The 56282-nt window shown below is 56.5% G+C and carries 44 protein-coding genes; 33 read left to right on the top strand and 11 right to left on the bottom strand.

Going from position 1 to position 56282, the window contains the following annotated elements; all coding sequences use genetic code 11:
* Positions 1-405: 405 nt before the first annotated feature.
* Entirely contained in the window at positions 406-675 is a 270-nt protein-coding gene (locus Q5Y71_RS10175) for a hypothetical protein (RefSeq protein WP_306042071.1), read from the bottom strand.
* 1474 nt (positions 676-2149) lie between these two features.
* Here Q5Y71_RS10175 and Q5Y71_RS10170 point away from each other — a divergent pair.
* A complete protein-coding gene (locus Q5Y71_RS10170) occupies positions 2150-2929 on the top strand; it encodes a haloacid dehalogenase type II (protein ID WP_306042070.1) in 780 nt (259 codons plus the stop codon).
* Between the two features lie 163 nt (positions 2930-3092).
* Here the strand turns inward: Q5Y71_RS10170 and argS are convergent, their stop codons facing one another.
* On the bottom strand, positions 3093-4829 hold the full coding sequence (argS, locus tag Q5Y71_RS10165; RefSeq protein WP_301414523.1) for an arginine--tRNA ligase: 1737 nt from the start codon (positions 4827-4829) through the stop codon (positions 3093-3095).
* 146 nt (positions 4830-4975) lie between these two features.
* On the opposite strand from argS, the gene sbcB reads away from it, so the two are divergent.
* The 4 genes from sbcB to Q5Y71_RS10145 all read left to right on the top strand — a co-directional run bounded on the left by sbcB (position 4976) and on the right by Q5Y71_RS10145 (position 10076).
* Positions 4976-6427 (top strand): exodeoxyribonuclease I, encoded by a 1452-nt coding sequence (gene sbcB / locus Q5Y71_RS10160; RefSeq protein ID WP_306042075.1) that lies wholly within the window; start codon positions 4976-4978, stop codon positions 6425-6427.
* 112 nt (positions 6428-6539) lie between these two features.
* Complete coding sequence (locus Q5Y71_RS10155; RefSeq protein WP_301414521.1) at positions 6540-7562, top strand: aspartate carbamoyltransferase; 1023 nt, start codon at positions 6540-6542, stop codon at positions 7560-7562.
* Between the two features lie 164 nt (positions 7563-7726).
* Positions 7727-9157, top strand: coding sequence for a nodulation protein NfeD (locus Q5Y71_RS10150; RefSeq protein ID WP_306042069.1), 1431 nt, complete (start codon positions 7727-7729; stop codon positions 9155-9157).
* Positions 9158-9311: 154 nt separating this feature from the next.
* Entirely contained in the window at positions 9312-10076 is a 765-nt protein-coding gene (locus Q5Y71_RS10145; protein WP_301414518.1) for a slipin family protein, read from the top strand.
* A 115-nt stretch (positions 10077-10191) separates the two neighbouring features.
* Here Q5Y71_RS10145 and pgi read toward each other — a convergent pair whose 3' ends face one another.
* From pgi to nhaC, 3 genes are all read right to left on the bottom strand, one after another.
* Positions 10192-11814, bottom strand: a complete 1623-nt coding sequence (gene pgi / locus Q5Y71_RS10140; protein WP_306042068.1) for a glucose-6-phosphate isomerase — start codon at positions 11812-11814, stop codon at positions 10192-10194.
* A gap of 1140 nt (positions 11815-12954) precedes the next feature.
* Positions 12955-13995 carry a DUF3549 family protein gene (locus Q5Y71_RS10135; RefSeq protein ID WP_306042067.1) on the bottom strand — a complete coding sequence of 347 codons (1041 nt, stop codon included), beginning with the start codon at positions 13993-13995 and terminating at the stop codon, positions 12955-12957.
* Positions 13996-14015: 20 nt separating this feature from the next.
* Entirely contained in the window at positions 14016-15482 is a 1467-nt protein-coding gene (gene nhaC, locus Q5Y71_RS10130) for a Na+/H+ antiporter NhaC (protein WP_306042066.1), read from the bottom strand.
* Between the two features lie 317 nt (positions 15483-15799).
* On the opposite strand from nhaC, the gene Q5Y71_RS10125 reads away from it, so the two are divergent.
* The 7 genes from Q5Y71_RS10125 to Q5Y71_RS10095 all read left to right on the top strand — a co-directional run bounded on the left by Q5Y71_RS10125 (position 15800) and on the right by Q5Y71_RS10095 (position 25808).
* The gene (locus Q5Y71_RS10125) at positions 15800-16969 is read left to right on the top strand and encodes a 1-acyl-sn-glycerol-3-phosphate acyltransferase (protein WP_306042065.1); all 1170 of its coding nucleotides are present in this window, start codon (positions 15800-15802) and stop codon (positions 16967-16969) included.
* Positions 16970-17044: 75 nt separating this feature from the next.
* A complete protein-coding gene (dinG, locus tag Q5Y71_RS10120) occupies positions 17045-19183 on the top strand; it encodes an ATP-dependent DNA helicase DinG (RefSeq protein ID WP_306042064.1) in 2139 nt (712 codons plus the stop codon).
* A gap of 74 nt (positions 19184-19257) precedes the next feature.
* Positions 19258-19581, top strand: coding sequence for a YqcC family protein (locus Q5Y71_RS10115; RefSeq protein ID WP_306042063.1), 324 nt, complete (start codon positions 19258-19260; stop codon positions 19579-19581).
* Between the two features lie 280 nt (positions 19582-19861).
* On the top strand, positions 19862-20539 hold the full coding sequence (locus tag Q5Y71_RS10110) for a RimK/LysX family protein (protein WP_306042062.1): 678 nt from the start codon (positions 19862-19864) through the stop codon (positions 20537-20539).
* A gap of 54 nt (positions 20540-20593) precedes the next feature.
* On the top strand, positions 20594-22126 hold the full coding sequence (locus Q5Y71_RS10105; RefSeq protein WP_306042061.1) for a UUP1 family membrane protein: 1533 nt from the start codon (positions 20594-20596) through the stop codon (positions 22124-22126).
* A gap of 10 nt (positions 22127-22136) precedes the next feature.
* A complete protein-coding gene (locus tag Q5Y71_RS10100; RefSeq protein WP_306042060.1) occupies positions 22137-23135 on the top strand; it encodes an alpha-L-glutamate ligase-like protein in 999 nt (332 codons plus the stop codon).
* A gap of 666 nt (positions 23136-23801) precedes the next feature.
* Positions 23802-25808, top strand: coding sequence for an ATP-binding protein (locus Q5Y71_RS10095; RefSeq protein WP_306042059.1), 2007 nt, complete (start codon positions 23802-23804; stop codon positions 25806-25808).
* Positions 25809-25897: 89 nt separating this feature from the next.
* Here the strand turns inward: Q5Y71_RS10095 and Q5Y71_RS10090 are convergent, their stop codons facing one another.
* Positions 25898-26701 carry an inositol monophosphatase family protein gene (locus Q5Y71_RS10090; RefSeq protein WP_301414507.1) on the bottom strand — a complete coding sequence of 268 codons (804 nt, stop codon included), beginning with the start codon at positions 26699-26701 and terminating at the stop codon, positions 25898-25900.
* Between the two features lie 134 nt (positions 26702-26835).
* On the opposite strand from Q5Y71_RS10090, the gene trmJ reads away from it, so the two are divergent.
* The 20 genes from trmJ to tsaA all read left to right on the top strand — a co-directional run bounded on the left by trmJ (position 26836) and on the right by tsaA (position 46123).
* Complete coding sequence (trmJ, locus tag Q5Y71_RS10085) at positions 26836-27627, top strand: tRNA (cytosine(32)/uridine(32)-2'-O)-methyltransferase TrmJ (protein ID WP_306042058.1); 792 nt, start codon at positions 26836-26838, stop codon at positions 27625-27627.
* 106 nt (positions 27628-27733) lie between these two features.
* The gene (gene iscR, locus Q5Y71_RS10080) at positions 27734-28210 is read left to right on the top strand and encodes a Fe-S cluster assembly transcriptional regulator IscR (RefSeq protein WP_301414505.1); all 477 of its coding nucleotides are present in this window, start codon (positions 27734-27736) and stop codon (positions 28208-28210) included.
* A 59-nt stretch (positions 28211-28269) separates the two neighbouring features.
* Entirely contained in the window at positions 28270-29484 is a 1215-nt protein-coding gene (locus tag Q5Y71_RS10075; RefSeq protein WP_306042074.1) for an IscS subfamily cysteine desulfurase, read from the top strand.
* Positions 29485-29511: 27 nt separating this feature from the next.
* Entirely contained in the window at positions 29512-29934 is a 423-nt protein-coding gene (gene iscU / locus Q5Y71_RS10070) for a Fe-S cluster assembly scaffold IscU (protein ID WP_301414504.1), read from the top strand.
* Positions 29935-29975: 41 nt separating this feature from the next.
* Positions 29976-30299 (top strand): iron-sulfur cluster assembly protein IscA, encoded by a 324-nt coding sequence (iscA, locus tag Q5Y71_RS10065; RefSeq protein WP_306042073.1) that lies wholly within the window; start codon positions 29976-29978, stop codon positions 30297-30299.
* A 121-nt stretch (positions 30300-30420) separates the two neighbouring features.
* Entirely contained in the window at positions 30421-30951 is a 531-nt protein-coding gene (gene hscB / locus Q5Y71_RS10060; protein ID WP_306042057.1) for a Fe-S protein assembly co-chaperone HscB, read from the top strand.
* Between the two features lie 78 nt (positions 30952-31029).
* Positions 31030-32901, top strand: a complete 1872-nt coding sequence (hscA, locus tag Q5Y71_RS10055) for a Fe-S protein assembly chaperone HscA (RefSeq protein WP_306042056.1) — start codon at positions 31030-31032, stop codon at positions 32899-32901.
* An 83-nt stretch (positions 32902-32984) separates the two neighbouring features.
* Positions 32985-33323: an ISC system 2Fe-2S type ferredoxin gene (gene fdx, locus Q5Y71_RS10050; protein WP_306042055.1), complete on the top strand. Its 339-nt coding sequence runs from the start codon at positions 32985-32987 to the stop codon at positions 33321-33323.
* A 29-nt stretch (positions 33324-33352) separates the two neighbouring features.
* Positions 33353-33547, top strand: coding sequence for a Fe-S cluster assembly protein IscX (iscX, locus tag Q5Y71_RS10045; RefSeq protein WP_301414499.1), 195 nt, complete (start codon positions 33353-33355; stop codon positions 33545-33547).
* 194 nt (positions 33548-33741) lie between these two features.
* On the top strand, positions 33742-34170 hold the full coding sequence (gene ndk / locus Q5Y71_RS10040; protein ID WP_301414497.1) for a nucleoside-diphosphate kinase: 429 nt from the start codon (positions 33742-33744) through the stop codon (positions 34168-34170).
* Between the two features lie 63 nt (positions 34171-34233).
* Entirely contained in the window at positions 34234-35361 is a 1128-nt protein-coding gene (gene rlmN / locus Q5Y71_RS10035) for a 23S rRNA (adenine(2503)-C(2))-methyltransferase RlmN (RefSeq protein WP_306042054.1), read from the top strand.
* A gap of 661 nt (positions 35362-36022) precedes the next feature.
* A complete protein-coding gene (gene pilW / locus Q5Y71_RS10030) occupies positions 36023-36802 on the top strand; it encodes a type IV pilus biogenesis/stability protein PilW (RefSeq protein ID WP_306042053.1) in 780 nt (259 codons plus the stop codon).
* Positions 36792-37724, top strand: a complete 933-nt coding sequence (locus Q5Y71_RS10025; protein ID WP_306042052.1) for a RodZ domain-containing protein — start codon at positions 36792-36794, stop codon at positions 37722-37724. The genes pilW and Q5Y71_RS10025 overlap by 11 nt, the downstream gene beginning before the upstream one ends.
* Before the next feature lie 99 nt (positions 37725-37823).
* Complete coding sequence (gene ispG / locus Q5Y71_RS10020) at positions 37824-38963, top strand: flavodoxin-dependent (E)-4-hydroxy-3-methylbut-2-enyl-diphosphate synthase (protein ID WP_306042051.1); 1140 nt, start codon at positions 37824-37826, stop codon at positions 38961-38963.
* A gap of 31 nt (positions 38964-38994) precedes the next feature.
* Positions 38995-40257: a histidine--tRNA ligase gene (gene hisS / locus Q5Y71_RS10015; protein ID WP_306042050.1), complete on the top strand. Its 1263-nt coding sequence runs from the start codon at positions 38995-38997 to the stop codon at positions 40255-40257.
* A 68-nt stretch (positions 40258-40325) separates the two neighbouring features.
* A complete protein-coding gene (locus Q5Y71_RS10010) occupies positions 40326-41039 on the top strand; it encodes a tetratricopeptide repeat protein (RefSeq protein WP_306042049.1) in 714 nt (237 codons plus the stop codon).
* Positions 41039-42202 (top strand): outer membrane protein assembly factor BamB, encoded by a 1164-nt coding sequence (bamB, locus tag Q5Y71_RS10005; protein ID WP_306042048.1) that lies wholly within the window; start codon positions 41039-41041, stop codon positions 42200-42202. Before Q5Y71_RS10010 ends, bamB begins: the two co-directional genes overlap by 1 nt.
* Positions 42203-42340: 138 nt before the next feature.
* Positions 42341-43735 (top strand): ribosome biogenesis GTPase Der, encoded by a 1395-nt coding sequence (gene der / locus Q5Y71_RS10000; protein ID WP_306042047.1) that lies wholly within the window; start codon positions 42341-42343, stop codon positions 43733-43735.
* 181 nt (positions 43736-43916) lie between these two features.
* A complete protein-coding gene (locus tag Q5Y71_RS09995; protein WP_306042046.1) occupies positions 43917-45380 on the top strand; it encodes an NAD-dependent succinate-semialdehyde dehydrogenase in 1464 nt (487 codons plus the stop codon).
* A 53-nt stretch (positions 45381-45433) separates the two neighbouring features.
* A complete protein-coding gene (gene tsaA, locus Q5Y71_RS09990; protein ID WP_306042045.1) occupies positions 45434-46123 on the top strand; it encodes a tRNA (N6-threonylcarbamoyladenosine(37)-N6)-methyltransferase TrmO in 690 nt (229 codons plus the stop codon).
* Between the two features lie 187 nt (positions 46124-46310).
* On the opposite strand, the gene Q5Y71_RS09985 is transcribed toward tsaA, so the two are convergent.
* Together Q5Y71_RS09985 and Q5Y71_RS09980 are read right to left on the bottom strand one after the other, a co-directional pair.
* Complete coding sequence (locus tag Q5Y71_RS09985) at positions 46311-48026, bottom strand: Zn-dependent hydrolase (protein WP_306042044.1); 1716 nt, start codon at positions 48024-48026, stop codon at positions 46311-46313.
* 69 nt (positions 48027-48095) lie between these two features.
* The gene (locus tag Q5Y71_RS09980) at positions 48096-49913 is read right to left on the bottom strand and encodes an ABC transporter ATP-binding protein/permease (RefSeq protein ID WP_306042043.1); all 1818 of its coding nucleotides are present in this window, start codon (positions 49911-49913) and stop codon (positions 48096-48098) included.
* Between the two features lie 542 nt (positions 49914-50455).
* On the opposite strand from Q5Y71_RS09980, the gene Q5Y71_RS09975 reads away from it, so the two are divergent.
* On the top strand, positions 50456-52189 hold the full coding sequence (locus tag Q5Y71_RS09975; RefSeq protein WP_306042042.1) for an AMP-binding protein: 1734 nt from the start codon (positions 50456-50458) through the stop codon (positions 52187-52189).
* Positions 52190-52236: 47 nt separating this feature from the next.
* On the opposite strand, the gene Q5Y71_RS09970 is transcribed toward Q5Y71_RS09975, so the two are convergent.
* From Q5Y71_RS09970 to Q5Y71_RS09960, 3 genes are all read right to left on the bottom strand, one after another.
* Positions 52237-52527: a DUF1540 domain-containing protein gene (locus tag Q5Y71_RS09970; RefSeq protein ID WP_301414481.1), complete on the bottom strand. Its 291-nt coding sequence runs from the start codon at positions 52525-52527 to the stop codon at positions 52237-52239.
* A gap of 621 nt (positions 52528-53148) precedes the next feature.
* Positions 53149-55077 carry a glycosyl hydrolase family 18 protein gene (locus tag Q5Y71_RS09965; protein WP_306042072.1) on the bottom strand — a complete coding sequence of 643 codons (1929 nt, stop codon included), beginning with the start codon at positions 55075-55077 and terminating at the stop codon, positions 53149-53151.
* Positions 55078-55527: 450 nt separating this feature from the next.
* The gene (locus Q5Y71_RS09960; RefSeq protein ID WP_306042041.1) at positions 55528-56067 is read right to left on the bottom strand and encodes a GNAT family N-acetyltransferase; all 540 of its coding nucleotides are present in this window, start codon (positions 56065-56067) and stop codon (positions 55528-55530) included.
* Positions 56068-56282: the final 215 nt, after the last annotated feature.

The raw sequence follows: 56282 nt of genomic DNA, 5'->3' as shown, positions 1-56282 counted from the left end.
TTGTAAATAAACTTGGCACTAATGTCCTATAAGGAAAAATGATCATTATGACCGGTATTTCAGGATTATTACTGCATCCAGACCCGGTATTTATTGATTTTCAGGAGGAATTTGTCTCTCTGCCAAAATAACAGTCGCAGTGACCGAAATTCCCGCTCGTATGCGATCATTAGTTCAGGCATGGGCCTCGCCAGGGCGTCCGCCCTCTTGCCTGTTGACACACTTTTCGGTACAGCCACGGCAGCGCCGCCTGCAGCGATTAGGCCTTGCGCACCTACGGCGGCACAATACGGAGCGAAAGGTTGCCGGTTTGTGCTTGCCTCCCCCGCAGTAACCGCGAAGGAAGGCAAGTACTTGTGATACTGCTCAGGGCTGCACAGACTCCAGCGGCGCCCGCTGTTGCTTTCAGCGCTCCGTCTTTTTATCGGGTTGCCTTTTGAATGGCCTGATGATGGCTGGGGGCTGCTCGATTGGGCCCTCCTCCAGCGCACAGGCTTTGTCCAGTGGGTAGGCTTCGTCCAACCATTGCAGGAATCGTACAGCTCGCATCACCTGGTTACCCCTACCGGGCGCAATATGCAGGTCTACGGCGTTCTCTTTGATGGCGACCAGCGTGAAGGTAAAATAATCCCCCAGCTCCACCGGCTGAAATAATCGACAGGGTAATATAGGCATTTTATAAGCTCCTTGAGTCGCCTGTGGCAGAAGCGCCCGGCAAAAGCCCATAGCGCCGTTTCTCTCGCCGCAGGCGTAGTCCTTGTGGGAAAAAGCAAAGTGCAAAGTGCAGGATGCGCAGCCAGAGAGGCGGTGCGCGGCTGAAGTAAAAGACCACACCAATCATCACGCAACGCCACAGCACACTCCGCCGCCGGGGGCAGGAGTGACCCGGAAAACCCGCCTTCAAAAAGACCTTTATTGAAGACGAACGAGTGTATGGCGTATCATTCAAGACAGCCTCGCTAGATAGCTTGTTTATCTATTGGGGTTAGCCATTCCTCGGTGTTCGTGCACCGGGGGGTGGCGTTTTTCTATCATTTACGCGGTCATGATGCGGTCCTTCTTTGTTGGTTTAATTGTGTATGGATTACCTGCGAGCGTTGGGGTTACGGGGCGCTCGTGGGATGAATAATGATCGTTGCGGTATGGTTTATCTGTTTATTATTCTTTGACTGCGCCGGCAAAGCGGCTGGGCCCTAGGGCAGCAGACCTACGGTATGCGCTTTTTGCAAAGACTGCAATCAATCTGAAGCTTTAGGCGACAGCAAGTTGCGTTTCCTCCGGCTACATAGCCATTTGTGGTACATCAGGGCATCAGCAAACCATTCCCAGGGCATTCAGGGCTTGTTCGATATGGGATATCCAGGTGAAATCACACTTCGGACGGCGTGTTTTCATGAATCGCCGTTGGTGATATAAAGCAGAGTACGGCTCTTTTTGGCAAACGGCCACGCTTGAACAGCCGACACGTTAACCATTGATGATGTTTTTACTCTCAAAGAATTCTCCGTGATGCTTACACCTAACCTCCGCCACAGATACGAGCAACTTGTTGTGAGTCAAACATGCGAAGGGTGCGGCTCTGCTGATACTTGTCTGGTGAACTCCCTTAACTATTCGGTAAGCTGAGACCTGTAACTTTATGAGCACTGTCTCGGAATGTACTCCGCGTTAAATCACTATTTATCCAATGTCTATATCATCCTGTACGATGTCCGAATGGATATAAAGATGAAGTTGAAAAGCACCGTGGTTTCTTACATGAAGAGGTTAAACAAGAAGCCTGCGCATGTAGCATCCTACTTTGTGCATCGCTCGATTAAATAAGTAGTAAAAAGAACTAGTTAGCCGCCACGTTAATAATCAAAAGAAAACATGATCATACATCCAAAAATGAGAGGTTTGCGAAAAGCCAGTGGAATTGTCATACACTTCTATGCGGGTGACATGCCTGCCGCCTTTACGCAGATTGATATCGGCAGATGGTGATGCCAATCCTGTGGCGCATAGTTCCACTATGCTGTCACATTCGGCGATGTGATTGAACAATCGAAAATATATCAGAATTAAACAATAAGCGTTGAGGAGACAAAGCTATGATTCAGAATTATCAATATCTGTGAAAATTTTCAACCGATGCCGGAGGTGCCTTGTGGTGAACTGGAAGTTCTATTACACAATGTTGTGGGTGATTTTTTCTATGACAACCTATGCAATTCCCGCTCAATCTCTTGCAACCGGTGTCACAACCAAGCCAAAAGTGATTATTTTTGATATTAATGAAACGCTTTTGGATCTCGAGCCTGTCAGGCGATCTGTTGCTAAAATTTTAGGGGAACGCGAAGATCTGCTGCCGCTGTGGTTTACAACCATGCTGCATTATTCACTAGTGGAAACCCTCAGTGATACATATCACGACTTTGGTGAAATCGGTACTGCCGCACTAATGATGGTCGCTGAAACACAGGGTATTAAGCTCACCTATGCACAAGCCAAAAATGCCATCGTCACGCCGCTGGGCTCACTGCCACCACATGCGGATGTGGCACCTGGCTTGGCGACTTTGTCAAAGGGGGACTACAAGATCGTCAGCCTGACAAACTCCTCTTTCAAGGGGGTGGAAAAGCAGCTCAAACATGCCGGACTGAGTGATTTTTTTGACAAAAGCTACAGTGTGGAAGCCATACGGAAGTACAAACCCCATCCCGATACGTATCGACTGGTACTGAAGGACCTTGGTGTGCAGCCCGCAGAGGCCATGATGGTGGCGGCGCACGCCTGGGATTTGATGGGGGCAAAAAATGTGGGTCTGCAAACGGTTTTTGTCGCCCGCCCAGGTAAGCCACTGTATCCATTTATGTCAAAGCCCGACCATGTTGTTAAAAATTTAAAAGAGATGATAAGTATTGTCGGCATACCCGAAAAAAATTAATAGTGTAATTTTTATGCAATTGCCTCTCGAGAAACTCCGTATGCCAAAGTTGTTGATTTGCACCTATTAGCCCGGTCGTTAATTACTACCACTGAGCCGATGAAGAGTTGGTTTAGCTCCTGCCCCGCAATAGGTTTTTGGCACTGAAGCCTGGCAGAGACAACTACATCTGCTCCATCACTTCAATACCAAGCAGGTCAAGACCGGTAGCGATGGTGCGGGCTACCAGTGCACATAACTGCAGGCGGCTTTGCCGGTGTTTTTCGCCCACGCCTTCTTTCAGCACCGGACAGGCTTCGTAGAAGCGCATATAGGTACTGGCCAGCTCGTACAGGTAGGTACACAACACGTGTGGGAAGGTGTCTTTGGCCACCTGGTCCAGCACTTCACCAAACTGGGCCAGTTTGATGCCCAGGGCGCGTTCTTCCGCTGTTTCCAGCAGGATTTCGCCCTGCAGCTCGCTTGGCGCAATACCGGCTTTGCGGAAAATACTGCGCACACGGGTATAAGCGTACTGCAGGTAGGGGGCGGTGTTGCCCTCGAAGCTGAGCATGGATTCCCAGTTGAAGAGGTAGTCGTTGGTGCGGGTCTTGCTCAGGTCGGCATATTTCACCGCGCCGATACCTACCTTGCGGGCGATCTCTGCACAGGTGTTTGCATCCAACTGGGGGTTTTTCCCGGCCACCAGCTTTTCCGCACGCTCCACCGCTTCGTCCAGCAGGGCTGCCAGTTTTACCGTGCCGCCGGTACGGGTTTTAAACGGCTTGCCGTCGTTGCCCATCATGGTGCCGAATGTGCAGTGCTCCAGGGCAACGGATTCCGCCACAAAACCCGCTTTGCGCGAAGCGGTGAACGCCTGTTGCAAGTGCAGGGACTGGCGCGCATCCACCACGTAGAGCATGCGATCGGCCTTGAGCTGGTTGGCGCGGTAGCGGATGGCGGCCAGGTCGGTGGTGGCGTACAGGTAACCGCCGCCTTTTTTCTGGATTATCATCGGGCTGGGGTTGCCCTCTTTATCGGCCATCTCTTCCAGAAATACCACGATGGCGCCCTGATCTTCCACGGCGATGCCGTTATCCAGCAGTTCTTTCACCAGTACCGGCAGGTCGTCGTTGTACTCGCTCTCAGCGTAAATGTCTCTGTGTTTGAGGGTGACATTCAGCCTGGAGTAGATGTCCTCGCAGTGGCTGATGGAGACAGTGATAAACTGTTTCCACAGCTTCAGGCACTGTTCGTCGCCGCCTTGCAGTTGCACCACATAATCGCGCGCGCGGTCGGCGAAGCCCTCCTCGTCGTCAAAGCGCACCTTGGCTTCCCGGTAGAAAACCTCCAGGTCGGCCAGCGCCACTTCCGCATTGCTATCGGCCAGCTTGTCGGACAGATGCGCCAGTAACATGCCGAACTGGGTGCCCCAGTCGCCCATATGGTTCTGTCGAATCACTGTGTGACCCTGGAATTCCAGCAGGCGCGCCAGGGCATCACCAATAATCGTGGTGCGCAGGTGGCCCACATGCATTTCCTTGGCCAGGTTGGGGCTGGAATAGTCGATCACCACGGTCCTTGGTTCTGCCACCGGGGCGATATTCAGGCGCTTATCCCCTTTGGCAATAGCCAGTTGCCGACCCAGCCACGGCTCACTCAGGTGAATGTTCATAAAACCGGGGCCGGCGATCTCGACTCTCTCAATCATCTCCCCCTTGTCCAGCTGCTCGAGGATCCTGCTGGCCAGCTCGCGGGGGTTGGTGCCCATGCGCTTGGCGGCGGCCATGGCACCGTTGGCCTGGTAGTCGCCAAATCCGGCTTTCTTCGCAGGTGCCACGACGGGGCCGCAGTCTTCGGGAATACCGGCGGCGATCATGGCGGCCTGGAATTGATCGGAGAGGCGTTGGCGAATATTCATAGGGGGAAACGCTGTCTTACATTCGGGGAAACGCCGAATTTTAATCGGCGCTGGCGGCTTTGCAACCAATGCTTGCCGGGGATGATGACCGTCTATCAGCCAAATCTCGATACAGGTGTCCAGATGCTGTGGCAGTGGATGGTATGATGCCGCCAAATGATGGAGGTAGCGTGAGTTCAAGCACTCTTTACTGGCACGATTATGAAACCTGGGGCACAGACCCGAGTGTGGACAAGCCGGCGCAGTTTGCCGGTATCCGAACCGACGAAGCACTCACGATTATCGGCGAGCCGCTGATGCTGTACTGCCGCCCTGCGGCGGACTGCCTGCCGCAGCCCGCAGCCAGTCTGGTTACCGGCATCAGCCCCCAGAGCGCGCTGGCCAAGGGGGTGCCGGAAATTGAATTTATCCAGCGCATTCTCGCCGAGCTGGGCGCCCCGGGTACTTGCGGTGTGGGTTACAACAGCTTGCGTTTTGATGACGAAGTCACCCGCTACACGCTGTATCGCAACCTGCTCGATCCCTATGAGCGCGAGTGGCGCTGCGGCAACAGTCGCTGGGATATTATCGATATGGTGCGCCTTACCTATGCCCTGCGCCCGGAGGGTATCCAGTGGCCAAACCGGGAGGACGGCGCGCCGTCTTTTCGCCTGCAGGAGCTGACGGCTGCCAATGGTATTGCCCATGAGGGCGCCCACGATGCCCTGTCGGATGTCCACGCCACTATTGATTTGGCGCGGCTGGTGCGCAAGCAGCAGCCCAAACTGTATGATTATGTCTTCCGCCTGCGCCGCAAGCAGGTGGTGAGCAAGTTGATTGATATGTGCGAGCGCCGCCCGCTGCTGCATATCTCCGGCAAGGTTTCCGCCAGCCATGGCCATTTGACCTATGTGATGCCGCTGGCCAGCCATCCGGTGAACCGCAATGCCATTATTGCCGCCAACCTGGCCATGGACCCGGAGCCGCTGTTTAACCTGGATGCGGACGCGCTGGGGGAGCGGCTTTACACTGCCCGTGACCAGCTTGGCGAGGGCGAGCTGCCGGTGGGGCTCAAGCTGATCCACCTGAACAAGTGCCCGGTAGTGGCCCCGGCGAACATGCTCAGTGACAAGCGTGCAGGGGAGTTGGGTATTGACCGCACCGCCTGCGAAGCCAACTGGCAAAAGCTGCGCAATGTCGATCTCACAAAAAAACTGCACAAAGTGTATCTCGATCAACATTTCCCCGAGCGCGATGTCGAGGGGGCTCTCTACAGCGGATTCCTCAGTGATGCCGATCGGGATCTGTGCCGCGAGCTGCATCGCAACCTCGCTGAGCGCGGGCCGGCGGCTCTGGCCGACGAGGTGCCCTTCAGCGATCAGCGCCTGCCGGAATTGTTGTTCCGTCTGCGTGCGCGCAACTTCCCGGAGACCTTGTCCGACCAGGAGCAGCAGCGCTGGCAGATATGGTGCTTCCGGCGCCTGACCGAACCCGCTGCGGGGGCTTCCATTACGCTGGAGACCTACTTCCGCCAGCTCAGCGAATTGCGCGCGCAGCATCCGGAGCGGGCTGCGCTGATCGCTGAACTGGAGAACTGGGGCGATAACCTGTTGGCTTGAAGGGGTTGATTTCCGCCAGAGACTGTTTCCGGGCTGGGCTCTGTGACGGTGCCTGAGTAAAATCCCGCTCGCAATAATTTGGCGCCCACAAGGCACAACCCACGGAGTCATCATGGACTTTATCGGAGCCAATATTCTCTCCGTCAGCCAGTTCGAGCGCGCCGATATAGAGCGCGTTTTCGATGTGGCCGATGCTATGAACCCCTATGCCCGCCGTGAAAAAGTGACCCGGGTGCTGGAGGGGGCGATCCTCGGCAATATGTTTATGGAGCCGAGCACCCGCACCCGGCTCAGCTTCGGCGCTGCCTTTAACCTGCTCGGCGGTACCGTGCGTGAAACCGTGGGCATTACCGCCAGTGCCATGGCCAAGGGGGAATCCCTATACGATACGGCGCGGGTGTTGTCCGGTTACAGTGATGTGATCTGCATGCGCCATCCGCAAGCGGGCTCTGTGGCGGAGTTTGCTGCTGCGAGCCGGGTGCCGGTGGTCAACGGTGGCGACGGTGCCAATGAACACCCGACTCAGGCACTGCTGGATCTCTATACCATCCGCAAAGAGCTGGCTGCACAGACTCGCACTTTGGACGATTTCCGAATCGCTATGATCGGCGATCTCAAGCACGGCCGCACCGTGCACTCCCTGTGCAAGCTGTTGTGTCTGTTTGGCAAGGTGCGGGTGGTGCTGGTGTCGCCACCGGAGCTGGCGATGCCGGAAGCGGTGGTGGAAAAATTGTGTGCCGCTGGTCATCGGGTGACGGTAACCGACCAGTTGGAGACTTCCATAGCAGATGTGAATATCGTTTATTCCACCCGCATTCAGGAGGAACGCTTCGCCTCCCAGGCGGAGGCCAACCTCTACCGCGGCCGCTTCCGCCTGAACCGGGAAATTTTCACCCGCTTCGCGCAGCCCAACACGGTTATTATGCATCCGCTGCCACGGGATTCCCGCGCCGAGGCCAATGAGCTGGATACCGATTTGAACGAGCATCCGAGCCTGGCCATTTTTCGTCAGACGGATAATGGCCTGTTGGTACGCATGGCGCTGTTTGCATTGCTTCTGGGGGTGGAAGGCAAGGTACACCAATACGCCCACGAAGTGCGCTGGCATAGTCGCCGCAATCCGGTATTACCGTAACGGAATTTGTTTCCGGATTCTATCGCGTATTTCTGTTAACCTGATGACATGGGCCCGACTTCAACGGGCTTTGGTTGTTGTGGCAGGGGTCAAGCGCAGCCCTTCCGCGCCGGCGTTGCCTGTGCCGGCCGGGCCGCCTGCGCAATCGCATCCGGGGAAGCTGCATGTTGCACCAGATTTCGCCTGCGGTATTCTTGCGCAGTGTCGCCACCCTGGCGCTGTTTCTCGCCCTATTGGTTGCCGGAAGTAGCGCTCAGGAGGAACCCTTTCCCCACGTTGCCCTTATGTCAATCAGCGGCGCTATAGGCCCCGCCACCACCGATTACTTTACACGCGCGACGGAGGAAGCACAGGCGCGCGGCGCGCAACTTATTCTTGTACATATCGATACCCCGGGCGGTCTCGATGCCGCTTCCCGCGATATTATCCAGCATATCCTCTCCTCCCCGATCCCTGTTGCCACCTATGTGTACCCCTCCGGCGCGCGCGCTGCCAGTGCCGGTACCTATATCCTCTATGCCAGCCAAATCGCAGCGATGGCCCCGGCCACCACCCTGGGGGCTGCAACACCGGTACAGATTGGTGGACCTCCGGGAACACCCACTCCGGGGGGGAAACCCGGGGAGCGTGAACAGCCACAGGAGAAAGAAAAGGAGCGGGAAAACGACGAAGACAGTGAGGGGGACAAGGAGGAGAAGCCGCTGAGCGGCACTGCCATGGAACGCAAGGTGATCAATGATTCTGTGGCCTTTATCCGGGGTCTGGCGCAGCGCCACGGACGCAACGCCGATTGGGCGGAGAAAGCAGTGCGCGAGGCGGCGACCCTGACTGCCTCTGAGGCACTGGAAATGCACGTTATCGATATTGTGGCCAAGAACGATCAGGATTTGTTGCAGCAGATTGCAGGGCGCACAGTACTGCTCGATGCCGGAGAGGAGACGATTTCCTCTGATGTGGCCGAACTGCCTATTGAAAGCTATGAACCGGACTGGCGCAATGAGTTGCTGGCGCTGATTACCAATCCACAAGTGGCCTATATCCTGCTGTTGATCGGTATCTATGGCTTGATTTTTGAGGGCTACAGTCCCGGTGCCTTTGTACCGGGCATTGTCGGGGTCATCTGTCTGTTGTTGGCATTTTATGCCCTGCAGGTATTGCCGGTGAACTACGCTGGCTTGGCATTGATCATTGTCGGGGCTCTGTTGATTGTGGCAGAGCTCTTTATGCCGAGTTTTGGTGCCCTGGGTATAGGCGGGGTCGTTGCGTTGGTGATTGGTTCTGTCATGTTGATTGACACCGATGTACCGGGCATGCAGGTGTCTCGCAAGCTGATTGGTGCCATTGCCGGCGTGAGTGGATTGTTCCTGCTGATTTTTTTAATGGCGGTGCGCAGGAGTCTGCGCAAACCGCGGGTTCCCATAGAGCAGGCACTGGTGGGGCGCACAGCGGTGGTCAGTGATGTGCAGCCGTCGGAAATCCTCGTGCATCTGGATGGGGAAATTTGGCGGGCAAAGAGTGAGGATAGCCTGGAGCCCGGGCAGCAGGTGCGCGTTATCGCCCAACAGGGTTTACTGCTGTCTGTGGAAGCCTGTTAGACAATTTTCTGTAGTAGAGATTCGGCGGGCAAGTCTTCCCATAAGAGCGGCAATGGGATAGTGGATGGCGCGCCGGTTCCATAGAGAGGCGCCTGGTTGCGGTCTGTCCGTTGGTGTCAGCTGAGTTCGATGAGAAAACATAGGGAGATATAAAATGGTCAGCTATTTTATTGGGCTGCTGGCATTGGCAGTGGTACTGCTGTTGATGTATGCCATCCGCATTTTGCGGGAGTATGAACGGGCAGTGGTGTTTTTTCTCGGTCGTTTCCAAACGGTCAAGGGGCCGGGCCTGATCATTATTATCCCCATTATCCAGACCATGGAGCGGGTGGATTTGCGCACTGTGGTGATGGATGTGCCCACCCAGGATGTCATCAGTCGCGATAACGTTTCGGTGAAAGTGAATGCTGTGGTGTACTACCGGGTGATCAATCCGCAGTCTGCCATTATCAATGTGGAGTACTATCACGAAGCGGTAAGCCAGTTGTCTCAGACAACCCTGCGTTCGGTGCTGGGCAAACACGAACTGGATGAAATGCTGTCCGAACGGGACAAGCTGAATGTGGATATACAGAATATTCTGGATGAGCAGACAGATGCCTGGGGGGTTAAGGTCACCAATGTGGAGATCAAGCATATTGATCTCGATGAAAGCATGGTGCGCGCGATAGCCCAGCAGGCGGAGGCCGAGCGCGCGCGGCGGGCCAAGGTCATCCATGCGGAAGGGGAGGCCCAGGCCGCGCTGAAACTCACCGAAGCGGCCGATCAACTGTCCAAGAATGCCAACGCGATTACCCTGCGCTATATGCAGACTATGATCGATATTGCCGGGGCGAACAACAGTTCCACACTGGTGTTCCCCCTGCCGCTGGATCTGATTGAACCGCTTTTGAAACGCGGGAGGGCGTCCGGCACTTAGTGCGGTCAACCTGCAGTCTTCACGTACCGGGTGGCCCGATACAAAAAAGGTTGGATTAAGGAAGCCGTATTCCACCTACGGCTTTTTTTGTATCTTTTGGATCGGTAAAAGCTGCTTACAACAGCTTTTCCATCAGGCTGCGGGTTGAACTGTCCCAGTCCTCGGGCACCGCGCCACCGGCGGCACTGTAGATTTTTGAGCTCAGTTGTTTGCCCAGTTCCACCCCCCATTGATCAAAGGGATTGATACCCAGCAGGCAGCCGCCCACATAGACCTTGTGCTCGTAAAGTGCCAGCAGGGTTCCCAGGTGGTGGGGGTCCAGCTTTTCCAGAATCAGGGTGTTGCTGGGGCGGTTGCCCGGAATCACCTTGTGGGGCGCTAGGGCGTGGGCCTCGCGGTGGGTATAACCGGCCTCCTCCAGTTCCTGGCGGGCCTGGTACAGGGACTTCCCTTGCAAGAGGGCTTGGCTCTGGCTGATACAACAGGCCAGCAGCCAGCGGTGTTGCGCGTGCAATTGCGAGGTTGGAGCCTTGACGGCAATAAAATCCGCGGGGATTAGATCGGTCCCCTGATGCAGCAATTGGTGGAAGGAGTGCTGTCCGTTGCTGCCCTCTGTGCCCCAGAGCACGCTCCCGCTGGGGTAGTCCAGTTCCCGTCCGCTTCTATCCACACTTTTACCCAGGCTCTCCATGTCCAGCTGCTGCAGCCAGGCGGGGAGCCTGGCCAGTCGCTGTGCATAGGGAAGCACCACCTGGCTGCCCGTGTGCCAGCACTGGCGGTACCAGAAGTGGACAAGTGCCATGATCACCGGCAGATTGTGCTTCAGTGGCGTGGTGGCAAAGTGCTGGTCCATTGCGTGAGCGCCCTGCAGTAACTGCTCGAAGACCTCGTAACCGCAGGCCAATACGATCGGCAGTCCGATCGCAGACCAGAGCGAATAACGCCCGCCTACCCAGCTCCACATGGGAAAAATATTCTCGGGAGCGATCCCGAAATCCTGGGCGGCAACCACATTGCTGCTCACCGCAACAAAGTGTTTGGCGAGTTGCTTTTCGGTGCAGCCACCGGCCAGAATCCAGCGGCGCGCGGACAGGGCATTCTCGCGGGTTTCCAGGGTGGAAAAAGACTTCGAGGCCACAATAAACAGGGTTTCCTGTGGGTTCAGATTCACGAGGGTATCGCCCAGATCGGCACCGTCAATATTCGCCACAAAATGTACCTGAAGATGCGCTTTGTGCCAGGGATGCAGCGCCTCCACCACCATGCGCGGGCCGAGATCGGAGCCACCGATGCCAATATGGACAATATGGCGAATGGGGTTGCCGTTAAAACCCCGCCAGGTTTGCTGGTGGATGCTCTCGGAGAACTGTCGCATTTGTGTGCGGCAATCCTCCACGGCGCGCTCGTGTTCGGTTTGCGGCTGCCCCTGAAAGCGCAGGGCGGTGTGCAGGGCCGGACGATGCTCGGTATTGTTGACAATGGCTCCACTGAGCAGCGCGGCGATTTGATCGTTTAACTGCTGGTCTGCGGCGTAATCCAGCAATAGTTGCAGAGTATCCCTGCGCAAATGGTTTTTACTGTAGTCCAGGTAGATCCCTGCAGCTTCCAGGCTAAAGTGTGCAGCGCGGTCTGGGTCGGTGGAGAAAAGCTTGCGCAGGGACCACTTGTGTTGTTCGTAATGGGATCGCAACTGTCGTATGTCTGTGGCGCGATTCAGCGCCAGGCTTTCACTTGTCATGGCAATGGGTGGTTAACTCTGTCAGCGGTTTCTTATCGCGGGTATCAAGCCAGCAAAAACTGTAGGGGTTGTATCTTAAAGGGGGCGCCAATGCTAACGCATTTCCCGCGCCGGCACAGGGCCTGAGAGGCTACAGTATATTACAGAAGATGGCACCCGCGATTGCCGCCTATAAAATATCTGCGCAACGGTGCGAAATGGCTTTAAAGCCAAAAGCCCATGTCAGCCTGTAGCAGCGCGTACCGGTATGGCATTATCCCGACGGTCCGTTTGCTGGCTGGGATAATAAGAATGGTTCGTCCAAAAGACAAATGCCGCTTGAGAAAGCGGCATCTGGCGGTGATTCATACTAAATAGTGCTTGCGGGGCCTGTGTATCAAAGCGCCCCGTTTTGACCAAAACCGTATTTAGTATGAATCACCACACTGGTTCTGCTTGAAAGTGATCTTACTTCACCACTTTCATGCAGCGTACTCTGTCTGAAGCCATCCAGCAGTCAGCATCTGCAGGGCAGGCCATTGAAAGAGGAATTTGTTCAGCGCCCGGAGGGCAGTAAGCTGGAGGTGCCGGTGGGCTACAGCAACCTGCCAGAACCAGTGCACTGATAATTCCGATTAAGTACTTGGCTGGAGTGAAATTCATCCCCTAACTCCTTTCCGTTGATGTTAGCCATTAGCATAGCCAATAAAACGTCATCTGTTGGTCAGCTTTGTAAAATGCTCTACAAAGATACCGTCTGATGAAGTGTAATAGGCGCAGGGTTTAAATAGCTGCCAGGGGCAAAGTCTGGAAAAAAGCTGTGCCAGTTTATTGCGCTTTGGTGCGGAAAAAACCGGTTTTTTCCCTTTTTTTGGCGTTGGAATTTATTTTTTGCCCGTGATGTCGGATTTTTTTACCGTTTGAAAGTCATGGGTATTGTTAACACTTTCAAGTTGCCGGGCCAATTGAAAGTGCCTGACGATCCGGCTTTTGGATTTGTAACGGCTTGGGCTCGAAGGGCGAGTGGCTTATGGATGTTCGATAGTGGATCTCAGTATCGGTTTGACCGCAAGTCAGCCTGTGTGCCAGGTGCGGTGGGTTGCTGGATGGCTTGCAGCTATACGGGCTTGCGGTCGGGGGCATAGAAAACCCGCGGTCCTTTCATTGGGGGGAGCCGTGCAGAAAACGGCCAAATGTCTGTGCCAGCAGTGCATTTCGTCCCGGATCGCGCAAAACCGTCAGTAAAGATGCCCGCACTTGCGGTATAAACAGCAAGTCTAAGAGCAACCGGTTGAAGGTTTCCTGATTTTCCGTAAGCGCCAGTGCGTTTAACCAGAGCCTGGCCAGCGCGGGGTTTTCCAGGTCTGTTACACAGCAACTGCCAATGGTGGCAAGCAACTGGACACTTTGAGCGGTGCTGGGGTCTTGCAGCAGTTGCAGAAGCAATGCGTGCCGCAACGCTTTTGCCGGCGAGTGGGAACAGGCGCGTACGGCAGCGGTAATCACCGCGCAGTCCGGGGTATCGCTGTGCAGGGTGGATACAGCACGGGTTTTGATGGTTTCTGCCAGCCGGTGATCGATCCTCTCATTTTCTAGACATGCACAGAGGTGGATAAATACCGGGGAGGCAATGTGGGCGATCTGGGGCAGCAGCAACGCTTTTTCCTTCTTCCAGCGCACCGCCAAATCGGCAATCCCCTGTAACGCCAGAGTGTCCCAGCGGCAGGCTTTTGGTGCGCGGATGTAGTCGAGGACCGGCCCGTAGTGTGCGCTCGCCGGTCTTTTTAGCAACATCCCCGTTCGGGCATGAAATACTGCCCGGCGCTCCATGGAGGGGGTGTACAGGAGCCCGCTGCGTTTCAGCAACTGGTCCAACTGCTCCGCCGCTTCGCATTGGATACCGCAGTTGAGTTCCCGGGTCATTGCGTGTAACAGGTGGTCCCGTGCCGCGAGTTGCAGTTTGCCCTGTTCATCCAGAGGGAAACGCAGAAACCAGACAGCGGCTTCACCACCCGCTACCGGTCGCAGTAACAGGCCGGTCCAGGCCTGGCGCAGGTAGGGGTGGGGCCAGGGTGCTTGCCCCGCCTCAAATGCCTCGGCAGCGGAGTCGGACAATGCCTGCAGACGCCGGCCCAGGTCGAACCAGTGCAATTGGAAACCGGCCCCTTCAATCAGGGCGGTGAGGGTGCCCGGGGCTTTCACGGGTAATCGCTGTGCATTGTTCAGGAGGCGTTGGCCGTCATCGAGATTGGCATCTGCTTGAAGTGCAGCCAGCCGTAGGCGATCGCCAGCAATGGGCAAATGATGTTAAAAAGGGCATAGGGCAGGTATTCAATAGTGGCGATGCCCAGTGTGGCGGCCATATAGGCCCCGCAGGTATTCCAAGGGATCAGCACCGAGGTGATGGTGCCCGAGTCCTCCAGGGTGCGCGACAGGTTCAGCCCGTGCAGCCCCTTTTCGGCAAAGGCGTCGCGGAACATGCGGCCGGGGATTATGATCGCCATATACTGGTCACCGGCCGCGGCATTCATGCCAAAGCAGGTCAGCACGGTGGCGGTCACCAGCCCTCCCAGGGTTTTCACATGTGACAGAGTCCAGTTGATCAGTACCTGCAGGAATCCGGCACGTTCCATGGCGCCGCCAAAGGCCATAGCGGAAATGATCAGCCACACGGTGTTGAGCATGCTGCTCATGCCGCCCTTGGACAGCAGGTCCGCCACGTTTTCGTTGCTGGAGGTGGATTTATAACCATCGAACAGGCTGTACCAGATGCCTTTCAGGGAGGCCAGGGCACCTTCACCACCACCCAGGCGGCGGGCACTTTCCGGCTCGAAAATCAGCGCGATAATACAACCCACCAGGGCGCCGACGATCAGAGTCGGATAGGCGGGTACCTTGCGCCAGGCCATGCCCAGTAACAGCACCAGCGGCAACAGGCTGATGAGGGAAATATTGAATTCGGTTCCCAAAGCGGCCAGCAGCAACTCGATATCGGTGGCGGAAGCCTTGCCGGCTCCGGCAGTCAAGCCGATAAAGGCGAATACCGCAAGGGCAATCACAAATGCCGGGATGGTAGTGGACATCATATGGCGGATATGCCGGAACAGGTCGTTGGAGGTAACTGCTGCGGCGACGTTGGTGGTGTCGGACAGCGGCGACATCTTGTCGCCGAAGTAGGCTCCGGAGATAACCGCGCCGGCGGTCACTTCGGGAGACAGGCCCAGGGCCCCGGCGATCCCCATCAGGGCAACCCCGAGAGTGCCGGCGGTGGTCCAACTGGAGCCGATACTGAGTCCAACCACTGCGCAGATTATGCAGCTGGCGGCGTAAAACCACTGGGGTGAGAGTATCTGTACCCCGTAATAGATCATGGAGGGTACGGTACCGGCAAGAATCCAGCTGCCGATCAGGGCGCCCACCGCCAGCAGAATCAGGATTGCGCCGAATACCAGGCCGATGCCATGCAGCATGCCCCCTTCCATGTCACTCCAACTGTGCCCATTTTTCATGCCCATCAGCGCGACCACGCCGGCACACAGCAGCAGGGCGATCTGATTGGGTCCAGAGGAGGAGTCGGCGCCGTAAAGGGAAACGGACAGGGACAAGAGGGCGATCAGGATCCCCAGGGGGATCAGTGCATCCAGCAGGCTGGGGGTGCGCGGCTCGGAATTGGGACTGGCTTGAGACAAGGTGTACTCCTGCTTGACTGCGAGGCTGATGCCGTCATTCGTTATCGTTGTTTTCACCGTGGGTGACGGTTGAACCCCCTATTTTTACGGCTTGGGGCGGTGAAGTCTACTTTGAATGGCATTGGGCGGCAGAGAATCCCCTTGCCCGAGTCATGGTGGCGGGGAAATATCACCCCGATCAGGCACCGGGTCGGTTGTGGTGCTAGCAGTTCGGCGATGCTTCCGGTATGTTCTGCGCCAACTAATCCCGGCCACCCGGTGGCCGCAAGACATAATGAGCCAGGACCCCGCAGGCAGGTCGGGCAGGTAGTGATTTCATGAGAGCAAGTGAGCTAGACCCCGCTCAATTCGAGGATATGCGCCCCTATCGGGACGATGAAGTGCGCGCTGTACTGGACAGATTGATCGCCGATCCGGAGATGTCACACACCGTTGCGCACTTTCTCGTCCCTAAACTGGCGCGGCTGGAAGGCCCGCTGGCCTGGCTGGTGCGCCAGTTTCTGCGCTTTGAGTTCCGCAACGTGAAGGATGTGCACGGAGTGCAGGAAATCGTCGAGAAGTACATCGATAAAATCGTCAACCGCACCACTGCCGGTCTGAGCATTTCCGGGCTGGACAGACTTCCCCGCAATCGCGCCTGTTTGTTTGTGAGCAACCACCGGGATATTGCCATGGACCCCGCGTTTGCCATAGTGGCCATGTTCAAAGAAGGGCACGAAACCTCCCGCATTGCGATTGGTGACAACCTGCTGACCAAGCAGTTTGCGACGGACATTATGAAGCTCAATAAGTGCTTCACGGTACAGCGCAGCTCGGGCAGTCGTCGCCAGAAACTGGCGGCGGCGACCAAGCTGTCCAACTATATCTATCACTCCATCGTCAATGACAACGAACACGTGTGGATTGCCCAGCGCGCCGGGCGCGCCAAGGACGGATTGGATCGCACCAACCCGGCGCTCGCGGCCATGTTTGCGATGACCAAGGATCGGGACACCCCGTTCGCCGATTTCTGGAGAAAGTTGCATATCGTGCCGCTGTCGATTTCCTATGAGTGGGACCCCTGTGATGGCCAGAAGGCGAAAGAACTCTATATAACAGAGCATAAAGACGAGTACAAAAAGGCCAAAAACGAGGATCTGACTTCTATTGCCAAAGGGGTTGTCGGTCACAAAGGGCATGTACACACAGCCTTCGGCACTCCGATCGAGGGGGATTTTCACGATGTGAACAGCCTGGCCGAGGAGATCGACCGGCAGATTGTGGGCAATTACATCCTGCACCCCACCAATCTGATTGCCTACGAGCTTATTTATGGCTCGGTAGCGGGATTGCCGGTAGGCTATCCTTCCAAACCCTGGGAACCGCAGGCGCACACAGGGATGCGGGAGGCGTTCGAGGCGCGTATGCAGAAGATTGACGAGCGCTGGCGTGACAAGGCAATTCAAGCCTATGCGAATCCGGTGGTTTCGCGCCTCGCCTTTGAGTGACAGTTGGTGGGGTGGGGCGGTTAGTGGATAATAGCGCTCCCTGCCCAATCATTACCGAAATAGATACCATTCCCTGTGCTTAGCGATACACTCAAAAGCGCGATTCAAGGGGCCTACAGCCAGTTTCTGTGCGGCCGTGGGCACAGGCCCCGTTACGGGCAGAAGCTGATGGTGGCGGCCATCGCCCGCACGCTCGCCGGTATTATCCAAACTGCCAGTGGCGAACGGGACAGTGAAAAAACCGATGGCGAGCATATTTGTGTGGTGGAGGCCGGCACCGGCACCGGCAAGACGGTGTCCTATCTGCTTGCGGCTATCCCCCTGGCCCAGGCTCGGGAGAAAACCCTGGTGGTCTCCACTGCGACAGTGGCGCTGCAGGAGCAGATTATTGACAAGGATCTGCCGGAGGTTGCACGCCACAGCGGGCTCAGTTTCGAATTCACCCTGGCCAAGGGGCGCAGTCGCTACCTGTGCCTGTCCAAGCTGGACCAGCTGCTCTCCAGTTTTTCCGCTGCTGGCTCCGGCCTTTCCCTGGGGCTCTACGAGGATGAGTTGCCCGGGGTAGCTGCGGAGAGTGTCACACTCTACCAGCAGATGACCGATAGCCTGGCCGCTGGCAGTTGGGATGGGGATCGTGACAACTGGCCGGATTCGATTGAAACTGAGGACTGGAACCGGGTCACCACGGATCACCGCCAGTGCAGCGGCCGTCGCTGTCCTCATGTGACCAATTGCAGCTTTTTCCGCGCGCGGGAAAACCTGGGTAAAAACCGCGTCATTGTCGCTAACCACGACCTGCTGCTGGCAGACCTGGCTCTCGGCGGTGGCGCAATACTGCCGCCGCCGGAAGAGACGATTTATGTGCTCGACGAGGCCCACCACCTGCCGGACAAGGCCCTCGACCACTTCTCCCACCACAGCCGCTTGGGTGCCTCCATCGGTTGGCTGGATCAGACCAACAAGGTGCTCGGGCAGATGCTCGGTGAGATTGGCGATGGCACCGAACTGGATCGCTGTGGCGAACAGCTGCCGGCGGTGCTGGCGTCCGCCAAGCAGGGGCTGGAGTTGATGTGGCCTCTGGTCGAGGAGTTGTGTGTGTCCGAAGACGTGCGGGAGAATCCTGTTCGCTACCGCTTCAAGGGCGGCGTGGTGCCCGGGTCCATGATGCAGATGGCGGAAAGGTTGCGCGAGGACTTTGACGAATTGGAGAGCCTGCTCAGCAAGATGCTGCAGGTTGTCCAGCAGATGCTGGAAGATGCCCACGCACCGGTGCCGGTGGTGGATTTGGAACGCTGGTACCCACAACTGGGCAGCTGGCACGGGCGCGCTGAGATCAATCTGCTGCTGTGGGCCAACTACGCGCGCGCCGATACCGATGGCACGCTGCCGCGGGCGCGCTGGATAACCCCGCTGGATTGGGGGGGCTCGACGGATTATGAAGTGTGCAGCTCGCCGATTCTGGCCGCAAAGGCCCTTGAGCAGAGTCTGTGGCAGCGCTGTTACGGGGCGGTGCTCACCTCCGCCACGCTCACGGCACTGGGTAGATTCGATCGCTTGCGCCTGCGCGCCGGCACTCCGGAGAATGCCAGTTATCAGGTGGTGCCGAGCCCCTTCGATTTCTCCCGCGCCAGCTTGCGGGTGCCCGCCCGCGCGGTGGATGCGGGCAATGCGGATCTGCACACCGGTGCGGTGGTTGAGATACTTCCCGAGTTGCTCAAGGGTTCCGGTGGCGCACTGGTGTTGTTTTCCTCGCGCCGGCAAATGGAAACCGTCAGTGAAGCGCTACCGGGTAACTGGTGCAGCCGCATCCTGATGCAGGGACAGAAGTCCCGCCGGCAACTGTTGAACGCCCACCGCGAGGTCATCGATGGCGGTGGTAGCAGTGTGCTGTTTGGCCTTGCCAGTTTCGCCGAGGGTCTCGACCTGCCTGGAGATTACTGCCGCCATGTGATTATTGCCAAGCTTCCCTTTGCGGTACCCGACGATCCGATAGAGGCGGCTCTGGCGGAGTGGATCGAAGCCAAGGGGGGCAATGCGTTTCTGCAGATTACGGTACCGGATGCGGCCCTGAAACTGGTACAGGCCTGTGGTCGCCTGCTGCGTGCCGAGGGGGATAGCGGTACCGTGACCCTGCTGGACCGGCGCATTGTGACCAAGCGTTACGGCCAGGCGATCCTCGATTCACTGCCACCGTTTACCCGCAACATCGAATAATATTTTCTTGCCCGCTATTGCCGGTAGATGTTCACCCGGTATCCCAACAGCGGTGGTTTGGAGGTCCAGGCGCTATGCAACCAATTTATTCCGACATTGCCAGTCAATTGTTGCTGTTGGAAGCCGAGCTTCGCCGATTGGGACAGTGGCAGGTGAAATCCCCCCCGACCGAGGCGCTGACCAGTAGTGAGCCCTTCTGTGTGGATACTCTCACTTTACCGCAATGGTTGCAGTTTGTTTTTTTGCCCCGTATGCAACTGTTGATCAAACAGGAGATGCCGCTGCCCCGGCAATGCGGTATCGCCCCTATCGCGGAGGAATTTTTCCGGGGCAATAGCGATGCTGCGACCCTGGTGGCCATTCTGGATTCCATCGATCGGCGTCTGCAACGCAGGTGAGGGGTTATCGATGTGGTGCCATACCACGCGGGTGCCACTTTTACCAGCAGCGCCCCTATGGCTCTGTTCAGGTAGGGTGCGGGGGATCGGGTGTATGTCACACTGCGGCCCTTGGGTGGACCGGCTTCTGGAACATCCCTGTTCACTGGCGCCGCTCATAGGCTAATATCCGTCTTTTGCCCGGCACGGACGGAACATTCCCCCGCTTGCCATATCGGATATTGTGGGCATGCCGCCCGTTGGGTTGGAATGCCGACAGGGCTGGAGGTAATTGTTAGGTATGCAGAAATCTTCCCTTCTGTGGTTGATGTTGGCGGTCTCGCTGCTGGCGGGCTGTAAATCACTGATGTATCCAGAGCAGGAGCGGCAGAGCGCTCCAGCGGCACAATCGGTGCTTGAGATTGTGCCCTGTTCCGAGCCTGTACCTATGATTTGTGCAGAGCCGGAAACCAAGGTTGTTGAAAAGATCATCGAACGAAGTGTTGAAAAAATAGTCGAAGTGCCCGTTGCCAGGGACAAGTTGGTGCTTGGAACGGTGGAACATGTCTCTGTGGAGCCCTCCGGACTGGTGGTTGAATCTATCGTCGATTCAGGATCATCGACCTCCACCCTGCGTGCTAAGGCTCTGACCCGCTTCGAACGCGATGGCCGGGACTGGGTCAGAATTCAACTGATGCCTCCGCAAGGGGATGGGGAAACAGAGCCCAGTGTGGTTGAGCTGCCCATCAAGCGCTATATCCGTGCGATGCGCATTGGTTTTCCCAGTCAGCGACGCCCGGTGGTGGAAATGCACCTGACTGTCGGAGATGTCACCCACATGGTAGAGGTTAGCCTGACGGACGAAGGTGGCACGGATACGTTGATGCTGCTGGGACGCAATTTCCTCAAAGATGCCGCAGTGGTCGATGTGAGCCGCCGCTATGTCCAGGGTCAGCCCCGAATATCCGGGGACAAGTAGGCCACTAAGACAGTGAGGTTCCGATTGGAGCCATAGATTTATGGGGAATGGCGAATGTCGCCGCGGGTCCAGGTTTATATTATTGCGGTATTGCTCGCGCTGATCGGCGCTGGCCTAACCGCTTACAAGCACTTTGAATTGGGTTTTCCACTGTTGCCGGGAGAATACCGCACCGTCTGGACTATCGAGGCAAAAGTGGGTTTCGTGGCGGAAGGTGGTCCGGTCAAAGCAGCACTGACATTGCCGCGCGAGCAGCGCAATATGGAAATACTGGGGGAAACCTTCAGTTCTTCGGGGTTCGGTTTCTATATCGCCCGGGAAAACGACGACTACCGGGCTTTCTGGTCTCGGCGCTTGGCGAAGGGCTCCCAGTCCCTGTTTTACCAACTCGATGTTTACCAGAGGCCCGGGGCCCCCTTGGCGCAGCCCCTGGATCTCAGCACACAAGTGCAGAAGCCGTTTCTGGGTGCACGCGAGCAGGAAGCGGTACGCCTGGCGATTTATGCCCTGGTGGAGCAGGCCCGCGAACACTCTTCCGATGTGGAATCCTTTACTACCCAGCTGTTGATAGAACTCAACAACAAGGACAATCAGGATCGCAACCTGATTTTCCGCCATTATGCCGACAGCTCTCTGGTGGATGTGGCCCTGTTGATACTGGCCACCGCGAATATTCCCGCCCACCGAATCCGCGGCCTCTACCTGGAAGATGATCGCCGGCGCCTGGCACCTGAGGATTTGCTGGAAGCAAATGACGGCAAGCGTTGGATTGTCTTTGAGCCCACCACTGGTATGCCCGGTGTGCCGGAGAATTTCTTCATTTGGCAGCGCGGGGGTAAAAGCCTGCTGGACTTGGAGGGCGGACACAATTCCCAGGTGACCTTTTCAGTGATTGCCAACGATGTACCCTCGCGGGATGTCTCCATGCGCAGCACCAGCCGGGATGGGGAAGCCCTGGTGGACTTTTCTATTTATAGCCTGCCCATCGAGCAGCAGAGTATCTTCAAATTGATCTTACTGGTACCGGTGGGCGCCCTGGTTGTGGTACTGCTGCGGGTGTTTGTCGGGCTGCGCACGTCCGGTACTTTCATGCCGGTGCTGCTGGCGATAGCCTTTATTGAAACCCAACTGCTGACGGGCCTTGCGATCTTTATCCTGATTCTAATCTTGGGGTTGTGGGTGCGCTTTTATCTCAGCCGACTCAACCTGCTATTGGTGTCGAGGATCGCCGCTGTAGTGGTCACAGTGGTGATTATTATGGCTGCTATCAGTGTTATCAGTTACAAACTGGGTATTGAGCAGGCGTTGACGGTGACTTTCTTCCCGATGATTATCCTCGCCTGGACCATTGAACGCATGTCCATCGTATGGGAAGAGGACAGTCCCTACGAGGTGGTTGTGCAAGCGGGCGGCAGTTTGCTGGTGGCGATTCTGGCCTGGTGGGTTATGACCAACCGCTATGTGGAACATTGGACCTTTAATTTCCCTGAGCTGCTGTTGTTACTCCTGGCTTTGATTCTGGTTGTAGGTAACTACACCGGTTACCGGTTCAGTGAATTGATGCGTTTCCGGCCTTTGGTCAAGTAAGGAGGGTTGCATGCGTCAATTCATTTTTAGACACCTGTTCAATAAGGTCCGCGGTGGTGTGGTTTCCCCGACAACCTTGCGCGATATGGGTATTCTCGGCATGAATGCGCGCAATATTCATTATATTGCGCGCTATAATGACCGCAGGAAATTTCCTACTGTAGACGATAAGCTCAACACCAAGCGCGCAGCTAGGCACGCCGGTATTCCCGTGCCGGAATTGATCAGGGCCTTTGAAACGCCAGCCAGCCGCAAGCGGGTGATGGCAGTAATTGAGCCCCTGTGGCAGTTTGTGGTCAAGCCGGCACGAGGATCAGGTGGCAAGGGCATTCTGGTTATTGCCGGTCGCAATGGCGATAGATACCGGAAAACTTCCGGTGTGGAAATCGAGGTGCTGGATATATTGCGGCACGTCAACAATATTCACAGTGGGCTTTACAGTCTCGGCGGCAAGCCGGATCGGGTGATGATAGAAGCCCTGGTGGATTTTGACCCCATTTTCCAGAACTATTCCTTTGAAGGCGTGCCGGATATCCGCGTGATTGTGTTTCGCGGTTTTCCGGTGATGGCCATGTTGCGCTGTTCCACCCATGCCTCGGACGGAAAGGCCAATCTGCATCAGGGGGCAGTGGGGGTGGGCATTGATCTGGCCACAGGCAAGAGCAGCCACGCGGTGCAGCGAGGCCTGCGTATTCATCGGCACCCGGATACAGAGTTTCCTTTCGACCAACTCCAAGTGCCTGGTTGGCGTGACCTCTTGCACCTCGCAGCAAGTTGCTATGAGATGACCGGTCTCGGCTATCTGGGATGCGACATTGTACTGGACCGCGAGCGCGGCCCGCTTTTGCTAGAAGCCAATGCCCGCCCGGGTTTGGCAATTCAGGTGGCCAATGGCGTGGGCTTGCGCAGGCATTTGCACTGTATCGAAGGTCTGGCCCCGGAAAAACTCAGCATGCGAGTCGGTGAAAGGGTGAACTTTTCCATGCGTACATTTGCCGCTGACCACTGATTGAGGCTGTATTTGCTAGGCATACGACGGAGTCGCGGGAATTCTGCATTGGGTCAGTCGCTGTGGTACCGTTTTCCAGTGCACTCAGAAACTTTCGGTTGGTTACCACCGGGCCCGACTGAATGGCTGCACCATTTTGATTCAAGCGACGGCCAGATCGGTCTTCAGTGACCTGCTGGGTCGCCTCCCAGGGTATACCGACATCATCGTCCGGAATGGCTCTTGTGCTGTCGAAGTGTTCGCGATCGGTGGCTGATGGCTCCTGCATTCCCTCTGTCATAAATCAGGCCGGCGGTCCCTGCGGGTTTATGTATTGTCAATGGTGCTTTCGTTTGGTGAAACTCCCAAAAGTGCGCCTCCTGAAAAGATGGCACAGGGCTTGCATTTCCTTGCGTGTGGGTACATGGCCCACTTCCGGGAAGGCCTCTTGGGGCGGCGGCGAACCGCCACATCGGGACTTCCCTTTCTCTCATCATCGCTGATTACAGCCTCGCTTTGCGGGGCTTTTTTTTAACTTTTTTTGACTTAAAGCATAACATTTTTAAATTCAGGCAAAGTTTTGGAATATATAGAGGTATTTTTCCGGTATAAATGGATCATTGTTTCGCTGCCGTTTATAAGTGGTTAAATTCTATCAACAAGCGAATTAAACAAGTCGAGCTCCGTGTGTCAGAGTCACCAGTACCAGATCAACCCCGCCCTCCATTCCTGTTAGCCACGCCGGATGAACTGCATTTGCTCAAAGGCGATCAGCTCACACGGCAGACAACCTATTTGCAGGGTCTGTTGCTGAGTGTGCAGCACGGACTGTGGGAGTGGCATCCGAAAACCGGAGCCCTGCGCGCTCAAGGGGAAATCTGGTTGCTGTTTGCCGAGACCGAGGGGCAGGCGCTGAACAAACTGTGGACGGGAGAAGAGTTGCCCCTAGTATACACTGAGGAGCGTGACCGGGTTCGCGCGATGTGTCAGCGGGCCGCCGGTGATGAGGGCTGTTTTGACATCATTTTCCGCGCCTATGAGAACGCGGGCCAGTTGCGCTGGTTGCGCTTTTTGGGGCGAACAGTCACTGTGGATGATGGTGCGGAAAGAATTGTCTTTGGTTGTTGTACCGACGTGAGCGCGATCGTATCCCGGCGCACTCCGTACAGCCTGCCTGGTGCGCAACCACTGCAGGTGTTTTCCGGGGTCGGTGACGGTTTGTGGGAGTGGGATTTAAACGCGGATGAAATGGTCCTGGATGATGCCTGTTGGGCAATCCTCGGCTACGAAACCAGCCCCATTCGACGTATTGACCGCTCGGCTGCAGCGCAGTGGAAGGCCAGAATACTCTCAGAGGATTTCTCCAGGGTAGAGCAGGCCATGTCGGAGCATGTGCGCGGGCAATTTCCTCTGGATGTGGAATTCCGCTTATGGCGCTCCGATGGCAGTATTGTCTGGGTCCGGTGCCGCGGTAAGGTCCAGCTGAATAACTGTGGTCAACCGACGCGTGTGTTGGGGACCCTCCAGGATGTGAGTGGCAGCCGTGAAACCCTATGCCGGGTAGAACGGGAGCTGCAACAGCAGCGTGCGGAAAATGTGCGCCGCTCGGATCTTCTATTCAGCTTGAGCCATGAGTTGCGCACACCGCTCAATGCGATCCTCGGATACAGCCGAATGGTGGAGCTGGATGCGAGCCTCAATTCAGACCAGCGTCAGCGCCTGGGGGAAATCCGTCGCGCCGGTCAGCATCTGTTGCACCTGGTTGGCGATGTGTTGGAACTGGCCCGTATCGACAGTCGGCGACTCGGGCCGTCGATGGAATCGATACGCCCCGCGGAGTTGGTGGCCGATTGCAAGCGCTTGCTCGAACCTCTGGCAGAGACACGCCGCGTCAGCCTGATTTTTGAGCCATTGGGCTGGGAGTCTGCCTATATCTGTGCCGATCCCGTGCGCTATAAACAGGTAGTGCTGAACTTGGTCGGCAATGCGGTGAAGTACAACCGCGACAATGGACGGGTCATCATCAGTTTTGCTCCCCAGGCCGAGGGCTGGTTGCGTCTTAATATTCTCGATACCGGTAAAGGCATCTCGCCGGAGCGACGCGATGAGGTATTTGAGCCTTTTAACCGGCTGGGGGAAGAGAAAGGGCATATAGAGGGCACCGGAGTGGGCTTAGCAATCGCCAAGCGACTGACAGAGGCCATGGGCGGGCGGATCGATTTCGACAGTCAGGAGGGGCAGGGGTCCGTTTTCTGGATCGAATTTCCTATGATCGATGCCCCGGATACCCTGATGTCTCTGCCGGCGCAGCCGGAGATTCCGCTCCAGTTGCCGGCTGGCCGGTTATTAATGGTGGACAACCGGCCAGAAGCGGCGAGCAGGCTGAAAGAAATGCTGAAGGAGACTCCGCAAATCCAATGCCTCATCGCCACAGACGGAGTTGAAGCTATCTTTATGGCGCGCACCCTCAATCCCGATGTGTTGCTGTTTCACAATGCGGTGCCAGGCATGTCTGCTTCCGATCTGGCGCGCATTCTGGAAGAGGATAGTTCAACCAGGGCAACCCGCTTTGTGCTGGTAGGGGGCGATCTACCCGGGGGGAGCCATCCCGTCCTGCCGGAGCAGTTTGACTTTGTGCAACTATCCAAGGTGCTGGCGAATCGACTGATGAGACCGGGGCAGCCAGTTGTATAGGCAAGTGTCCTGGCACTGGGGCCGAGGGGGGAGAAGGCACCGCCGGAGGCTAACCGGGCGATTGTCCGGACCGGCCTGGTAGAAGCGGATCAGCGCACACCACCCAAGTGTCTGCCTACGATTTGCACCAGGGGCTTGAACACTTTTGGTGTGGCGCAGACCAGATGGCCGGAGTCCAGGTAATCCTCACCGCCACGGAAATCACTGATCAGGCCACCAGCCTCTTTGACCAGCAGGGAGCCCGCGGCGATATCCCAGGTGTTCAGATACATTTCCCAAAAGCCGTCAAAGCGGCCGGCGGCCACGTAGGCGAGGTCCAGTGCGGCAGCGCCCGGGCGACGGATACCGGCAGTCTGCCCGGCAATTTCTTTCAATGCCGACAGATAGGTGTCGATACTCTCCAGGGCTGGACCACTGAAGGGCAGGCCGGTGCCAATCAGCGCACCGCGCATACCCTGGCGCGCCGATACGCGGATGCGACGTCCGTTCAGGGCGGCGCCGCGACCGCGGCTGGCGGTGAACTCCTCACGTTTGATAGGGTCCAGCACCACCGCGTGCTCAATGCGACCGCGGTAACGGCAGGCAATAGAGACGGCGAACTGGGGTACGCCATGAATAAAGTTGGTAGTGCCGTCGAGGGGGTCGATGATCCATTCATAATCGGGCTCAGCGCCCTCCTGCAGGCCACACTCTTCGGCGCGGATGCTGTGCTTGGGATAAGCCTTGCGCAGATGATAGATAATCTCCTGCTCACTGGCCCTGTCCACTTCAGTGACGAAATCGTTGCGCGCCTTCTCTTCGAATTGCACCAGGTCACCGCGCTCCCAGGCCCGTTCGATCAATTCTCCGGCTTTGCGCGCGGCGCGCAGAGCAATATTCAGCATGGGTTCCATAACGATTCTGCACCGAGTGGTTGAAGGAGTTAAAAAGCGGGCTGCAGGTTGACCGCAGCGGACAGGATTGTAGGGATTCCCGCCCGTTTTTGCTACACTCGCGCGCCCATCACAGCGAGTCAGTACGTTCGATCATGGCCAAGCCCGCCCGAGACACAACACCGCTCCATACACTGGAGAATGTGCGCACAGTGTTGGTTAACAGCGCACATCCTGGCAATATCGGCGGCGCCGCGCGCGCGCTGAAAAATATGGGATTGAAGCAGCTCTATCTGGTCGCACCGCGCGAGTTTCCGGCAGCCAACGCCATATGGCGCGCAGCCGGGGCGGCAGAGATGCTCGACAGCGCCGTGGTGGTGGACACTCTTGAGGAAGCGGTAGCGGATTGCGGCCTGGTGGTCGCCACCAGTGCCCGCGAGCGGCGCATCCCCTGGCCCCTGTTGACACCGCGCCAGTGCGGCGCGCGCGCGATAGCGGAGGCGGCGAGCCACCCCGTGGCGATCGTGTTTGGTCGCGAGGACCGGGGTTTGACCAATGAGGAGCTACAGGCCTGCAATTTCCATGTACATATCCCGGCCAATCCACACTATAGCTCTTTGAACCTGGCCACTGCGGTGCAGGTGCTGGCCTATGAGATTCGCATCGCTGCGCTGGAAGCGGAAAAGGGCGAGCCGCTGCGTTACGGGGACTGGGATTGCCCACCGGCGAAGGCCAGCGATATGGCACTGTATTTCGAACATCTGCAGCAGTCCCTGGGTGAATTGGGTTTTATCGATCCCGATAACCCCCGTCAGACCATGACCCGCTTGCGTAGACTATTCAGCCGCGTACGCCCGGACGATATGGAACTGGGCATCCTGCGCGGCATGTTGACCGCAATCCAGAACCACATCCACCGCAGCGGTGGAAAGGGACGGCCCGACTAGGCCAATACTTGAGTTGAGCAAGGGGTTATATACTTGACCAGGGCACTTGGTTATTACATACTCTCGCCCCGATTGGCAAAGAACTGCACCTCAGTTGGGAGCTGATATGCGTTTGACCACCAAAGGCCGCTATGCGGTCACCGCCATGCTGGATCTGGCCTTGCACGCCGAGCGCGGACCGATCAGTCTGGCGGATATTTCCAAGCGCCAGGGTATTTCCCTCTCTTATCTGGAACAGTTGTTTTCCCGCCTGCGTCAATCCGGGCTGGTCTCCAGTGTACGTGGCCCCGGTGGCGGTTACCGCCTGGCCCGTGGCGGTGAAGAGATTTTTGTGGCACAGATTATCGATGCGGTGAATGAATCCGTAGACGCTACCAGTTGTGGCGGCAATGCGGACTGCGCCAATGGAGAGCAGTGCCTGACCCATTACCTCTGGTCCGATTTAAGCGAGCAGATTCACGGCTTCCTGAGCGGCATCAGCCTCGCGGATCTGGTCTCTCGTGCAGAGGTGCAGGAAGTGGCGCGCCGCCAGGATATGCGCGAAGTACCGGAAGAGCGCATCGCCGTAGTCGGCGGGCTGTAAGTGCCCGGTTGGAGCCGGGTCGGGATATGAGAGATTTATTGAGCAGAAACAGTATGACTATGAAGCTTCCCATCTATCTGGATTATGCAGCGACCTGTCCGGTGGACCCCCGCGTCGCCGCTAAAATGGCACAGCAGCTGACGATGGAAGGCAACTTCGGGAACCCGGCTTCCCGTTCCCACCTCTTCGGCTGGAAGGCGGAGGAAGCGGTGGAAGATGCCCGCCGTCAGGTGGCGGAGCTGATCAACGCAGATCCGCGCGAGATCGTCTGGACCAGCGGCGCCACAGAGTCTGACAACCTGGCCATTAAAGGCGCAGCGCATTTCTACCAGGGTCGTGGCAGACACATTATCACCTCCAAGATCGAGCACAAGGCGGTATTGGATACCTGTCGCCAGCTGGAGCGTGAAGGTTTTGAGGTGACCTACCTGAATCCGCGCGAGGACGGCATCGTCGACCCGGAGCAGGTAGCAAAAACGCTGCGTGAGGACACTATTCTGGTGAGCCTGATGCACGTCAATAACGAGATTGGTGTGATCAACGATATTACTGCGATTGGTGAGTTGTGCCGCTCGCGCAAGGTAATTTTTCATGTGGATGCTGCGCAGAGTGCCGGCAAGTTGCCCATCGACCTGCAGGAAATGAAGGTCGACCTGATGTCTTTCTCCGCCCACAAGATCTATGGCCCCAAGGGGATTGGCGCCCTGTATGTGCGTCGCAAACCCCGTGTGCGTCTGGAAGCGCAGATACACGGCGGCGGCCACGAGCGCGGCATGCGCTCCGGTACCCTGCCCACACACCAAATTGTCGGGATGGGAGAAGCTTTTCGTATCGCCAGGGCGGAAATGGCGCAAGAGAGTGCGCGTCTAACAGCCCTGCGCAACCGATTCTGGGATCAGATCAAGGATATGGAAGAAGTCCACATCAACGGCTCCGCCGTACAGCGTGTGCCGGGCAACCTGAATGTCAGTTTTGCGTTTGTGGAAGGGGAAAGCCTGATCATGTCCCTGCGCGACCTGGCGATTTCCTCCGGTTCCGCCTGTACCTCCGCCAGCCTGGAGCCCAGCTATGTACTGCGGGCACTGGGTGTCAATGATGAAATGGCGCACAGCTCACTGCGTTTCAGCTTCGGCCGGTTTACCAGCCAGCAGGACGTGGATACTGCTGTCGCCGAGGTGCGCAAGGCGGTAGAGAAACTGCGTGAACTGTCCCCTTTATGGGATATGTACAAAGATGGTGTAGACCTGAATACGATTGAATGGGCCGCTCACTAAGCGTGTGCAAGAGTTAGGAGAATAGTCATGGCCTATAGCGATAAAGTAATTGATCACTATGAGCACCCCCGCAATGTCGGCCGCCTGGATGACAAGGCGGACAATGTGGGTACCGGTATGGTGGGCGCGCCCGCCTGCGGGGACGTGATGCGCTTGCAGATCCAGGTGAGTGATGAAGGCGTCATCGAGGACGCCAAATTCAAGACTTATGGCTGCGGTTCCGCCATCGCTTCCAGTTCCCTGCTTACCGAATGGGTAAAGGGTAAAACCATTGATGAGGCGGAGCGGATCAAGAATACCGCCATCGCCGAAGAACTGGCCCTGCCGCCGGTGAAAATTCACTGCTCGGTACTGGCGGAGGATGCGATCAAAGCGGCCGTGCGCGATATCCGCGAAAAACGCGGAGGGGCAGCCGATGCGGGCGATGCAAAGGAATCCGCGGCGGGTTAAGTCTAGCGGGCCTGGTGCCCAACAGCAGTAAGGGTATTGTTTTGGCTATTACCATGACCGAGTCCGCTCGGGCTCATATCCAGAGCCAACTGGCCAAGCGAGGCAGGGGCATCGGTATCCGGGTGGGTGTAAAAACTGCCGGGTGCTCCGGTCTCGCGTACGTATTGGAATTTGTCGACTCCGCGCAATCTGAAGATGTGGTGTTTGATCAGGATGGCACCATGCTGGTGGTGGACCCCAAAAGTTTGGTCTACCTCGATGGTACCCAGATGGATTTCGTGAAGGAAGGGCTGAACGAGGGCTTTACCTTTTCCAACCCCAATGTCAAAAACGCATGCGGCTGCGGCGAGAGTTTCCATGTCTGATTGGTGCCCGCCGAAGCGAGGCCGGGTGCATCGTGCACACCGGCCTTTTTATTTACCCCGCAAACACAGCCCGAGGGATCGTAGCCGCCTGATGTTAACGCCCGGTGCCAGGTAATCTGAGATGACAGCCAATCTCACCCATTTCGAGATATTCGGGCTGGAGCCTGTCTTTGCACTCGATCGCAGCGCTCTCACGGCGCGCTATCGCGAATTACAGCGGGAATTCCATCCGGACAAATACGCGTCCAAATCCGAGCGCGAACAGCTGCTGGCCGTCCAGATGGCTGCGCAGATCAATGAAGCCCATGCGGTTTTGCAGGACCCGGTGCAGCGTGCGGCTTACCTGCTGGAATTGGCGGGTGTGGAAGTATCACCGGAGCAGACCACGGCTGATGTTCATTTTCTGATGCAGCAAATGCAACTGCGCGAAAGACTCGAGGCAGTGTGCGAGCAGCCGGACCCCACAACCGCCCTGGAGGCGCTTGCCGAGGAGGTCGGTGAGCTCTACCGGGAAGCGCAGGCGCGTTTTGCCGAGGTATTTACCGCGGGCAATCTGGTCGAAGCCAAAGATTCCCTGTGCAAACTGCAGTTCCTAGTGAAATTGCAGGCGCAGGTGGAAATGCGCGAAGCAGACCTGTTTGACGATGACTGAACAATACCGCTGGGAGCCCTGGGGTTCAGCACTGGCTGGGCCGCTGTAACGCCATCCTGAGGACAGAAGAGATAACTAATGGCACTACTGCAGATTTCCGAGCCGGGACAGAGCCCCGAACCTCATCAGCGCAAGCGTGCCGTGGGAATCGACCTAGGTACCACCAACTCGCTGGTAGCCACGGTGCGCGATGGCTCGGCAGAGGCCATCGCTGTTGAGGGTGACAGTGTGATACTGCCCTCGGCAGTGCATTACGGTAAAGACACTGTCACCGTTGGCGCCGTGGCGCGGGCCCGCGCTGCACAAGATCCCTACAATACCATTTTGTCGATCAAACGCCTGATGGGGCGTGGTGTTGAGGATATCCGCCGTCTCGGCGAGCAGCTGCCTTATCATTTTGCCGGCGGTGATGGCGGTATGCCCACTATCGAAACTGCTGCCGGTCCGGTGAACCCGGTACAGGTTTCCGCGCAAATTCTCAAGACATTGGCCCTGCGCGGCCGCGAGGCACTCTGTGGCAGAGAGGGTGGCGAGCTGGATGGCGCGGTCATTACCGTGCCTGCCTATTTCGATGACGCCCAGCGCCAGGCCACCAAGGACGCGGCCAAACTGGCCGGGCTCAAGGTATTGCGGCTGCTCAACGAGCCCACCGCCGCCGCTGTGGCCTACGGCCTCGACCAGGGCGAGGAGGGGGTGATCGCGGTCTACGATCTGGGCGGAGGCACCTTTGATATTTCCATCCTGCGCCTGTCCCGAGGTGTCTTTGAAGTGATGTCCACCGGCGGTGATACCGCCCTGGGCGGCGACGATTTTGATCGCTGCATTGCCACCTGGATCGCAGGGCAGGCAGGCCTGGGCGCCGACCTGGATGCCGCCGCCCAGCGCGGGCTGCTGGACATTGCCTGTCATGCCAAGGAGTCACTGGCCAATAGCACGCAGGTAGAACTGCACTACGGGAATTGGCGAGGTGTATTGGATCGGGTCATCCTGGCAGAGTTGCTGGACCCGCTGATCGACAAGACCCTTCGCGCCTGTAAGCGGGCCCTGCGGGATGCCGATATCGGTGTGGATGCCGTGCAGGAAGTGGTGCTGGTCGGTGGTTCAAGCCGTACCTTGCGGGTGCGTGAGCGCGTAGAACAGTACTTTGGTCGCCCCCCGCATGCAGCGCTTGATCCGGACCAGGTGGTTGCCATTGGTGCGGCACTGCAGGCGGATGTTCTGGTGGGCAATAAATCCAGTGAAGCGCTGTTGCTGCTGGATGTTATCCCCCTGTCTCTCGGTATTGAGACCATGGGTGGGCTCACTGAGAAGCTGATTGTGCGCAATACCACCATCCCTGTCTCCAAGGCCCAGGAGTTCACCACCTTCAAGGATGGCCAGACCGCCATGGCTATCCATGTGGTGCAGGGTGAGCGTGAGTTGGTCAGCCACTGTCGTTCGCTGGCGCGTTTCGAATTGCGGGGTATTCCCCCCATGGTCGCGGGCGCCGCCCATATACGGGTGACCTTTCAGGTGGATGCGGACGGCCTGCTGTCGGTCAATGCCGTGGAAAAAAGCAGCGGTGTCAGCGCGGATATTACTGTCAAGCCCTCCTACGGCCTGGAGGACAAGGTCATTGCGCGCATGCTGCAGGAGTCCTATACCCACGCCGCTGAGGATGTTGCTCAGCGCGCCCTGCGCGAGGCTCAGGTGGAAGCGGAGCGCACGCTGGAAAGCCTGCTGGCTGCCCTGCGTGAAAATGGGGCCCAACTGCTGGAAAAAAGCGAACTCAACCAGCTCGAAGGCGCCATGGAAGCATTGCGTCAGGCTCATAACAGTGCTGACGCGACAGAGATTCGCCGGTGTATGGAAACCCTGAATACCCTGTCGGAGCCTTTCGCTACGCGGCGTATGGACGCCTCGATCAGGCGCGCCATGCAGGGCCACAGGTTGGATGAATTTGATCAATAAGTCGCAGAGTGCAGCCAGCGCTACCCGCTGCTGCCAAGTCTACCCGGTTTTGCCGGATTGAGGCCTCAGAGAGTTATTACCCCATGCCGAAGATTGTTTTTTTACCGCACGCCGATATCTGCCCTGAGGGCAAGGTGGTGAAAGTGGCCAGCGGTGTCAGTGTTATCGATGCCGCGCTGGCCAATGGTATAGAGATTGAGCACGCCTGCGAGAAGGCCTGTGCCTGCACTACTTGCCATGTGATTGTACGGGAAGGCTTCGACTCCCTAGAGGAGCCCGATGAATTGGAGGAGGACCTGCTGGACAAGGCCTGGGGCTTGGAGCCGGAATCACGCCTGTCCTGCCAGGCGATTGTCGAGGAGGAAGACCTGGTGGTGGAGATTCCGAAATACACCATCAACCAGGTTTCGGAAAAGCACTGACTAGCTGGGATAGTGAGGCAGCAAATCTTATGAAGTGGACAGATATTCACGACATTGCCATTGAACTTAGCGACGCGCACAGTGAGGTTGATCCACTTGCGGTCAATTTTGTTGACCTGCGCCAGTGGGTTATGCAGCTCCCCGATTTTGACGACGATCCGAAACGCTGTGGAGAGAAGATTCTGGAGGCAATACAGGCTGCCTGGATCGAAGAGCGGGATTAGATTGCCAGCGGCGGTGTTGGTTTGGAGTATAAAAGTCGATCAATACCCCGTATAATCCGCCCGCCGTAAAATGCGGCGACAAGACATTGCGTACCCACCCGGTGGGTATAGAAGGAATACCAGGGAAGAGCAACTGTGCAGGTTGCTCTTTCTATATGTAAGTTCAGTTACGATAACAAAATTTGGAGATAACCATGGCCCAGGAGCGCACTCTTTCCATTATCAAACCGGACGCTGTAGCCAAGAATGCTATCGGTGAAATTGAGAGCCGTTTTGAGAAAGCCGGTCTGAGCATCGTTGCCATGAAAATGCTACAGCTGTCCCGCGAGCAAGCCGAAGGTTTTTATGCTGAGCACAAAGAGCGCCCGTTTTTCAGAGATCTGGTCGATTTCATGACTTCCGGCCCGGTGGTTGTTCAGGTTCTGGAAGGGGAAAATGCCATCCTCGCCAACCGCGAGCTGATGGGCGCTACCAACCCCAGGGAAGCCGCTGTCGGCACTATCCGCGCCGACTTTGCAGAGAGCATTGATGCCAATGCGGTGCATGGCTCGGATTCTGCAGAGTCTGCAATCCGTGAAGTAGACTATTTCTTCCGTGGAGACGAAATCTGCCCTCGCGCCTGATAGGCGCAAAGCAACCGCACCGGCTCGCACGGGCCGGCGCAGTGCGTATCCGAGGTGAATGCAATGACCCCAGCGCAAACCGAGAAAACCAACCTGCTCGGCCTCTCCGTCGAAAAACTGGCGGCATTCTTTGAGACGCTGGGTGAAAAGCGCTTCCGCGCCGTCCAGGTGGTGAAGTGGATTCACCAGAACGGTGTGAATGATTTTGCTGAGATGACCAATGTCAGCAAGAACCTGCGACGGAAGTTGACAGAAGTAGCCGAAATCCGTGCACCGGAAGTGCTGGGTCAGTGGGACTCCGCGGATGGCACACGCAAATGGCTGATAAGGGCTGGCAGTGGCAGTGCCATTGAGACCGTTTTTATTCCCGATGGTGACCGCGGTACCCTTTGTGTTTCTTCACAGGTGGGCTGCTCTCTGAATTGCAGTTTCTGTGCCACCGGCAAGCAGGGTTTTAACCGCGATTTGAGTGCGGCGGAAATCATCGGCCAGGTGTGGTTGGCCTGTCAGTCCTTCGGCCAGTTGCAACCGAAAGGACCGCGTAAGGTCACCAATGTCGTGATGATGGGTATGGGCGAGCCGTTGCTCAATTTCGACAATGTAGTCGATGCTATGAACCTGATGATGGAAGACAATGCCTACGGAATTTCCAAGCGCCGCGTGACCCTATCCACCTCCGGTGTGGTGCCGGCGCTGGATCGCTTGGCGGATGTCACCGATGTCAGTCTGGCGATTTCCCTGCACGCGCCTACCGATGCACTGCGAGATACCCTGGTACCGATCAATAAAAAGTACCCCATTGCCACCCTGCTGGATTCCGCCAAGCGCTATATCGAGCGCATGCCGGATACCCATCGTAAAATGACCATCGAATACACGTTGATACGCGAGGTCAACGATCGTCCCGAACACGCGCAACAGTTGGCTGAACTGCTGCGCGATATACCGGTTAAAATCAACCTGATTCCCTTCAATCCGTTTGAACTGTCCGGCTATCAACGTGTCAGTAACAATGCTTTGCGACGCTTTCAACAGATTTTGCTGGATAAAGGCTTTACTGTAACGGTGCGCACAACCCGCGGTGATGATATCGATGCGGCCTGTGGTCAGCTGGCCGGCAGTGTGAATGACCGCACCCGCCGCGCCGAGCGTTATCGGGATGCCGAGCGACCGGTACGCCTGCTGGGTTGACCGCCGGGGTGATCAGACTGGCTTTCCCGATCTGTTTGACTCGTACCCCTGAACAGGGTGTGCAGGGTGTAGAGCGTATCTTTCCGGGCATGTGCTGACCCGTGATTCCGCTGTATCGGGCCAACAGCACCCATACATGAATCTCATTGCTTTGCGCATAAAAATAGAATCTATACTGCCGGGCCTGTTGGTATCAAGTGGTATGCCTGAACCCCAAACCCCCGGTTTGGCGGTAGAGTATCCCACCCGCTGGAAAGAGTCATACAACTCCCCCCCCTCTTGAAGGTGTGGGCAGGGCCAATACAGGACGGAATTGCTATGGCATTGTGCCCCAAGCCCCGTGTCGCAGTCATCCGGTGATCCCGATTGCGGAGTTCACTATGGAACTCAAAGGGTACAGGGCTGCAATTGATAGGGCTTTGCGGCAGTATAGTGAGGAAACGGGTTGGCATGGGGACCCATCTAGGCTGGCCGGAGGCCAAAACAGCGCGCCGGTATGAAGGCAGGCGCAGGGTCTTGGACCATAGACTGACGAAGCGGGGCAGGGTGTGCGGCCAGTGTTGAACGTGTCGGTATCTTCGGCCCTGCGGTGCAGGTGCTCAATCGGCACCTGCCGAACTGGTCAGTCGGAAAAATGAAGAATAAATCCATAGGTGATGTTGTGTTCGCTAACCCCCTTGGCCTGCCTTTGGCTGGGCTGTTTTTGGCCGCGCTGATAAGTGGCTGTGTCACAACCGGGCTGCCGGAGCCCCGGGAAGTCAACCTTGAGAGGGCGCTGGAGACGCATGTTCAGCTGGGGTTGCGCTATTTACGCAGTGGAAAGAACCGCGAATTGGCCCGGCACCACTTCAACAAGGCATTGGATTTGGGGGACAAAAACCCCCTGGCCCATCACGGCCTGGCCCTACTGTATCAGGCGGATGGCGAATTGACGGTGGCCGAGTCCCACTTTAAAAAAGCCCTGCGCTATAGCGAGAACTTTCCCATGGCGCGCACCAATTACGGGGTGTTTCTATATCAACAGGCGCGTTACAAGGAGGCCCTGAAGCAGTTTCGCTACGCCGCAAGCGATCTGAGCTATAACCGCCGGTTCTTCGCTCTGGTGAATTACGGTCGCACTGCGCGTCGTTTGGGGATGGTTGAAGAGGCCGAGAGTGCCTATGGGCGAGCGCTGGCTTTGAATGCCGACATGCCCGGGGCACTACTGGAAATGGCGGAGCTGAGGTTTGAAGCTGGTGATTACGCTTCCGCCAAGCGGTACCTGGATCGGTATAGCGAGAGCAACCGCCAGATACCCCAGTCCCTCTGGCTGGGCATCCGCATTGAGAAGCAGTTTGGCAACCGGGACAAGGAGCGCAGTTACGCGCTTGCCTTGAAGAATCTGTATCCGTACTCTGCGGAGACACTGAAATATCAGGAGTTGAGTGGTAATGACGGATAGCAGTTCCCCGCACTGCGACAGCGGCGACGCCACGCCCAGTGCACAAAAGCCCCCCATCTCCCCCGGTAATCTGCTGCGCACGGCGCGCGAGGCCGCCGGTCTGTCCCGTAGGGAACTTTCCCAGCGCCTGTGTATTATCGATAACGCGTTGGAGTATTTAGAGGAAGACCTTTATCAGCACCAACCGGAAATGGTCTATGCGCGGGGCTATATTCGCAATATCTGCCGGGAGCTGAGCACCCCCTCTGAACCGGTGCTGGCGGCCTATGAAGCCTGCCGCCCACAACCGGAAGCGCGCACCGAGTTCCGGCACCTGGAGAGGACCCATGCCCTGCGCCCGGCGCGCAGGCGTACGCAGGGGTTGTTGGGACTGTTGCCCCTGCTGGCTGCAGGGGGTATTTTTTGGTGGTTGTACGGTGGCCCGGTGTCGATTCCGCAAGTGCGGATAATGGCATCGCTGACGGAAGGAGAGGGGGTCCCCTCGCCATCCGGGGAAGTTGCTCAAACAGAAGCTCTGGAACAGGCCGTGGATGCGGCGCCTCAGTCCGGTCCTACCCAAGACGGGATCGATCACGGGAACACCGCTGCGGTTTCCGAGTCCCCGACCCCGCAAACCGATCTTCTCCAGGCTGGGGAATCAGCGCCGGCCCCGTCCGAATTAACGGCGCTGGACAGGTCACTGCAGGGGGCCCTGCGTCTCCGTTTCGATGAGGATGCCTGGATTGAAGTCAAGGATGCCGGCGGTGTTGTACTGCTGGCGGGTGTTCAGGAGGCCGGCACTACCAAGTTTCTTGACGGCCGCGCGCCGTTCGAGTTGATGCTCGGCAATGCGCGCGCAACCCACGTTGTCTACCGGGAGAGAACCGTCGATAGCGACCCGGTCGGCAACCGCCGCACACGCCGTCTTATCGTCGGCAATTGAGGTGGTCGCTCCGATACGACAGGGGCCTCTGTAGGTTTGCGCCCAATCTCTCTATAATTCTTCCTCAATTTTCAGCAGCAATACCCTTGGGTCAGCGCTATGCAATTCGAGTCTTCCATTGTCCGCCGCAAGTCGCGCCAGATCATGGTGGGTAATGTGCCCGTCGGTGGTGATGCCCCGGTCTCGGTGCAGAGTATGACTAACACCGAAACCTGTGATGTGGCGGCCACTGTGGCGCAGATACAGCGCCTGGAGCGGGCCGGTGCTGATATCGTACGGGTGTCGGTGCCCAGTATGGACGCCGCTGAAGCCTTCGGAGCCATCAGGAGGCGGGTCAATGTGCCGTTGGTCGCGGATATCCATTTCGACTACCGCATCGCCCTGCGGGTGGCCGACCTGGGTGTGGACTGCCTGCGCATCAACCCCGGCAATATTGGTCGCGAAAAACGCATCCGCGCGGTGGTGGACAAGGCACGCGACCTGAATATCCCCATTCGTATCGGTGTCAATGCGGGCTCTCTGGAAAAAGACCTGCAAAAAAAATACCGCGAACCCACGCCCGATGCGCTAGTGGAATCCGCCCTGCGCCACGTTGAGATCCTGGACAGCTTGGATTTCCAGCATTTCAAGGTGAGTGTCAAGGCTTCGGATATCTTTATGGCCACGGCTGCCTACCGCAAACTGGCGCGGCAAATTGAACAGCCGCTGCACCTGGGGATCACTGAAGCCGGCGGTCTGCGTGCGGGCACGGTGAAATCCGCCATCGGTCTCGGTGCCCTGCTGCTCGACGGTATCGGCGATACCCTGCGGGTATCTCTGGCTGCAGACCCGGTGGAAGAGGTCAAGGTGGGCTGGGACCTGCTCAAAAGCCTGCGCCTGCGCACCAGGGGCATTAACTTTATCGCCTGTCCCAGTTGCTCACGCCAGAATTTCGATGTGGTGAAAACCATGAACGAGCTGGAGACGCGTTTAGAGGATGTCACCACTGCGCTGGATGTGGCGGTGATCGGCTGTATTGTCAATGGACCCGGCGAAGCCAAGGAGGCGGACATCGGTCTCACCGGCGGCACCCCGAGTCACGCGATTTACGTCGACGGGCAGCCGGATCGAAAATTCAAGAGTGAAACCCTGGTGGATGATCTGGAGTGCCTGATCCGCGACAAAGCTGCAGTCAAGGCCGAGCGCGAGGCGGATATTATCGCCAGGTCGCAAGAGTCCCTGGCGACTGCGAAATACTGACAATTATTCGAGATCACAGTAAGGAACGGTATTGAAACAGCTTCGCGCAATACGCGGAATGAACGACCTGCTGCCGGAGCAGTCTCCGGCCTGGCAGTATGTGGAGGCTACACTCAGCGAACTCTTTGCTTGCTACGGCTACCGGGAAATCCGCACCCCTTACCTGGAGGCCACACAATTGTTCAGCCGCGCCGTGGGTGAGGCCACGGATATTGTCGAGAAGGAAATGTATACCTTCGATGACAAGAGTGGCGACAGCGTAACCCTGCGCCCGGAGGGCACCGCGGGCACCGTGCGCGCGGCTATTCAGCACAACCTGCTGACCCAGCCCCAGCGCCTGTGGTACTTCGGCCCCATGTTCCGCTACGAGCGCCCGCAAAAGGGCCGCCTGCGCCAGTTTCACCAGTTCGGTGTCGAGGTGTTTGGCCTCGAAGGGCCGGATATCGATGCGGAAATCTTGATCATGACCGCGCGGTTGTGGCGCCAGTTGGGTATCAGCGAGCATATCACCCTGCAGCTGAACTCCCTGGGAAATGCCGCCAGCCGTGTCGCCTACCGCAATGCGTTGGTGGGATACCTGAGCGAGCACCGCGCGCAGCTCGACGAGGACAGCCAGCGTCGCCTGGAGCGCAACCCGCTGCGAATTCTTGACAGTAAGAGTGCCCAAACCCAGGAACTGTTGACAAACGCACCCTGTCTACTGGATTTCCTCGACGAGGAATCCACCGTGCACTTGACCCGGCTGCGTGAACTGCTGGATGCTGCACAGGTGAGATATGAGATCAACTCGGCCCTGGTGCGTGGCCTCGACTATTACGGCAAGACCGTGTTCGAATGGGTAACTGGCAGTCTCGGCGCTCAGGGTACCGTCTGCGCCGGCGGTCGCTACGATGGCCTGGTAGAGCAGATGGGCGGCAAACCTACGCCAGCGGTTGGCTTTGGCCTCGGTGTTGAGCGCCTGGTGCTGATGCTGGAAGCCCTGGGGGCGTTGCCGAAAACCCTGGCTCAGCAAGTGGACGCCTACCTGGTGGCAGTGGGTGATGTACAATCGGCCGCCCTGGCTGCGGCAGAGAAACTGCGCGATGAGTTGCCCTGGCTGCGCCTGCAGGCCCATTGTGGTGGCGGCAGCTTTAAGAGCCAGATGAAGAAGGCCGATAAAAGTAGTGCCAATTTCGCACTTATTATTGGCGAGGATGAGGCTGCAAATGGTCAGATCACAGTGAAATTCCTGCGCTCCGACCGGCCGCAACAAACCCTTGCGCCTGGGGCCCTGGCGGCCCTGCTACGGGGCTGAAGTAAGCAAAAGAGCGGCGGTAGCTCCCGCCCGGAAAGTGAAAAACAACGGGAAAGGCAAATTACTCAATGGCTGAGCATCTTACCGAACAAGAACAAATCGAAACACTGAAACGCTGGTGGGCGGAGAACGGCAGGGGCATTGTAACCGGTGTGGCCCTGGCTCTGGCCGGTTACTTTGGCTACCAGTGGTGGCAGGGAGATCAGCGCGCCAAAGCGGAAGCGGCCTCAGATCTGTACCAGAGTTTTGTGGAAGCCGTTTCCGCCAACAATAACCAGCCGGATAACAAACAGCTGACGACTGCAAAGACACTAGCCGATCAATTGAGGAACGATTTTGCCAGTCGCATTTACGCCAGCCAGGCCTCTCTGCGCCTGGCGGCGATTGCTGCCGACAGCAACGATCTGGAAGCTGCGCAGCAACAGTTGCAATGGGTGCTCGACAACACCGATGAAACGGCATTGCAGTTGCTGGCCAAGCGCCGTCTCGCCGCGGTTGTGGCTGCGCGGGGCAACCCGGATGAGGCCCTGAAACTGGTCGCGGGTACAGTGCCCCCGGCCTTTGCCGCACTCTACGCCGAAACCCGCGGCGACATCCTGAAGCAGCAGGGCGATGATGTTGGCGCCCGTGCCGCTTACGAACAGGCGTTGGCCGAACTGTTACCGGAGCAGGCTGGCAGCGCCCAGCTCCTGCGCCTCAAGGCCGATAGCCTTGCGGCCGCCAGCGGGGATGGCGTGCCGCAAGAGGCGTCAAGTGAGCCAACATCAGGGGGAGAGGATTGATGGGATTTTTGAAACACACTGCGCGACGTACAGTGATTGTCGCCCTGGCAATCACTCTGAGCGCCTGCGCCTCCAACGATGAGAAGGAAGAGGTCGAGCCGCTCGAGTTGGTGGAAATTACCTCCACTGCGGCGCTGCGCGAAGTCTGGTCTGCGGATGTGGGCAGCATTGATGCGAAGCGCTACGCCATGCTGCAGCCGAGTCTGTCCGATGACAGGTTGGTGGCTGCCAGCAGCGATGGCGAAGTCACCGCATTCGAACGCAACACCGGCAGAACACTTTGGGAAACCGATCTGGATGTAGAGTTAAGCGGTGGTGTGGGCGCCGGCCTCGGTATCGCGGTGGTGTCGGACTATCGCGGTCGCGCTGTGGCCCTGGATTTGAACAGCGGCAGCAAGCTGTGGAATTACCAGGTATCCGGCGAGGTTGTGTCCGCACCGGCTGTGGGCTCGGGCGTGGTGGTGCTGCAAACCGTGGACGGCAAACTGGTTGGGTTGGATGCTGGCAGTGGAGAAGAACTCTGGAGTTACAATACCAGTCTGCCGGTATTGACCCTGCGCGGTACGGCGGCGCCTGTAATCAGTGGCGGTATGGTAATCGCCGGGCTCGACAACGGCAAACTGATTGCGCTGGATGCTCGCGATGGCATTCCCCGCTGGGAGCAACGCGTTGCCATCCCGCAGGGTTCCGCGGAACTGGAGCGGGTTGTGGATATTGACGGGTCTCCGGTGGTGCGCGGTGATCTGGTCTTCGCGGCCAGTTACCAAGGGCGTGTTGTGGCCCTGTCCCGAGAGGACGGCCGTGGCCTCTGGGCCCGCGGTGCTTCCACCCACCACGCAGTGGCAGTGGGCGGTGGCCACGTGTATCTCAGTGGTGCCTCCGGCAGTGTCTACGCCTACAATGTGGGCAATGGCCAGATCGACTGGAACAACGACGAGCTGTTGCGCCGCGAGCTGAGTGGCCCGGTGTATTTTGAGGATGTTGTAGTTGTTGGAGACCTGGAGGGCTACCTGCACCTGCTGGATCCCGATACCGGCCGGTTTATCGGTCGGGAGCGGGTGGATGGTGATCCGATACGTATTCCCATGTTGGTAGACAGCGAATTGCTGTTTGTCCTGTCGGACGACGGCAAGCTGGTTGCCCTGCGTTTCTCGCGGAGTTAGTTCCTTGCCAAATGGTGGTGGCCAAGAGCGGTTCGTCATTAAAGCCGGTGTTTGAAGAAGCGACTTGCCGGCAGTGTGTATTGATATCGCCCGCCCTGTGCGGGCGATTGTATTTATTGGGCCAAAGCCAGAATCTGTATGTTGCCAGTAATCGCCCTGGTCGGGCGCCCCAATGTGGGCAAGTCCACACTGTTTAACCGCCTAACAGGGCGTCGCGACGCCCTGGTGGCCAACCACGCAGGCCTTACCCGTGACCGCAAATACGGCGAAGCGGAAATCGATGGACACAAGCTGCTTGTTGTCGATACCGGTGGTATTAGCGGAGGGGAAGCGGGAATTGATGCCGTGATGGCGCAACAGTCCATGCAGGCCATTGAGGAGGCGGATATTGTGCTTTTCCTGGTAGATAGCCACGCAGGCCTCACACCGGCGGACGCAATGATTGCAGATCAGCTGCGCATCCGCTTCAAGCCCACCTATCTGGTCGCCAACAAGGTCGATGGAGTCAATCCGGATATTGCCCTGGCGCCTTTTTACGAGTTGGGCATTGGGGATGTTTTTCCCACCACAGCGACCCAGGGGCGCGGTGTGCGCACCCTGATGCAGCGCGTGCTGGAAGACCTGCCTGAGCCACTTGAAATCGGTCAGGCTGAAGGGGCCACGGGTATCAAGATCGCCATCGTCGGGCGTCCCAATGTGGGTAAATCCACTTTGGTGAACCGCCTTTTGGGCGAGGATCGTGTGGTGGTCTACGACCAGCCGGGTACCACCCGTGACAGTGTCTATATCAACTATGAACGCAATGAGAACCCCTATACCCTGATTGATACTGCCGGCGTTCGTCGCCGCAAGAATATCAAGGAATCGGTGGAAAAGTTTTCCATCGTCAAAACCCTGCAAGCCGTGGAAGACGCCAATGTGGTGGTACTGGTGATCGATGCCCGCGAGGGGCTGGTGGATCAGGATATGCATCTGATGGGGACTGTGATCCAGGCCGGTCGAGCCCTGGTGGTGGCCCTGAACAAATGGGACGGGTTGGAGACAGACCATCGCGATTATGTGAAGACGGAACTGGAGCGCCGCCTACGCTTTGTGGAATTTGCCGATGTACACTTTATTTCGGCGCTGCACGGTACCGGTGTGGGGCATCTGTATGAATCCATTGAGGCCGCCTACCAGAGTGCAACGGACAAACTGTCCACCAATCAGCTTACGCGGATATTGCGCTGGGCGGTAAGCGAGCACCAGCCCCCGCTGGTCAATGGCCATCGTATCAAACTGCGCTATGCCCATGCCGGTGGGCAGAACCCTCCGGTGATCGTGGTCCACGGCAATCAGACGGAGCAGGTGCCTGCCCATTATGTGCGCTATCTGGAAAAGACTTTCCGCAAGTCCCTGAGGCTGCAAGGGACGCCGGTAAAGGTTGAATTCCGTACTGGTGACAACCCCTATGCCGGCAAAAAAAATAAACTGACCGACAGACAGAAGGCCAAGAAGCGCCGCTTGATGAACTTTGTGAAAAAGAAAAAATAAACCGGTACGGTTAATGCCGTTGCGGGTAACAGCATGGGTGCAGTACGCAACTGGGAATGCGACCGTTCTTGACTAAAGGATTCCGGCAATACTGCCCGGTATGGGTACATTACCGGTTACTATCGTTGCAATGGATCCCGCGTGAGGCGGGTACCAGGGAAGACACCACAAGGAGAAGGCGATGCTGGAACTCACTAACCCCGCGCTACTGCGCACCCAGTCCTATATCAACGGACAGTGGATCAATGCGGATTCCGGTGCAACTTTCGAGGTCACCGACCCGGCTACCGGCAAGGTAGTGGCTGCTGTCTCCGACCTGGGTGCGGATGAGACTCGCCGTGCGATCGAGGCTGCGGCCGCCGCCTGGCCCGCCTGGCGGGATACACCGGTCAAAGAGCGGGCAAAAACCCTGCGCCGCTGGTACGACCTGGTGATTGCCAACACGGATGACCTGGCCAGGATTCTTACCGCAGAACAGGGCAAGCCGCTATCCGAAGCAAAAACGGAAATTGTCTACAGCGCCAGTTATATCGAGTGGTTTTCCGAAGAGTCCAAGCGTGCCTACGGGGATGTAATAGCCCCGCCTGCCCGTGACCGCCGTATTGTGGTAATCAAACAGCCGGTAGGGGTCACCTGCTCTATAACGCCGTGGAATTTCCCCTGTGCCATGATTGCCCGCAAGATGGCACCGGCCCTGGCCGCCGGTTGTCCCTTTATCGCCAAGCCCGCCCAGGAGACACCGCTTTCCGCTCTGGCGCTGGCGGTACTGGCGGAGGAAGCAGGCATTCCCGCGGGCATCTTCAATATTGTGGCGGGTGAAAATGCCCCCGCCATCGGCGCCGAGATGACCTCGAATCCGCTGGTGCGCAAATTCACCTTTACCGGTTCTACTGCGGTGGGCAAGCTGTTGCAGGCCCAATGTGCGCAAACCATGAAGAAAACCTCAATGGAACTGGGGGGGAATGCGCCATTCATTGTCTTCGACGATGCGCAGTTGGACGAGGCGGTGAAGGGAGCAATCATCTGCAAGTACCGCAATGCTGGCCAAACCTGTGTGTGCGCGAACCGGATTTTGGTGCAAGAGGGTGTTTACGAGGCATTTGCCAGTCAATTTACAGCAGCCGTAAAGAATCTTACATTGGGTAACGGCTTTGACGGGCATACCGATCTCGGCCCAATGATTACTGCCAAGGCGGTCAACAAAGTGGAGTCACTGGTGGAGGATGCGCTGCAAAAGGGGGCTCAGGCACTGGTCGCCGGTGGCCCCAGCAGTCTGGGTGACTGCTTTTATGCCCCGGTGGTGCTCGGTGATGTCACCGATCAGATGAATCTGTTCACGGAAGAAATTTTTGGGCCTGTCGCCCCTCTGTACAAGTTCTCCACCGAAGAGGAAGCGGTGCGTATGGCGAATGATTCGAAGTTTGGTCTCGCTTCTTACTTCTACTCCCGCGATATTGGCCGTATCTCTCGTGTTGCCGAGGGGCTGGAATATGGCATGGTGGGCATCAACGAAGGGATTATCTCCAATGAGATGGCCCCATTTGGCGGAGTGAAGGAGTCCGGTCAGGGGCGCGAGGGTTCCAAATACGGGATTGGCGATTATTTGGAAATCAAGTATCTCTGTCTCGGTGGCATCGATAAATGAGCGCCATAAGGGGGTTAAAATAGCCGCCCTGAAATCTATGCTTTGGACTGTCTATGATTGTTGAGCACATTGCGCGGGTGCATTCCTGTTTCGGTGAAAAGTTTGGTGTTCCCCGGCAGCCCCGGCTCGCCAGTGCCAGCCGAGCAAGTATTGAACTGCTGCCGCCGGTCAATGTGGCGGAGGCGGTGGCGGGGCTGGAGGCAAACAGCCATATCTGGGTGGTTTTCCAGTTCCACTGCGGGGCCGGGCGCTGGTCCCCCAAAGTGCGCCCGCCACGTCTCGGCGGCAACAGGAAACTCGGGGTACTGGCCACCCGATCACCCTTTCGCCCCAACCATATCGGCCTTTCGGTAGTACGCCTGATGGAAGTGCGCACTGTTCCGAAAGTGGAATTGATCATCGCCGGTGTCGATTTGGTAGATGGTACGCCTGTGGTGGATATCAAGCCCTATATCCCCTATGCCGATGCCGTGGTTGAGGCTCGGAGCACTTTTGCAGATTCAGCACCGGCACTGACACCGGTTACTATTCCCGAACATATCCTGGCCCAGGCGCGGGCTTACCGCGATGACTGGGGAACCGATCTTTCGCGTTTGATCGCGCAGGTACTGGCACAGGATCCAAGACCGGCGTACCAACAATCGGAGCCAGGGCGGCTCTATGGAATGAAACTGTGCAATTTCAATTTGTGCTGGCACTATACCGAGCAGGGGATAGAGGTGGTATCCCTGACTGAATTGTGACTGCCCGCTTCGGTTATGAGTGGCAGGTGTGTCCAATGGTCAGTGGTGTGAAGCTAGTGCATCCGGCAGCTACTGAGGTGAGCCCCGGTCAGTTTGATGGCCGGATGCATCATAACTGCCGGGCTAATTGTTGGGGAGGGTTCCTGTCCCCTGTTGTCCTATCTTGCGGTGCAGCCCGGCCCCATGGCTAGAGGCCCAGCACCTCCTTACCCTGGATAAAGGTCACATCGACAGGAATATCCGCTTTCGCAAGGCGATCCAGGTCGGCCTGCAGCTCTGGGCCAATCACGCCCTGCTCGGCCAGCAGGCTCTTGGCCTGCGCGTAATCGCCATCCCCCTGAATGGTGAGGATCAGACGGGACAGGTTGGTCATGGCCTGCTGCATCCGCTCGAAGTCCACACTGTATTGCCCGGTGGTGGCATCACGGGTAAAAGCACCCTGGTCTCTGAAGAAATTAAAACGCACCATATTGGCTTTGCCGTGGGCACTAGCGGCACCAAAGCGTACACTGCGGAAGATTCCGGCGAGGAAAGTGACATAATTGTCCATCAACTCGCCATCCTCAATCTCTCCCTTCTCGTGCAATCGCGTGACCATATAGAGCCCGAGAATATCTGCCTTGCCCTCTTCCAGGGCAGAGGAGGTCTCTTTCAGTGCCTGACGAACATTCTCACCACTGTTCAGGGTCTTTTTGATCCCGAGCCCATGGGCCACTTCATGGAACATGGTGTTGGCAAAGAAAGCGGGGAAGGTGATGTGCTTGCGCTGATCCGGAGCAATCAGCACATCGCTGATGGGCACCAGGATCTTATCGAATTTGGCACGCATGGCATTTTTTAACTGCAGCCGGCGAGTGCCCTTCGCCAGTTGTACTTCTTCATCATTGGGCAGGTTGATGGCGATGGTTTTGGAACCGGCATTGCTGTGGCCTGCATAGAACAGTACGTCGTAAGCGTTCAGGTCGGAGTCCGTACCCGGTTTTTCGGACTTGTACTGCGCTTCAACCGGCAAACCCCTCTGCAGTTCGGGTAACAGTGCGGCGAACTTGGCCAGTTTCGCGCTCCACGCCTTGTCCTTCAACAGCACATAGGATTCGTAGGCGGTGCGGTAGGCAAACAGCTGGTCCTCGTAGTTTTCGATAGGGCCAATCACCACGTCGATCTCATTCTCTTTCATATCCATCCAGGCCATATCACTGGGCCGGAAATTGTCGGTCAGGAGTGCCTCTGCGCGCAGATTCAGGTAGTGAGCAAATGCCTTGTTCTCGGCCAGTGTTGCGGCCTGGCGCAGAATGTTCGCGGCCTTCTTCAGTTCCGCATTATAGGCATCGCGGTAGGGTATCAACGTCAGTTTGCCAGCGTCATCGCGACGCACCAGGGAGTAGAGACCGTCTTTTCCGGGTTGGTTCCAGTCTTCAAATTCGTCGCGGGTCATATCCGCCGGATAGAAATTGGCGCCTAATGGTTTGGGCCCGTAGCCGGCGATAAACGGTTTGTTGTCGTTGAGACGGTCCCAGGGGCCATAGTTTATCTGAGCAAATTTGCGCGCGCGGCCGTCTTCGATATCCGGCAGCAGCACCTCCGCCGGGCCGTAGGATTGCAGCCAGAACAAGCGATCCATCACCTGGCTGGCATCGATCAGCAGGCTGATCATATCGCGCTGTTTGTCCGACAGGCCGCTCAGGTTTGCAGTAAGTTCTACCGGAACATAAATATCGAAACGCTGGTCTGCATTCTCCACGGTCTGGCCACTGGGGGGCGTCACAGTTTCGGACTCAACGATCTGCGCTTCAGCTTCGTCGCTGGTGATTTTCTCAGCCTGCTTATCCTTGGAACAGCCACCGACCAGTGCCAGCGTCAATAGTGCGGCAGCTATCCTGGTGGATGAAAAGGGAATGGTCATAATTGCTCTGCCTATCATTATCTGGTGTATCGGCGCCACATTAGTCGCGCTGTATAAAATTATCAACCGTCAGGACAGTGGGGCATCTGCGGCTTTTGTCTCGGTGCCACGCTCTTGTTGTTGAATACGCCAAAGCGCCGCGTAGTGTCCTTCCAAAGCCAGCAACTGGCGGTGTGAGCCCTGCTCCACTATGCGGCCCTGTTCCATCACCAGGATCTTATCTGCATCCACAATGGTTGACAGGCGGTGCGCGATGACCAGCGTTGTCTGCTCCCGGGCGATCTCCTGTAGCGAGGCAACAATGCTGCGCTCCGAACGACTGTCCAGTGAAGAGGTTGCCTCGTCGAAAATCATAATTGGTGGCTTTTTCAGCAGTGCGCGGGCAATGGCCACCCGCTGCTTTTCTCCACCGGAGAGTTTCAGGCCCCGCTCTCCCACCAGGGTATCCGCCCCCTGGGGCAGTTGCTGAACAAACTCCGACAGGTGTGCGTGGCGAATTGCCTCCATGACCGCTTCATCATCGGCATCAACCCGCCCATAGCGCACGTTTTCCTTGATCGACTGGTTAAATAACACCGCCTCCTGCGGTACAACACCGATGATGCGGCGCAGGGATTCCAGGGTGACCTGGCGAATATCCTGACCGTCAATGCGAATACTGCCGACACTGGCTTCGTAGAAGCGAAACAGCAACTTCGACAGGGTGGACTTGCCAGCACCGCTTGCGCCAACAATCGCGACCTTCTGACGGGGCAGGGCCGAGAAACTGATACCCTTGAGAATCCTGCGGTTATCCCTGTAGCCAAACTGGACATCCTCGAAGTCAATACGGCCTCCATTCACCTGCAGAGTCCGGGCATTGGAGATGTCCGCTACGACCGGTTTCACCGCAAGCAGAGAGAACATTTTTTCGATATTGGCCAGTGCGCCCTTCATTTCCCGATAAACAAAGCCTAGGAAATTCAACGGCATGAAAATCTGCATCATAAAGGCGTTGACCAGTACAAAATCGCCAATGCTCATTTGCCCTCTGGCCACGCCTGTTGCGGCAAGGACCATAGCGGTACACATGGCACCGGCGATAATCAGTGCCTGGCCGCTGTTCAGTCCGAACAGCGACAGGCGGTTGCTGCGTCGCGCCTGTTCCCAAACTGCCAAATCGCGGTCGTAGTGACCGGACTCGTGCGGCTCATTGGCGAAATATTTGACGGTCTCATAGTTCAGCAGGCTGTCCACCGCCCGGTTACTGGCCTGGGACTCTGCCTGGTTCAATGCCCGCACAAAGCGCGTACGCCATTCCGTGGCCACCACCGAGAAGCCGATATAGGCTATGACTGCCGCCAGAACCACAAGGGCGAATACGCCGCTGTAGTTCCACCACAGGAGTCCCGCCACCAGGGTGATTTCCACCAGGGTGGGTACGATGTTGAATACCATAAAGCGCATCAGGAAACCGATGCCGCTGTTGCCACGCTCAATGTCTCGGGACAGGCCACCGGTGCGTCGGTTCAGGTGGAAATCCAGATCCAGTGTGTGCAAGTGCTGGAAGACCTCCAACCCCACTCTGCGCTGTGCGCGCTCCGTTACGCGGCCAAAGATGGTATCGCGCAGTTCGCCGAACAGGGTATTGGAGAAGCGTACGACACCATAGGCTAAGAGCAGTCCCAGTGGCAGTGCAACAGCCTGGGCAGTGTCGCCGGCACTATCCAGGTCATCCACGATATGTTTGAGGATAAATGGCAGGGTCACCCCAGCGAGCTTGGCGCCGATGAGGCATAGAACTGCCAAAACAACCGCCCGACGGAATTCCAGCAGGTATGGCAAGAGGGTTTTCAATGCACCCCAGTGTACTTCATCCAGTGTGGCGGTGGATTTGTGTCTGGGCATAGGAACTACCAGAAAGCAAAAAGTACCCATTATAAATAGACGGTTGCTTGTTTTACCCGCAAATAGTATCCGACAGCTTCCCACAGGGAGTGGTGCTTTTGTCCCGGCACTTTTTGCGGCATCAGGGGAATCGCCACTATCAAGCTGGAGATGTCAGATAGGCTGATGACGATACTGCCGATAGCCGCTGTCGACCGGAGCGATGGTTTGTATCTGCCGGGAGATGCTCACTGGCTTGCCGGGTAAGCCGGGGAAGGGGAAATACACAACGTGCAGGCGTTGCCGGTTATGTGCGGATCCGGTTCCTGTGGGACAAGTGACTGCGCGTGGTTGCTGCCGTGCATTCGAGGCACCGGTCAAAAGGAAATAGGCAGCTTGTCTCTCCGGGATATCTCGCAGTCCCGCATATTTGACGTGTATTTATTCCTTCAAGATGAGGGACAACATCTTCCATTTTGCTTTGGCGTCTATCATTAACGCCACAAACGGTCAGGTTGTGGGGTGTCTGATCACAATACATACAATAATGAGCGAGGAAAGCGATGAACCCGGAAGAGCGATACGAGAGGATAAAAGGTCTGCAGCCTTTGGAGCTTCTCTATAAAAGGGAAGCTGAAGAGGCTGACAAGGTTTTCCTGCGCCAGATGTACCAGCGTCAGTGGCGGGACTACACCTGGGGCGAAGTGATGGCTAGAGCCAGGGGGGTAGCGGGTTTCCTGCGCAGCCAATTTGAGCCCGGAGATCGTATTGCCCTTCATGCCAAAAACTGTGCCGACTGGGTGATCGTAGATGTGGGCATCATGCTGGCTGAAATGATCAGTGTCCCCCTGTACCCTGGGCAGTCCGCCTCTTCCATGTCCTATGTGTTGCAGCACTCGGAATCAAAACTGCTGTTCTGTGGGGCTACGGATAACCGCGATGCTCTGCTGGAAGTGGTGGATTCCATCCCCACAGTGGCTATACATCGCTGTGAGATTCACTGCGACCAGGAGCTGGACACGGTAATCAGCACTAATGCGCCTTACGATGAAAGCCCGGTATTTGATGAAGATAACATTTTCACCATTATGTATACCTCCGGGACTACAGGTCACCCGAAGGGTGTGATGCACGCCTGGTCATCGGTGGTTTTTGTCGCGCCGAATATGGTCAGGGGGTATGGTTACAGCGAGTCGGACCGTTTTTTTTCCTATCTCCCTTTGGCCCATGCCGCGGAGCGAATCCTGATAGAATTTCACAGTTTGTACTCGGGAACACCGGTGTACTTTCCCGAATCCCTGGAAACCTTTCTTGAAGATCTGCGACGCACCCGCCCCACGATGTTTTTTTCGGTCCCCAGGTTGTGGGGTAGATTTAAACAACAGGTTGACCAAAAAATTCCGCCGACTGTACAAAATATCATACTGTATATACCCGGCCTAAGCACCTGGCTTGGGAACCGGGTACGCAGCAGTTTGGGATTGGATCAGGCACGGTTGCTGGTGACGGGGGCATCGCCAATCTCGATCGAGTTATTGCGCTGGTATCACCGTATGGGGATGAAGGTGGCAGATGGCTACGGTATGACGGAAAACTTTATCTATGGCTGTATTGCGCACAGGGATGAGGATCCTGTGCCGGGCACTGTAGGGAAACCACAGCTCAACTGTGAGTTAAAAATTTCCGCCCAGGGTGAAATACTGTTTAAAAGTGACTCTTTAATGAAGGGATATTATCGGGAGCCCGAGAAAACTGCGGAAGTGATTCGCGAAGGTTATTACCATACCGGGGACTCCGGTTATATTGATGAGGATGGTCTGGTGCATATTACCGGGCGCATTTCCGAATCCTTTAAAACCAGCAAAGGGAAATTTATCCAGCCCAGTCTTCTGGAGGAAGCCTTCAGCAATGAACCGCTACTTGCACAGTGCTGTGTGCTCGGGCATGGAATGGATCAACCGGTGCTTCTGGCAACGGTATCTGAGTTGGCGGAAACCCTTTCAAAAGAAGAAATACGAGCCAGATTGATGAAGTTGCTTGACGCTGTGAATCAGCGCTTGTCGCACCATGAACGAATTAAACTGATTCTCATTGGCAAGGAGGAGTGGACAGCGGTAAATGGATTGCTTACCCCAACGATGAAGACCAAGCGCAAGGAGCTCGAAGCGCGTTACCAGCCATTGCTTAAGGCGTTTGCAAACAGCGAGGGAATTATTTGGGAGCCGCCGGATAGTGCCAGCCAGCAAGAGGGGAGCGCCGCTGTGGAAGCTGTTGTCATCGATCCTGTAATCAAATAAGTCTTCCGTGACCTATTTGATCATCGGGTGCGTTGTGAGCTGGCGGGTTAGTGGGTGTAGTTGAGACAGTTATTTGAGTTTCCGCTGCGTCCAACCTGGATACTGTCTGCAGAGCATTCAAAATCATCGTTGAATTTGCAGTTCTCCATTTTGCAGGCGCCGACACCGGCAGTGCGGGCGCTGTTGGTGTGCTTTGAATTGGCCAGGAAAGTATCGCAATCGGGATCTATACCATTGCCGATTGTGATGGCTCTGGCATGGCAGCCGTCATTGGCATTGTAGGCGCACTGAGTAACGGCACACCGGCTGACCTCGGGCATATCTGTCGCAATAATCATGGTTATCATCTCTTGGCTAGTCAGTTGGAGACTAGTCTAGCCAGGATACAAGTCAACGAAAAACAGTAGTATTTGTATGGAATTAAGCCGCCAAGTTCTCTCTAAGAATAGTGCGTTTGACTATTAATGATGAAAATACTGTCAGTAGTACACACCGGAATACACTTTATCTGTCCCCTTGCCATATTTTACGGCCACCTGGTATCCCAAACGCTGGTCTTCGACAATGTACGCCGGCAGTTTTATACAGCGACGGGATGGATAATCTGTATGGAACTACCCACTCGGGGTATTTCAACGGTGAACGCGTGCTGTGGTTTGGATGGGCAAAATCTGGGTCCGAATATAAAGATACCTACACTCTGGAAAATTGCCCTGAGAAATACCCATTGACGAAGTGATATTGGGCAAGTGGTCAGTTTTTTGGAGTGTGTGGTGGAAGTGCGTGTCCCAAGAGCCTGTTCGGTCTAATGTTATATGTGGCAATTCACGGGCATCACCGTATGCACCTTTTGAAGAGAAGTCTGTGAAAATTGCTTCGGGAGATGACAAGATGGGCTCAAAGGGCTGAATAGAACCAGAGGGGAGCAGTTGCCGCCCCTCCGATCCTGCAGGTTTTAGTTACTCTTGTGGGTGACCTAGCCCTTCGTGAACCGCATTGAGAATGTCTCCATTATCCGCATCAATTTCCCAGGAAAAGGTACCGGCAAGCCCACGCTGGCGAACATATTCCGCCTTGGTTTTAGCGGATTTACCATTCTCATAGGTGATCAGTTCACCCGTGCTGGGCTTCCATACGTAGGGCGCCTTCGCAGTGTCGTCGTAACCTGCGCTCCAGCCATTGACCCCTGAGCTATTGGGATCCCCTCCCAGCATTTCCTGCACTATGCGGAAATAGTCCACAACACCAGCCTCCCAGTGACCATTGTTCATTGTCAGTGAGATGGGGCCACCTCCTTTTCCGGAGAAGGGGTCTTGGGAAGTCATGTTGGAAACCCCTTTCCAGCCCCGACCATACATGGCGACGCCCACCGCCAGCTTGTGGGCGGGAACACCTGCAGTGAGCAGGTTGGTGACTGTTTCATCACCGCTGAACCCCTCATGAATAGCGCTGGCTGTGGGGTAAAGCCCGGCATGGTGACCAAGATCTTCGCTCCATGCGCCATAGTAGTCGTAGCTCATGGCAAAGATGTAATCCATGTAGGGGCTGGCCTGAGCGTAATCAACCTGGCTGATTTTGGCGGGGGAAACGCCTACAGCACTGGTTAGCTGATACTGGCGACCGGTTTCAGATTCAAGAGTATCCAGGGCTGTGCGCAGATCTTGCATCAGGGTGACATAGGTCTCGCCATCCGACTCTTTGCCAAGATCGGCGTTGGCGCCACCACCGCCTGGATATTCCCAGTCAATATCAACACCATCAAAGAAAGTATACGTATTTAGAAACTCAACCATGGAATCAACAAACACTTTACGGTTGGCGGCATTGTCGAGGTAATAGAATGGGTCAGAGAGCGTCCAGCCGCCCACGGAAGGTACGATCACCAAATCCGGGTTAGCCAGTTTTATACGGCGCAGCTGGTTAAACACGCCTTTATAGTCCTGGGCATCATCGTCTCCGGGATAGAGTTTATCCAGTGCCGCGTATTGATCGTGCACTGTGACTTCAAAATCCTGTTTTCCCTGACAGGATTGCAGCAAGACACTATACCCACTGGGGTTGGCTTCCTGTAGGCTTTGGTTTGGCCCACAAATGGGGATAAAGCCGTAGAGCAGGTGGGTCAGATTGGAGGCAGGTATCTGGGCTGGCTGATAATTTCTTCCATAAATGCCCCACTCGACAAAGTAAGCACCTACCACAGAATTCGTTGTATTGCTATAAGGTTTATGCTTGCGCAAACCCGGCGAAGAATAATCCGTTGGCAGCGGTGTTTCGCTACTACCCACCACGCCGCCTCCAGCATCACCAACAGAGATGGTTTTGATATCACTGGCGGTGGACCCTGCTGCATTGGTCAACAACACTTGAAGATCGTAGCTGCCTTTCGCAAAGTTCACAGTGCAACTTCCGTGCTGCGCATTGTTTCCATTCACTGTCAGGGTGTTGTTACACACTTCTGAGCCATTAGACTCCAGTGTCCAACTGGACCCATTCACACCCCACCACATATTCCATGAGACCGTTATATCTCCCGCCGACTGATTGGTATCCATCAAGGCGATTACAGGTTTGGCGGGAGTCTCTACAAATTCAGGGTCCGGAATAGGTTGGGGGTCCGGTGGGGTCCCATTTTCTGACACCACATATATTGTCTTCTCGGCACTTGCCGAGGAGCCTGCTGCATTGCTGAGTATGACCTGTAACTGGTGGGTACCAGCAGAAGCGGAAATGGTACAATTGGCCATTTGGGCATTGTTACCACTGGGGGTTAAGTCCCCTGCACAAACCTGGCTGTTGTTCGATGTTAAAACCCAAGAGGTGCCATTTTCACCCCACCACATATTCGAGTTCACTGGAATGGCAGTGCCCTCCGTATATTCTGTGGGCATCCAGACGATAACTGGAGCGCCCGGTGCTGACCAGACATTGACAGAGCATATGGATACGATGAAAGCCGCTAAAAGTGGATGGCGATTTTTCTTTTGCATGTGAACTGTACCTTTACTTTACCGTTTATTTTGTAGATAGGCTTGCCCGGTACTGCTTCAGCTACCAGGTGGCGTTAACGGCAAGCCATTGTAAAACCAGTGGTCAAACAGTCAATTTGATACTCGCTTTGAATCATAGCAACGGTCTAAATAATGTATAGGAAGCATTCTGTAAACTTGTTCTCATGGAACCAGAAACACAGAAAATGGCGTGAAAAATCGGGTAGCGGTTTGAAATCAACAGCCTGTAGCCAGACAAGCCTGTGCATCCTCCCGGCCTGATTTCCCAATCGTTCATGGGAGGCATGCGGTTGATAAATTGAGTGCGTAAAAATCCCGCTTGAGTAGCGTTTATTTTTCCTCACCGGGGGAGTGACCGTGCGCACTGATCTTCCAGATCATGAGTAACAGCTCCTTGCGCTCGCCGGGCAGTGTGATCCTTCCCTCGGCTCTGAATCCGATTTTTTTCAAAAGTCTCACCGAGGGTGTGTTGCTGGGCAGAATGATGGCGGCAATACGCTCCAGCCCGAGCCATTTTTGTGCGTACTGCATGACCCCTTGAGCGGCCTCCAGGGCATACCCCATGCCGCGATACTGGGGTAGGAAAGCGAAGCCGAGATCCACATCACTCAGGCCTACGCGCTTGATCAGCCCGCAGATGCCGATGGCAGTACCTTCTTTTAGCGCCACCTTATAGAGGCCGACATTGTGTTGACGGTACATGGTGACAGGGCCATCGCGGATATAGGTACGCGCTTGCTCCAGATTGCGTACACCGCGATCACCGATATTTTGCAAAAAATCCGTATCGTTGAGCAGATTGAGAATGAAGCTTGCGTCATCATCACAAAGCTCCAGCAATATCAGATTTGGCGTTTGAATTTGAAACATGCTCTGCCTGTACAGTTGCGTTGGCTGGGCGCTTATTTTGCCAGGGCGACAAGCCCCTGGCGAGCGCTCGGTGTAGGCCTCGTATTGAAACTTGATATGTCTGGGCAGGAAATCACACAAGCACTCAGGGCAAGCGACTTCGCAGCTTGTCCTGGGTACCGGCAGTCAGCCTCCTAACCCCATCAAATAGACCCTGTTCTGGAGGGAGTAGCTAG

The sequence above is a fragment of the Microbulbifer sp. 2205BS26-8 genome (assembly GCF_030731025.1).
Lineage (GTDB): Bacteria > Pseudomonadota > Gammaproteobacteria > Pseudomonadales > Cellvibrionaceae > Microbulbifer > Microbulbifer spongiae.
The sequence above is the reverse complement of the archived record's forward strand: the minus strand, read 5'-3'. Positions and strand labels throughout refer to the sequence as shown.

Coding starts and splice junctions, on each gene's coding strand:
- hscA (WP_306042056.1), top strand. CDS start 31,030: ATGGCACTACTGCAGATTTCCGAGCCGGGACAGAGCCCCGAACCTCAT.
- Q5Y71_RS09975 (WP_306042042.1), top strand. CDS start 50,456: ATGAACCCGGAAGAGCGATACGAGAGGATAAAAGGTCTGCAGCCTTTG.
- ndk (WP_301414497.1), top strand. CDS start 33,742: ATGGCCCAGGAGCGCACTCTTTCCATTATCAAACCGGACGCTGTAGCC.
- Q5Y71_RS10150 (WP_306042069.1), top strand. CDS start 7,727: ATGTTGCACCAGATTTCGCCTGCGGTATTCTTGCGCAGTGTCGCCACC.
- Q5Y71_RS09960 (WP_306042041.1), bottom strand. CDS start 56,067: ATGTTTCAAATTCAAACGCCAAATCTGATATTGCTGGAGCTTTGTGAT.
- Q5Y71_RS09995 (WP_306042046.1), top strand. CDS start 43,917: ATGCTGGAACTCACTAACCCCGCGCTACTGCGCACCCAGTCCTATATC.
- Q5Y71_RS09965 (WP_306042072.1), bottom strand. CDS start 55,077: ATGCCCACAGAATATACGGAGGGCACTGCCATTCCAGTGAACTCGAAT.
- der (WP_306042047.1), top strand. CDS start 42,341: ATGTTGCCAGTAATCGCCCTGGTCGGGCGCCCCAATGTGGGCAAGTCC.
- fdx (WP_306042055.1), top strand. CDS start 32,985: ATGCCGAAGATTGTTTTTTTACCGCACGCCGATATCTGCCCTGAGGGC.
- argS (WP_301414523.1), bottom strand. CDS start 4,829: ATGAATATTCGCCAACGCCTCTCCGATCAATTCCAGGCCGCCATGATC.
- trmJ (WP_306042058.1), top strand. CDS start 26,836: ATGGCCAAGCCCGCCCGAGACACAACACCGCTCCATACACTGGAGAAT.
- hscB (WP_306042057.1), top strand. CDS start 30,421: ATGACAGCCAATCTCACCCATTTCGAGATATTCGGGCTGGAGCCTGTC.
- Q5Y71_RS09985 (WP_306042044.1), bottom strand. CDS start 48,026: ATGACCATTCCCTTTTCATCCACCAGGATAGCTGCCGCACTATTGACG.
- Q5Y71_RS10145 (WP_301414518.1), top strand. CDS start 9,312: ATGGTCAGCTATTTTATTGGGCTGCTGGCATTGGCAGTGGTACTGCTG.
- Q5Y71_RS10105 (WP_306042061.1), top strand. CDS start 20,594: ATGTCGCCGCGGGTCCAGGTTTATATTATTGCGGTATTGCTCGCGCTG.
- tsaA (WP_306042045.1), top strand. CDS start 45,434: ATGATTGTTGAGCACATTGCGCGGGTGCATTCCTGTTTCGGTGAAAAG.
- Q5Y71_RS10175 (WP_306042071.1), bottom strand. CDS start 675: ATGCCTATATTACCCTGTCGATTATTTCAGCCGGTGGAGCTGGGGGAT.
- Q5Y71_RS10075 (WP_306042074.1), top strand. CDS start 28,270: ATGAAGCTTCCCATCTATCTGGATTATGCAGCGACCTGTCCGGTGGAC.
- Q5Y71_RS10025 (WP_306042052.1), top strand. CDS start 36,792: ATGACGGATAGCAGTTCCCCGCACTGCGACAGCGGCGACGCCACGCCC.
- Q5Y71_RS09970 (WP_301414481.1), bottom strand. CDS start 52,527: ATGATTATTGCGACAGATATGCCCGAGGTCAGCCGGTGTGCCGTTACT.
- Q5Y71_RS10115 (WP_306042063.1), top strand. CDS start 19,258: ATGCAACCAATTTATTCCGACATTGCCAGTCAATTGTTGCTGTTGGAA.
- iscU (WP_301414504.1), top strand. CDS start 29,512: ATGGCCTATAGCGATAAAGTAATTGATCACTATGAGCACCCCCGCAAT.
- Q5Y71_RS10100 (WP_306042060.1), top strand. CDS start 22,137: ATGCGTCAATTCATTTTTAGACACCTGTTCAATAAGGTCCGCGGTGGT.
- iscX (WP_301414499.1), top strand. CDS start 33,353: ATGAAGTGGACAGATATTCACGACATTGCCATTGAACTTAGCGACGCG.
- Q5Y71_RS10155 (WP_301414521.1), top strand. CDS start 6,540: ATGGACTTTATCGGAGCCAATATTCTCTCCGTCAGCCAGTTCGAGCGC.
- Q5Y71_RS10125 (WP_306042065.1), top strand. CDS start 15,800: ATGAGAGCAAGTGAGCTAGACCCCGCTCAATTCGAGGATATGCGCCCC.
- rlmN (WP_306042054.1), top strand. CDS start 34,234: ATGACCCCAGCGCAAACCGAGAAAACCAACCTGCTCGGCCTCTCCGTC.
- ispG (WP_306042051.1), top strand. CDS start 37,824: ATGCAATTCGAGTCTTCCATTGTCCGCCGCAAGTCGCGCCAGATCATG.
- sbcB (WP_306042075.1), top strand. CDS start 4,976: ATGCCGCCAAATGATGGAGGTAGCGTGAGTTCAAGCACTCTTTACTGG.
- iscR (WP_301414505.1), top strand. CDS start 27,734: ATGCGTTTGACCACCAAAGGCCGCTATGCGGTCACCGCCATGCTGGAT.
- pgi (WP_306042068.1), bottom strand. CDS start 11,814: ATGACAAGTGAAAGCCTGGCGCTGAATCGCGCCACAGACATACGACAG.
- Q5Y71_RS10110 (WP_306042062.1), top strand. CDS start 19,862: ATGCAGAAATCTTCCCTTCTGTGGTTGATGTTGGCGGTCTCGCTGCTG.
- bamB (WP_306042048.1), top strand. CDS start 41,039: ATGGGATTTTTGAAACACACTGCGCGACGTACAGTGATTGTCGCCCTG.
- Q5Y71_RS09980 (WP_306042043.1), bottom strand. CDS start 49,913: ATGCCCAGACACAAATCCACCGCCACACTGGATGAAGTACACTGGGGT.
- Q5Y71_RS10090 (WP_301414507.1), bottom strand. CDS start 26,701: ATGGAACCCATGCTGAATATTGCTCTGCGCGCCGCGCGCAAAGCCGGA.
- Q5Y71_RS10010 (WP_306042049.1), top strand. CDS start 40,326: ATGGCTGAGCATCTTACCGAACAAGAACAAATCGAAACACTGAAACGC.